This is a genomic window from Paraburkholderia sp. DHOC27 (genome assembly GCF_003429005.1).
Lineage (GTDB): Bacteria > Pseudomonadota > Gammaproteobacteria > Burkholderiales > Burkholderiaceae > Paraburkholderia.
In genome coordinates this window covers 1794288-1851958 of the sequence record NZ_QVQV01000001.1, presented here as the reverse complement: position 1 = coordinate 1851958, position 57671 = coordinate 1794288, and the positions used below count along the sequence as shown (strand labels likewise).

The 57671-nt window shown below is 62.7% G+C and carries 51 protein-coding genes and 1 pseudogene (2 of these 52 cut by a window edge); 28 read left to right on the top strand and 24 right to left on the bottom strand.

Annotation, left to right across the window (positions count from 1 at the left end; all coding sequences use genetic code 11):
• From D0B32_RS08105 to D0B32_RS08085, 5 genes are all read left to right on the top strand, one after another.
• On the top strand, window positions 1-125 hold the end of the coding sequence (locus D0B32_RS08105; protein ID WP_117333330.1) for a hypothetical protein. Its footprint begins 853 nt before the window's first position; only the last 125 of its 978 coding nucleotides appear in the window; its start codon lies beyond the left edge, outside the window; its stop codon occupies window positions 123-125.
• Window positions 126-132: 7 nt separating this feature from the next.
• The gene (locus D0B32_RS08100) at window positions 133-1002 is read left to right on the top strand and encodes a DUF2063 domain-containing protein (protein WP_259294913.1); all 870 of its coding nucleotides are present in this window, start codon (window positions 133-135) and stop codon (window positions 1000-1002) included.
• Window positions 999-1499: a DoxX family protein gene (locus D0B32_RS08095; protein WP_117333328.1), complete on the top strand. Its 501-nt coding sequence runs from the start codon at window positions 999-1001 to the stop codon at window positions 1497-1499. The genes D0B32_RS08100 and D0B32_RS08095 overlap by 4 nt, the downstream gene beginning before the upstream one ends.
• Window positions 1500-1544: 45 nt before the next feature.
• Window positions 1545-1964: a DUF3331 domain-containing protein gene (locus D0B32_RS08090; protein WP_117333327.1), complete on the top strand. Its 420-nt coding sequence runs from the start codon at window positions 1545-1547 to the stop codon at window positions 1962-1964.
• A gap of 125 nt (window positions 1965-2089) precedes the next feature.
• Window positions 2090-3490 (top strand): NAD(P)/FAD-dependent oxidoreductase, encoded by a 1401-nt coding sequence (locus D0B32_RS08085; RefSeq protein WP_117333326.1) that lies wholly within the window; start codon window positions 2090-2092, stop codon window positions 3488-3490.
• A 90-nt stretch (window positions 3491-3580) separates the two neighbouring features.
• On the opposite strand, the gene D0B32_RS08080 is transcribed toward D0B32_RS08085, so the two are convergent.
• Window positions 3581-4552, bottom strand: a complete 972-nt coding sequence (locus D0B32_RS08080; protein ID WP_117333325.1) for an AraC family transcriptional regulator — start codon at window positions 4550-4552, stop codon at window positions 3581-3583.
• 143 nt (window positions 4553-4695) lie between these two features.
• Window positions 4696-5586 (bottom strand): LysR family transcriptional regulator, encoded by an 891-nt coding sequence (locus D0B32_RS08075; RefSeq protein WP_117333324.1) that lies wholly within the window; start codon window positions 5584-5586, stop codon window positions 4696-4698.
• A 112-nt stretch (window positions 5587-5698) separates the two neighbouring features.
• Here D0B32_RS08075 and D0B32_RS08070 point away from each other — a divergent pair, with 112 nt between their 5' ends.
• Window positions 5699-6694: an alcohol dehydrogenase catalytic domain-containing protein gene (locus tag D0B32_RS08070; RefSeq protein WP_117333323.1), complete on the top strand. Its 996-nt coding sequence runs from the start codon at window positions 5699-5701 to the stop codon at window positions 6692-6694.
• A gap of 71 nt (window positions 6695-6765) precedes the next feature.
• On the opposite strand, the gene D0B32_RS08065 is transcribed toward D0B32_RS08070, so the two are convergent.
• On the bottom strand, window positions 6766-7698 hold the full coding sequence (locus D0B32_RS08065) for a LysR family transcriptional regulator (protein WP_117333322.1): 933 nt from the start codon (window positions 7696-7698) through the stop codon (window positions 6766-6768).
• A gap of 115 nt (window positions 7699-7813) precedes the next feature.
• Here D0B32_RS08065 and D0B32_RS08060 point away from each other — a divergent pair, with 115 nt between their 5' ends.
• Window positions 7814-8539 (top strand): SDR family oxidoreductase, encoded by a 726-nt coding sequence (locus tag D0B32_RS08060; protein ID WP_117333321.1) that lies wholly within the window; start codon window positions 7814-7816, stop codon window positions 8537-8539.
• A gap of 79 nt (window positions 8540-8618) precedes the next feature.
• Here the strand turns inward: D0B32_RS08060 and D0B32_RS08055 are convergent, their stop codons facing one another.
• Window positions 8619-9203, bottom strand: coding sequence for a DUF308 domain-containing protein (locus D0B32_RS08055; RefSeq protein ID WP_117333320.1), 585 nt, complete (start codon window positions 9201-9203; stop codon window positions 8619-8621).
• Between the two features lie 215 nt (window positions 9204-9418).
• On the bottom strand, window positions 9419-9832 hold the full coding sequence (locus tag D0B32_RS08050) for a GFA family protein (RefSeq protein WP_117333319.1): 414 nt from the start codon (window positions 9830-9832) through the stop codon (window positions 9419-9421).
• A 49-nt stretch (window positions 9833-9881) separates the two neighbouring features.
• Here D0B32_RS08050 and D0B32_RS08045 point away from each other — a divergent pair, with 49 nt between their 5' ends.
• Window positions 9882-10463 carry a zinc-binding dehydrogenase gene (locus D0B32_RS08045; protein WP_181969742.1) on the top strand — a complete coding sequence of 194 codons (582 nt, stop codon included), beginning with the start codon at window positions 9882-9884 and terminating at the stop codon, window positions 10461-10463.
• Window positions 10464-11188: 725 nt separating this feature from the next.
• Window positions 11189-11950 carry a response regulator transcription factor gene (locus tag D0B32_RS08035; RefSeq protein ID WP_117333316.1) on the top strand — a complete coding sequence of 254 codons (762 nt, stop codon included), beginning with the start codon at window positions 11189-11191 and terminating at the stop codon, window positions 11948-11950.
• Here the strand turns inward: D0B32_RS08035 and D0B32_RS08030 are convergent.
• The 7 genes from D0B32_RS08030 to D0B32_RS08000 all read right to left on the bottom strand — a co-directional run bounded on the left by D0B32_RS08030 (window position 11892) and on the right by D0B32_RS08000 (window position 21699).
• Window positions 11892-13748 (bottom strand): hybrid sensor histidine kinase/response regulator, encoded by a 1857-nt coding sequence (locus D0B32_RS08030; RefSeq protein WP_117333315.1) that lies wholly within the window; start codon window positions 13746-13748, stop codon window positions 11892-11894. The genes D0B32_RS08035 and D0B32_RS08030 overlap by 59 nt on opposite strands.
• A gap of 167 nt (window positions 13749-13915) precedes the next feature.
• The gene (locus D0B32_RS08025; RefSeq protein WP_117333314.1) at window positions 13916-14347 is read right to left on the bottom strand and encodes a response regulator; all 432 of its coding nucleotides are present in this window, start codon (window positions 14345-14347) and stop codon (window positions 13916-13918) included.
• Between the two features lie 195 nt (window positions 14348-14542).
• Window positions 14543-16105, bottom strand: coding sequence for an ATP-binding protein (locus D0B32_RS08020; RefSeq protein ID WP_117333313.1), 1563 nt, complete (start codon window positions 16103-16105; stop codon window positions 14543-14545).
• Window positions 16105-16908: an alpha/beta fold hydrolase gene (locus D0B32_RS08015; RefSeq protein WP_117333312.1), complete on the bottom strand. Its 804-nt coding sequence runs from the start codon at window positions 16906-16908 to the stop codon at window positions 16105-16107. The genes D0B32_RS08020 and D0B32_RS08015 overlap by 1 nt, the downstream gene beginning before the upstream one ends.
• Before the next feature lie 209 nt (window positions 16909-17117).
• On the bottom strand, window positions 17118-18167 hold the full coding sequence (locus D0B32_RS08010) for an alpha/beta hydrolase (RefSeq protein WP_259294912.1): 1050 nt from the start codon (window positions 18165-18167) through the stop codon (window positions 17118-17120).
• A 42-nt stretch (window positions 18168-18209) separates the two neighbouring features.
• On the bottom strand, window positions 18210-20513 hold the full coding sequence (locus D0B32_RS08005; protein WP_117333310.1) for an FdhF/YdeP family oxidoreductase: 2304 nt from the start codon (window positions 20511-20513) through the stop codon (window positions 18210-18212).
• Window positions 20514-20619: 106 nt separating this feature from the next.
• On the bottom strand, window positions 20620-21699 hold the full coding sequence (locus D0B32_RS08000; RefSeq protein WP_117333309.1) for a catalase family protein: 1080 nt from the start codon (window positions 21697-21699) through the stop codon (window positions 20620-20622).
• Window positions 21700-21928: 229 nt separating this feature from the next.
• On the opposite strand from D0B32_RS08000, the gene D0B32_RS07995 reads away from it, so the two are divergent.
• A complete protein-coding gene (locus tag D0B32_RS07995) occupies window positions 21929-23398 on the top strand; it encodes a DUF1254 domain-containing protein (protein ID WP_117333308.1) in 1470 nt (489 codons plus the stop codon).
• A gap of 61 nt (window positions 23399-23459) precedes the next feature.
• On the opposite strand, the gene D0B32_RS07990 is transcribed toward D0B32_RS07995, so the two are convergent.
• Window positions 23460-24350: a LysR family transcriptional regulator gene (locus D0B32_RS07990; RefSeq protein WP_117333307.1), complete on the bottom strand. Its 891-nt coding sequence runs from the start codon at window positions 24348-24350 to the stop codon at window positions 23460-23462.
• Between the two features lie 120 nt (window positions 24351-24470).
• On the opposite strand from D0B32_RS07990, the gene D0B32_RS07985 reads away from it, so the two are divergent.
• A complete protein-coding gene (locus D0B32_RS07985) occupies window positions 24471-25211 on the top strand; it encodes an SDR family NAD(P)-dependent oxidoreductase (protein ID WP_117333306.1) in 741 nt (246 codons plus the stop codon).
• Between the two features lie 51 nt (window positions 25212-25262).
• Here D0B32_RS07985 and D0B32_RS07980 read toward each other — a convergent pair whose 3' ends face one another.
• On the bottom strand, window positions 25263-25982 hold the full coding sequence (locus tag D0B32_RS07980; RefSeq protein WP_181969741.1) for a carboxymuconolactone decarboxylase family protein: 720 nt from the start codon (window positions 25980-25982) through the stop codon (window positions 25263-25265).
• A 149-nt stretch (window positions 25983-26131) separates the two neighbouring features.
• Between D0B32_RS07980 and D0B32_RS07975 the strand changes: the two genes are divergently transcribed.
• Window positions 26132-27028, top strand: coding sequence for a LysR family transcriptional regulator (locus D0B32_RS07975; protein ID WP_117333304.1), 897 nt, complete (start codon window positions 26132-26134; stop codon window positions 27026-27028).
• A gap of 131 nt (window positions 27029-27159) precedes the next feature.
• On the top strand, window positions 27160-28173 hold the full coding sequence (locus D0B32_RS07970; protein WP_117333303.1) for an aldo/keto reductase: 1014 nt from the start codon (window positions 27160-27162) through the stop codon (window positions 28171-28173).
• 38 nt (window positions 28174-28211) lie between these two features.
• Here D0B32_RS07970 and D0B32_RS07965 read toward each other — a convergent pair whose 3' ends face one another.
• Window positions 28212-29264 (bottom strand): LysR family transcriptional regulator, encoded by a 1053-nt coding sequence (locus tag D0B32_RS07965; protein ID WP_117333302.1) that lies wholly within the window; start codon window positions 29262-29264, stop codon window positions 28212-28214.
• 86 nt (window positions 29265-29350) lie between these two features.
• Here D0B32_RS07965 and D0B32_RS07960 point away from each other — a divergent pair, with 86 nt between their 5' ends.
• Together D0B32_RS07960 and D0B32_RS07955 are read left to right on the top strand one after the other, a co-directional pair.
• Window positions 29351-30742: an MFS transporter gene (locus tag D0B32_RS07960; protein ID WP_117333301.1), complete on the top strand. Its 1392-nt coding sequence runs from the start codon at window positions 29351-29353 to the stop codon at window positions 30740-30742.
• A gap of 70 nt (window positions 30743-30812) precedes the next feature.
• Complete coding sequence (locus D0B32_RS07955) at window positions 30813-31514, top strand: enoyl-CoA hydratase/isomerase family protein (RefSeq protein WP_117333300.1); 702 nt, start codon at window positions 30813-30815, stop codon at window positions 31512-31514.
• Window positions 31515-31549: 35 nt separating this feature from the next.
• Here D0B32_RS07955 and D0B32_RS07950 read toward each other — a convergent pair whose 3' ends face one another.
• Window positions 31550-32980 (bottom strand): methyl-accepting chemotaxis protein, encoded by a 1431-nt coding sequence (locus D0B32_RS07950; protein ID WP_259294911.1) that lies wholly within the window; start codon window positions 32978-32980, stop codon window positions 31550-31552.
• Between the two features lie 362 nt (window positions 32981-33342).
• Window positions 33343-34092: an Asp/Glu racemase gene (locus D0B32_RS07945; protein ID WP_117333298.1), complete on the bottom strand. Its 750-nt coding sequence runs from the start codon at window positions 34090-34092 to the stop codon at window positions 33343-33345.
• A gap of 132 nt (window positions 34093-34224) precedes the next feature.
• Here D0B32_RS07945 and D0B32_RS07940 point away from each other — a divergent pair, with 132 nt between their 5' ends.
• On the top strand, window positions 34225-35256 hold the full coding sequence (locus tag D0B32_RS07940; protein WP_259294910.1) for a LysR family transcriptional regulator: 1032 nt from the start codon (window positions 34225-34227) through the stop codon (window positions 35254-35256).
• Window positions 35257-35353: 97 nt separating this feature from the next.
• On the opposite strand, the gene D0B32_RS07935 is transcribed toward D0B32_RS07940, so the two are convergent.
• Entirely contained in the window at window positions 35354-36097 is a 744-nt protein-coding gene (locus tag D0B32_RS07935) for an SDR family NAD(P)-dependent oxidoreductase (protein WP_117333516.1), read from the bottom strand.
• A gap of 103 nt (window positions 36098-36200) precedes the next feature.
• Window positions 36201-36947, bottom strand: a complete 747-nt coding sequence (locus tag D0B32_RS07930) for an SDR family NAD(P)-dependent oxidoreductase (protein ID WP_117333515.1) — start codon at window positions 36945-36947, stop codon at window positions 36201-36203.
• A 241-nt stretch (window positions 36948-37188) separates the two neighbouring features.
• On the opposite strand from D0B32_RS07930, the gene D0B32_RS07925 reads away from it, so the two are divergent.
• Window positions 37189-38115, top strand: a complete 927-nt coding sequence (locus D0B32_RS07925) for a LysR family transcriptional regulator (RefSeq protein ID WP_117333297.1) — start codon at window positions 37189-37191, stop codon at window positions 38113-38115.
• Between the two features lie 128 nt (window positions 38116-38243).
• Window positions 38244-39857, top strand: coding sequence for an MFS transporter (locus tag D0B32_RS07920; RefSeq protein ID WP_117333296.1), 1614 nt, complete (start codon window positions 38244-38246; stop codon window positions 39855-39857).
• Window positions 39858-39906: 49 nt separating this feature from the next.
• Here the strand turns inward: D0B32_RS07920 and D0B32_RS07915 are convergent, their stop codons facing one another.
• The gene (locus D0B32_RS07915) at window positions 39907-40686 is read right to left on the bottom strand and encodes a class I SAM-dependent methyltransferase (protein ID WP_181969740.1); all 780 of its coding nucleotides are present in this window, start codon (window positions 40684-40686) and stop codon (window positions 39907-39909) included.
• Window positions 40687-41066: 380 nt separating this feature from the next.
• Here D0B32_RS07915 and D0B32_RS07910 point away from each other — a divergent pair, with 380 nt between their 5' ends.
• The 5 genes from D0B32_RS07910 to D0B32_RS07890 all read left to right on the top strand — a co-directional run bounded on the left by D0B32_RS07910 (window position 41067) and on the right by D0B32_RS07890 (window position 47667).
• Window positions 41067-42329: a GNAT family N-acetyltransferase gene (locus D0B32_RS07910; RefSeq protein WP_117333294.1), complete on the top strand. Its 1263-nt coding sequence runs from the start codon at window positions 41067-41069 to the stop codon at window positions 42327-42329.
• A gap of 218 nt (window positions 42330-42547) precedes the next feature.
• Entirely contained in the window at window positions 42548-42823 is a 276-nt protein-coding gene (locus D0B32_RS07905; RefSeq protein ID WP_117333293.1) for a hypothetical protein, read from the top strand.
• Window positions 42824-42878: 55 nt separating this feature from the next.
• Window positions 42879-45002, top strand: coding sequence for a tetratricopeptide repeat protein (locus D0B32_RS07900; RefSeq protein ID WP_181969739.1), 2124 nt, complete (start codon window positions 42879-42881; stop codon window positions 45000-45002).
• 271 nt (window positions 45003-45273) lie between these two features.
• Window positions 45274-45903, top strand: coding sequence for an MEDS domain-containing protein (locus D0B32_RS07895; protein WP_117333291.1), 630 nt, complete (start codon window positions 45274-45276; stop codon window positions 45901-45903).
• A 66-nt stretch (window positions 45904-45969) separates the two neighbouring features.
• A complete protein-coding gene (locus D0B32_RS07890; RefSeq protein ID WP_117333290.1) occupies window positions 45970-47667 on the top strand; it encodes an ATP-binding protein in 1698 nt (565 codons plus the stop codon).
• Between the two features lie 14 nt (window positions 47668-47681).
• Here the strand turns inward: D0B32_RS07890 and D0B32_RS07885 are convergent, their stop codons facing one another.
• Window positions 47682-48989, bottom strand: coding sequence for an MEDS domain-containing protein (locus tag D0B32_RS07885; protein ID WP_117333289.1), 1308 nt, complete (start codon window positions 48987-48989; stop codon window positions 47682-47684).
• A 432-nt stretch (window positions 48990-49421) separates the two neighbouring features.
• Here D0B32_RS07885 and D0B32_RS07880 point away from each other — a divergent pair, with 432 nt between their 5' ends.
• From D0B32_RS07880 to egtD, 3 genes and pseudogenes are all read left to right on the top strand, one after another.
• Entirely contained in the window at window positions 49422-50168 is a 747-nt protein-coding gene (locus D0B32_RS07880; protein ID WP_117333288.1) for an SDR family NAD(P)-dependent oxidoreductase, read from the top strand.
• A 182-nt stretch (window positions 50169-50350) separates the two neighbouring features.
• A pseudogene (locus tag D0B32_RS33100) lies at window positions 50351-51679 on the top strand (ergothioneine biosynthesis protein EgtB); the annotation flags it as partial.
• Window positions 51659-52627, top strand: a complete 969-nt coding sequence (gene egtD / locus D0B32_RS33095; RefSeq protein WP_310591185.1) for an L-histidine N(alpha)-methyltransferase — start codon at window positions 51659-51661, stop codon at window positions 52625-52627. The pseudogene D0B32_RS33100 and the gene egtD, both read left to right, overlap by 21 nt.
• 68 nt (window positions 52628-52695) lie before the next feature.
• Here egtD and D0B32_RS07870 read toward each other — a convergent pair whose 3' ends face one another.
• Window positions 52696-53601, bottom strand: a complete 906-nt coding sequence (locus tag D0B32_RS07870; protein WP_117333286.1) for a DMT family transporter — start codon at window positions 53599-53601, stop codon at window positions 52696-52698.
• Between the two features lie 321 nt (window positions 53602-53922).
• Here D0B32_RS07870 and D0B32_RS07865 point away from each other — a divergent pair, with 321 nt between their 5' ends.
• Entirely contained in the window at window positions 53923-54549 is a 627-nt protein-coding gene (locus tag D0B32_RS07865) for a cupin domain-containing protein (RefSeq protein ID WP_117333285.1), read from the top strand.
• Between the two features lie 26 nt (window positions 54550-54575).
• Here the strand turns inward: D0B32_RS07865 and D0B32_RS07860 are convergent, their stop codons facing one another.
• The gene (locus D0B32_RS07860; RefSeq protein ID WP_117333514.1) at window positions 54576-55487 is read right to left on the bottom strand and encodes a LysR family transcriptional regulator; all 912 of its coding nucleotides are present in this window, start codon (window positions 55485-55487) and stop codon (window positions 54576-54578) included.
• A 371-nt stretch (window positions 55488-55858) separates the two neighbouring features.
• Between D0B32_RS07860 and D0B32_RS07855 the strand changes: the two genes are divergently transcribed.
• Complete coding sequence (locus D0B32_RS07855) at window positions 55859-56737, top strand: alpha/beta hydrolase (RefSeq protein ID WP_310591184.1); 879 nt, start codon at window positions 55859-55861, stop codon at window positions 56735-56737.
• A gap of 122 nt (window positions 56738-56859) precedes the next feature.
• Here D0B32_RS07855 and D0B32_RS07850 read toward each other — a convergent pair whose 3' ends face one another.
• On the bottom strand, window positions 56860-57671 hold the 3' portion of the coding sequence (locus D0B32_RS07850; protein ID WP_181969738.1) for a lyase family protein. It continues 718 nt past the right edge of the window; 812 of the gene's 1530 nt are visible here — the last part of the coding sequence; its start codon lies beyond the right edge, outside the window; its stop codon occupies window positions 56860-56862.

The following is a 57671-nucleotide window of genomic DNA, read 5'->3' as shown; positions in this document are numbered from 1 at the left end:
GGCCGGAGACGTTCGCGGGCAGTCTGCTGATTAGCGACACCACGCTCTGGAGTTCGACCGCGGGCGGTGTCGACAGTCTTCGCGAGTTGTGGGCGAATGTCGTGCAACGTCCGCACCGTACGTGAGAGCACGATGGAACATCGAATCTCCATGCAGACGTTGTCCATGCAGCCGGACAACGGTGCGCATCCCGACACGAAGTCCTGGTGCGAAAGCCAAAGATGCTTCGCCGCGGCGCTGCTCGATCCCATGATGCCCGTGCCCAGCGGCCTCGTTGGCCCGGACCGGAAGCCGAGCGAACGACGCTTCAACGTGTACCGAAACAACGTCGTCGTGGGCCTTGTCGAGGCGCTGAAGGCTGCCTTTCCCGTCGTGGCGCGCATTGTGGGCGACGCATTCTTCGCGGCAATGGCCCGCATCTACGTTGCCACCGAACCGCCTCGCTCCCCCGTCATGCTCGAATATGGCGCCACGTTCCCCGCGTTCATCGACGCGTTCGCGCCAGCGAGCAGCGTGCCCTACCTGCGCGATGTGGCCCGGCTCGAGCGCGCGTGGGTCGAGGCGTATCACGCAGCGGAAGCTTCGACCATCGACCCGGCTTCGCTTGCCGCGCTCGATTCCAACGCCCTCATTCAGGTCGGCTTCGCGCTGCATCCTTCGGTGCGTGTGGTGCGCTCTGCCTTCCCCACGGTCCGCATCTGGAGGATGAACCTGGACGGAGGCGAGGTCACGGCAACCGACCTCTCCAGCGGAGGTGAAAATGCGCTCGTCGTCCGCCCGAAAGCTGAAGTGGAGGTTCGCACCGTGCCGGATGGCGCCGCAACGTTCATCCGGGCGCTTGCGGCTGGTGCGTCGATTGGCGACGCGACCACGCTGGCACTCGCGGACGAGGCGGGATTCGACCTCGCCGCAGTACTTCGCGATCTGTTTGCGATCAAGGCAATCGTCGGGTGGCGCCTCGTGGACACCCCTGCGGCCATTCCGACCGGGAGATTCGCATGAATCAGTACACCGTACAGCCAACCAGCCGCTTCGGACTGCTGATTGTATCCGCCACGGAGAAGATCGCGGAAGTCGGCCGGGTTCTTGCGCCGCCACTGATGCGCATTGCGCTCGCGCTGCCGTTCTTTCGTTCCGGTCTGACCCGCTGGGACGGCTTCCTGTCGCTTTCGCCCGCCACGCTGTTTCTGTTCGAGAACCAGTTCAAGGTGCACCTGTTCGGCAGCGCCTATGCATTCCCCGCGCCCGATCTGATCGCGCTGCTGGTAGCCGTCGCGGAAATCGTGCTCCCGGTTCTGCTCGTGCTGGGGCTGGCTTGCCGGTTTGCTGCGCTCGCCCTGCTCGTGATGACTGGCGTGATCCAGTTAGTGTTCCCGGACGGCTGGGCGAATTTCCATCTCTATTGGGCCTCGCTCGCAGTGGGGATCATGGCAATGGGCCCCGGCGCGTTGTCGCTCGATCGACTGATCAATAGACAGTTCTATTCGCGGGTGGTTTGAACACAGCACCCGTGCCATCCACACCAGGCCCTTCCAGGCGGAAGTATGGACATCCATGAAACCGGCGGCGCGTGGAAACATACGCTCACGCTCCTGATGCAGCTATCGTCGCCGTGCGTCACCGACGGCACAACGCGCACTCGCTGCAAGCGCGCCAAACACGTCACGACGAGCAATCGAACGACGCGCCTCGATCGTAAGCGGGCGGTCCATCTGCACATTGTCGAGCGGGATTCGGCTTCGACCATAACGGTCTGCTGGCGGGACGCGACCCTGGGTTGCTATGGCGAGCAACTGTGGAAGGCCGTCACGGCACGCACCGGTGCAACCTGCGCGCTGAGCGGCTTGCGGATCCGGCGCGGCGACGCCGTGTTTCGCCCGCTGGCGCGCGGCTACATACCCGTCAACGTCGAGGCGATGATTCTTGCTTCCGCCGTGGAAGAAAAATCCCTTCAATCAGGATGACGAATCATTTAACTCAAATGTCCAAACTCACCTTCTCGCATCGAGGATCAACCATTTGAGGGCCCCAGGGGCCCATCCCGGCTCTGTTCAATCTTCTCCCCTATGGCGTTCAAGGCGTAAAGCTGATGGATCATTACGACGTGATCGTCATTGGGTGCGGCGCGAGCGGCTACAACACGGCCATTCGGGCGAGCCAGCTTGGCTTCAGCGTTGCCTGTGTCGAACGCGGCGCGAATGTTGGCGGAACAGGTATTCGCACCGGCTGCATGCCGTCCCGACTGCTGCTGCACACCTCAGAAATATACGAGCTGACCAGCAAGGGCACGAACGCTGCATTCGGCATTCACGACGCGGCCACGCTCGACCTCGCGCAGATGATGGCTTATAAAACCGCGACCGTCGAAAGGATGTCAAAGACCGTTCACCAACTGCTGCGCAAGCACGGCGTCACGCTCATCTACGGCAACGCGCAGCTCGCCGGAGCGGGAACGGTGATTGTCGGCAAGACGGGCGGCGTTACGCAAATGCTGTGCGGAACCGACATCGTGATCGCGACAGGCTCGGAACCCACCCCGCTCACTCTGGCTCCGTTCGATCACAGACTCATCCTCGACTCCGCCGATGCGTTAGCGCTTGAGCGCGTGCCACGGCATCTGGCGATTGTCGGTGCCGGCGCAGTCGGCGTAGAGGTCGGCACGATCTGGCGACGGCTCGGCGCGCGCGTCACGCTCATCGAGTCACGCGATCGTATCTGCCACTGGCTCGATCGCGACGTCAGCGCTGCCCTCGCGCGGTCGCTGATGCATCAGGGTCTGGATATCAGGCTGTCCACGGATGTCGTTGGCGTCGACCGGCACATAGCAGGGGTTGGCCTGCAACTACGAGCGAACGATTCACCCGCGCTCACGACGCTCGAGGTGGAAAGAGTCGTCGTCGCGATTGGCCGCCGGCCATCCACCGCCGGGCTGAATCTGGCGAGCGTCGGCGCGCAGCTCGAGAGCGCGGGCGCCTTGCCTCATCCGGGATCGCTCTTCGTGTGCCACGGTGTCTGGGTGGTGGGTGACGCGGCAGCGGGTCCGATGCTGATGTCCAAGGCCGAAGAAGAAGCCATTGCCTGCGCCGAGCGGATCGCCGGTCTGCCCGGATTCGTCAACGACTCGACGATTCCCTATGTCCTCTATACGAGCCCCGAAGTCGCCGTGATCGGAAAAACCGAAGCGCAGCTTCAGGCGACCGGTGCGACGTACAAGGTGGGCTACTGTCCGCTGGCCGTGAATGCGCGGGCTACCATCACCGGCACGTCGGAAGGATTCGTGAAGCTGCTCGTCGACGCGCAAACCAGCCTGATTGCGGGCGCGCATCTGGTCGGGCCGGGCGCGGCGGATCTGGTTTCCCAGGTGTCCGTCGCGATGGAAGCCTCGATGATCTGCGAAGACTTCGCCCGTGTCTGCCATCCGTATCCCGCCTGGTCAGAAGCGCTCCGTCAGGCGGCAATGGCGGCCGGCGGCTGGATGATGCACGCCTAGCGCATGAGATCGAAACGCCAGCCGTGCAAGGCGCCACCCATTCGAACCTGATGAACGCAACGGACTAGCGCGGCACGAGGCGCGGGCGGATCACTCCCCGAGTGGCCCCTTGCCGCTCGACTGCCGCGACCGCGAACCCGAGCGCCGCCGTCCCTGCTCGCGTGCGAAAACCGCCGGGGTGCATCCGACGCGGCGGTGAAAGCGCCGGGTGAAATGGCTTTGATCGACGAAGCCGACGCTCAAGGCGATTTCCGCGAGCGGCAGGTCCGTCTCGACGATCAGCGCCTGAGCACGCCGGATTCGACACTGCTCCACGAAGCTGATGGCCGTGCTGCCGGTGCTGCGTTTGAAGAGGCGCGTGAAGTGGAAACGGCTGACGTTCACCACGGACGCCAGGTCTTCGAGACTGATGGTGCGCTCGAGATTGTCTTCGATGAACTCCGTCAGGCGCGCGATTTCGAGCTTGCCGAGTGAACGCTCGTTTGGGCAGGCTACCCGTTCGAAGGCGTCGTAGCTGCGCAGCAAATGCGCGGCCAGCGCCGTGGATAGCGCATCGACGATCAACACCTGAACGGGATGCGCGTCCCTCTCCAATTCTACCAGCATGGATTGCGCGAGCCGCTCGATCACCGGATCGTGAACCTGGAACACGTTGCGGATTTCCACCTGGCCCGTGCCGCGATTCAATTGCTCCGCGGCCGAGGCGACGAGCGACACGGGCACGCGCAGTCGCGCGGACAAACCGGAATCGCCCTCCCATGACGAAGCGTAACCGGCCGGCATGATGTACGACGTGCCCGCGGTGATCACGCTCCTGTGAACGGCTCCGCCTCGCGACTGGACGAGCCGGGCGCTGCCCGAGGGGCAATAACAGATCAGGTGATGGTCGAGACCGGGGTAGCTTTCGGCGCAACCGAAATACGGACGATGCAGGTCGACCGTGATCCCTTGCCAGCCACGCGTGCGGGTGGTGGCAATGGGCTGCTGTGGGCGCGCATTCAATATCTCGTCAATCGAAAGCAGTGGCGAGCGAGCGCGTGAGTGCAGGAGATTCGCAGACATGGTGTTATCGAGGCACTCCAGACTTTCGATTTGCGGCAGCGATACTAGCGTTTGATTGTGTCACATTAATTTGGCGTTGGACAACGGTGCGCTCGTGCTGCGCCACGCCACATCATTCGTACGACCAACCAGGCGCGCGACGTTCAGGCGGTGGGTGCGAAGGCCGCGTGCAGATAATCCATCAGCAGCTTGACGCGCATCGGCACGCGCCGGCCAGCCGGATGGACCAGGAAAGTAGGAATGGATTCGCACGGAATCTGCGGCAGCAGCACCTGCACTTCGCCCGTGGCAATCTCGGGTGCGACCACCCACGCGGGAACCTGGGCGACGCCGAGCCCGCTGAGGATGGCCGCGCGAATCTGTTCGGCGTCGCCGGTCATGAACGGACCACGTGGCAGATAGGCGACCGCGTCGTTGCCGGAACCGAACAGCCACGGACGACGCTCGCGTCCGTGCGCGAAAACCACGCAGTCGTGCGAATCGAGATCGTCGAAACGCTCGGGCGCCGCATGCGCCGCGAGGTAGCCACGGCTCGCGACCAGCACGAATGGCGAATCGCACAGCTTCCTCGCGATCATCGAAGAATCCTGCATACGGCCATGACGCACGGCGAGATCGATGCCGTCGCCGATCATGTCGACATGCCGTTCCGAAACCCCCATCTGGATTTCGACCTTGGGATAGCGCCGGAAGAACTCCGGCAACAGCGGCGTGATGCACAGGCGCCCATGTGCAGGCGACGTGCTCAGACGAATCAGGCCGCGTGGCGATTGCTGACGCTCACCCACCGACGACTCCGCCACATCGAAATCGTCCAGCAGCGCTTTGGCCGACGCGTAGAAGGTCTGCCCGGCTTCCGTCACGCTCACCTGGCGTGACGTGCGCGCGAGCAGTTGCGCGCCCAGATAGCGTTCCAGCGCGCCGATCTGTTTGCTTACGGCGGGTTGCCCCATGCCTTCGGCGCGTGCCACGGCCGTGAAGCTGCCGGTTTCGACCAGCCGTACGAACAGCCGCATTGCGTCGAGCCGATCCATGCCTTCCTCCTGATATCAATTCCGCGATGGAATCAATGGTATGCCGGTTGCCGCCGTTTTCGCAATGGATCGAAGCGCTTAAGGTAGGGCTTTCCACCTGAGGAGCAGAACCATGAAAGCGATTTGCGTAACCGCCACGCGTGATCTGGAAGTGCGCGACGTAACGGCGCCCACAGAAGCGGCAGCGGGCCATGTGGTGATCCAGATGGCGGCGTCTGCCATCAATCACGGCGACAAGACCTTCCTCAAGCGGCCCGCGTCGGTGGGCGCGGCGCTGCCCCCGGTTCAGCACGACGTGTGGGGCGCGTCGGGCGCCGGCACGGTGATCGCAATTGGGGACGGCGTGCCGGCGCGCTATCTCGGCCGGCAGGTCGCCGTCTACCGGTCGCTCGGACGCAGTACGCAGAGCATCGGGCTATGGTCGGAGCAGGCGCAGATGCCGTACACCAACTGCCTGATCCTGCCGGACCACGTCGCGGCGCTCGATTACAGCGGTTCGCTCGTCAATGTGATGACGGCGTATGCGTTCATCGAGGAAATCGTCGCGGCGGGGCATCGCGGCATCATCGTCACGGCAGGCCATTCAGCGACCGGCAACGCGATGGCCGCGCTCGCCCGGCAACGGAACCTGCCGGTCATCTTCCTCGTGCGTACGGATGCCGCGCGCGACGCGCTGCATGCAGCGGGCGTCGAGCACGTGATCGTGACGCATGAAGGCTACACGACGACGCTTGCCGAGCGCGCGGCGCAACTCGGCACGACGGCGGTATTCGACGGCGTCGGCGGCCGTTTGCTCAGCGAGGTGGCAACGGCATTGCCCGTCAATTCGACGATCTGGTGCTACGGCTTTCTGGATGCGGCCTCGCCGATGGCGTTCCCCACAGCGCTGGTGATGGGGAAGAACCTCGTCATCCGGCGCTTCAGCAATTTCGACAGCGCCACCGTCAGGGACCGCAGCAAACTGGAAGCGGCGCTGGAGGCGCTCGAAAAGGTGATCGACGATCCGCTCTTTCGCACGCGCGTTGGCGCGACGTTCGCCTATGAGCAGATCGAAGCGGCGATGGCCTACGAAGGAGCTGGTGGTGTGAAGGCGGTTCTCACGGCGTGATGGGCGTTGGTGGGCGTTCCAGCCAGCAACCTACGACGGCCGAACCGGACGCACGGCGTCCGGTTCGGCCCTCACCCAGCTTGCCGCTGAAACGCCTGCACGAACACGTCAGCCAGCCACGCAAGACCCGGATCCTGATCGCGCGCAGCCGACCACATCAAGGAGACCTCGTAGCCGGGCACCTCGAACGGCAGCGCACTCAACCTCAGCCCCAAGGTCTCGCACCAGATGCGCCCGATGAAGTCCGGCACCGTTGCAATGGCCGGGGTGCGCCGCACGATGAACGGACTCGTCGCGAAGCTCGCACTGGAAAACACCACGTTACGCGTCAGCCCCTGCAAGGCCAATTGCTCATCGATGAAACCCTGCAGACCGGCACTGAACGATGTCAGCACGTGCCGATAGCGCAAAAACTCCTCCATCGACAAACGCGCGCGGCGCATCTTGACGAGGCGCGGATTGAACACGCTCACAAAGCGCCACTGGAAAATTGGCTTGCGGCGCTGCCACTGCACGCACTCAGGAAAGACGCCCACCGCGAGTTCGATATCCCCTTTGTCGAGCATTGCAGCGGCGCAGGTCGAGTCCGTGGGACGGGCGATGATCTTGACATCGGGCGCAGCGGTGCTCAAGCGATCCATGATCTCCGGTGTCATCAGGACTTCCAGCGAATCGCTCAGGCCAACCCGAAAGACCCGTCGCGCAACAGCGGGATCGAACACGGGCGGCTGGGTCAGCGTCTGGTGCAAGGACTGGAGAAAAGGTTCGATCTGCCGCGCGAGTTCGATAGCCCGCGGCGTCGGCGCGACGCCGCGTGAGGTCCGCACGAACAGTTCGTCTCCGAAGGCTTCCCGCAAGCGCTTTAGCGCGCCGCTCACGGCCGGTTGGCCAAGAAAGAGCCGTTGCGCCGCGCGCGTGACACTGCGCTCCTCGAACAACGCACGGAAGGTCAGGAGAAGATTCAGGTCGAAATTCCTGAAATCATTTTCAATGATGTTCGTCATCGCAAGGAACGATTTGAATGATATGCGGCGCAATCGCATTCTATCGCTATGGGACGGCGGCAACGCGCGATTCATGCGAGCCGGCCGGCCCCCTTTCAACCGGAGGAACGTTGCTATGAACTGGGAAAATCAGCAAGTCGTGGTGCTGGGTGGGTCGTCCGGCATTGGCCTCTCAACCGTGTCGTGGCTGGCTGCCGCCGGTGCGAACGTGACGGCGGTGGGCCGCAATCAGGACAAACTCGACAAGGCGCTCGCCAGCTTTGGCGGGCATGGGCGCGTGGCCGGCGAAGCGCTCGATTGCAACGATCGCGCCGCGCTGGAGCGCTTCTTCGCCCGTGCCGGCAAGGTCGACCATCTGGTTCTGACGCTCTCTGGCGGCGAAGGCGGAGGCCTGTTTAGCGAGCTGGATCTGCGCGCGCTGCGCCGCGGCTTCGAGGCCAAATTCTGGCCGCAACTCGAAGCGGCGCAGGCGGCCCTGCCGGCGCTGCGGCGCGACGGCAGCATGACGTTCGTCACCGCGATTTCCGCTCGCATCGCCAATCCGGGTGTGGCTGGACTGGGTGCGATCAACGGTGCGCTCGAAAGCATGCTGGGCACACTCGCCCGCGAGCTTGCGCCGCTGCGCGTCAACGCGGTTTCGCCGGGTGTGATTGATACGGCCTGGTGGGATAAATTGCCCGAAGCCGCCCGCACGGAACTGTTCGAACAGCAGGCACGAACACTGCCGGTCGGCCGCGTCGGACGGCCGGATGACGTCGCACATGCAATCCGCTTCCTGATGGAAAACACCTTCATGACCGGAAGCGTCATTGAATGCGACGGAGGCTTGCGGTTGACCTGACCACGCCGCGCGATGGCAGCACGAGCAGGGCCCCGCCCTCAGGCACCGGTCATCTGAAGGCGGGTAGCGGCGCGGTTCGTCAATGCGACGATGCGAACTTGCGCCGCAACTGGCTGACCGACAGCCACACCGCCGAGACGAGGAAGTAGAGCGCCCCGACACCGGCGTAGCCCGCCACCCGGACGATTGCAGGAGGCGTCGACGCATGTGCCTGTGCGATGAACAGCACGCCCACCAGCGCCGACTGGCCGCCGCTCAGCATCATCGCCCATTGCGCACCGAAACGCTTCCTGCGGCGCAGCGCAGTGCCGAGCTGGAGCAGACCGGACAAGACGGCCCAGACGCCGAATACATCGAGGACGAGGCTCGCATCGACGTTCAGCACGACCGTCACCGCCAATGCAATCGCCACGCTGGCGAAGACGTTGAAGGTCTGGGTCCGGTTTTCGCGCATGCCGCCGCTACGCGACATGTCCACGTAATTGGCCAGCGCATCCCACGCGGGATAGAGAATCAGCAGTGCGGCGCCGACCGCCATGACATGCTGCCCGACCGTGAACGCCAGCGTGAGCCAGACGACCGAGAACGCGGCACGGGTGAAGTAATAGTATTTGAGCCACTGCTCATCCCGAAGGCGAGCGGTATCCGAAAGCAGAGTAGCCATGAAAACTCCTTTGAGATTTCGCCTCGCGCGGCGCGACGGGACGCATCAGGCAGCTTGCTGCAATGACCGGTTGGCAGGACTGCACGAGGGTCGTCGCGGCAAGGAGTCTGGATTGGGAGAGATCATCGCATCGAGCCTGGCTTCGCAACATCGGTCGAATGACCGATGCGTTCTCCAGGGCCGCGCCGGCGGCCCTGTCAGGCGTCAGGCTGCTGTCACTGCTGGGGGGACTGCGGAAAGTGCGGCAGTGCCTCGTCGAGGCAGACCCAGCCTTGCGCACTGGCGGTATAGATGTCCAGCGTGGGTTTGAAGCCGGAGGTGTCGTCCAGCGAGGGAAACCGGATAGACGTGACTTGCGGATAGGTCGAGCTTTGCGTGAACAAGGGCGTGCCGCACTCCGCACAAAAGCTACGGGTGGTGAGCCCGCCGCTGCTTGCGCGAACCGCATGGCTTCGCGGTGTACCGCTGATCTGGAGATCGGCCGTCCTGACGACGATGCCTGATGCAAACGGAGCGCCGCTGGCGAGCTGACAGTCCTCGCAATGGCAGTTGATCATGGCGAGAGGCTCACGCGCACAGGCATAGCGGACCGATCCGCACGCACACCCGCCTGTTACTGGAATCGTCATAGTGCACTCGTCATTCGATGGCTGGATTGATCGCGAGTTTACAACGTCCGTGACCGGCGAATTTTCGCCAAGTGACTGGCTGATCTCGACCGCGGCAAATTCAGCCGTGGGCCGGGCGATCATCCCCATTGCGAGGACCCGCGGATATCGCACCGTCAATCTCGTGAGGCGCGCGGAACTGATCGACGAACTCAAAGCGGCTGGCGGCGACGTCGTGCTCGTCGATGGGCCCGATCTTCCCGCGCGCATCGCGGCCGCCACTGGTGAAACGAAGTTTCCGCTGGCGCTCGACGGCGTGGGCGGTGCGACGACACAACGCCTGCTCGATTGTCTCGGTGTCTATGGAAAGCTGGTTATCTGGAGCGGCATGGGTGGCGAGCTTTCGCCCATCAACAACGTGCCGATTATCTTCAACGGTCAGTCCATCCACGGCTTCTGGATCATGAACTGGCTGAAGGTGCCGGGAAACACGGAACGACTCGGGGCGCTGTATGAAGAGGTCGCACCGTTGGTCGCCTCGGGTGAGATCACGTTACCCATTGCCGATGAATTCGGTCTTGAACAATACGCCGAAGCACTGGAACTTGCGGCAAAGCTTCGCGGCAAGGTGATCTTCCGTCCGGGTCGCTGAGTAGAAATTGCCGTTTCTGGATGAACACGACAAGGCGGCCAGGTTTGCAAACAATCGAGCCGCCTGTCGGTCCTTCAGCTCAATACCCTCTTCAATGGCCCCTATAGACGTCGCAATACCACGCGTTGTCCACGCAATTCATCTGACGCGGCCGGCCCATCGCGGTTAGCGGCGCGACCCCGCCTCGGTCGTCAGTCCCACGATAGCCGCTGCCATCGTTCGACGCAGGCATCGCGTTGATCTGACTCTGCGTGGTGAGTGGCGCATCGCTGCCCGACGCTTGCTGAGCTTGGGCAACTTCTACCGAAAACACCGCGACGACGGCCGCGGCCATAAGCACTCTGGATGACGCTTTGGATAACATTTCCAACCCTCCTCATATCCCATTGGAACAACGCACTCAATACGGATGAGTCGATGCCAGCGGCGTTGCCGTGACGATCTATCGCTTTTAATTTAATTAGTCATCCGATCGTTATACCCATGTCGCTACAGGTTGCCCTCGCGCTGAAAAGGGCGACCTGTTGCGGCACCGGTGTTACATTGATTCTTGGCCGGACGGGCTGCCACGGCAAGCCACATGCGTATGGTCGGGTACGGTCCCGCGGCCAGTAAGCCCACCGTCCGATCGCCAGAAAATTCGGGCCAATCGGAAAGATCTGCTACATATGTAGCAAGGACCGCCGGTTCGATCGAACCCTGAGGGTTGTTCTCACGAGGGTGTCATGCGCGTGCTGATTGTCGACGATCACGAACTGTTCCGCGCGGGGCTCGAACTTCTCTTGAAGGAGCGCTTCCAGGAACTCGACGTGCTGTTTGCGGGCACGCTTGCCGAGGGTCTGCATCTCGCGCTCGCCGAGCCCCTCAATATCGTGATTCTCGATCTCGCGCTGCCCGATGGGCACGGCTGCATTGCACTCGAGCAATTGAAGGAGTTGCGGCCGTCGTTGCCTGTCATCGTGGTATCCGCCGACGAACGCGTGGACACCATTCGCCGTTGCATAGAACTGCGCGCGGTGGGATACGTGCCGAAGTCATCCCCACCGGAATCGTTGCGCGTTGCAATTGGCGCCACGCTCGCAGGCGGGGTGTTCCTGCCCGCGTGGAGTATTCCTGCATTGCAAGGGCAACCAGGACCGGAGCCTGTCATACCGCCCTCCCCGATTCCCGCACCCTTAAGTGATCAAACACATGATCAAACACACGTCTCGGACGCCGCATCGCTCGGCTTGACCGCCCGCGAATTCGAAACGCTGACGTTGCTCGTCAGGGGCCTACCTTCAAAGGCCATCGCCGTGAAAATGCGGCTCGAAGATATCACGGTGCGCAAGTACATCAGCCATCTGCTGGAACATTTCAGGGTGCGCCGCCGGACCGAACTGATCGTGCTGCTGGCGGACCAGGGCATCAAACTGGGGCCGCCGCCGCTCACGGAGCCGGCGCAAGATCGGACGCTTTCCGGCGCTCCCGCGAAAGAAAGTGACTGACGTCGGCCAATGTGCGCTCCGGTGCGGACGACTTGCGCAACAGCACGAAGGGCGCGGCAAAGTCCTGTATCAAGCGCGGAGAAAATAGCTCGCCGGTGATGAATGCCACGGGTAAGGCGCCCGCCCACGCGTAATGCTGGCGAACCTGGGCCGCGACCTGCACGCCGTTGGGCCCGTCGCCTAGGCGTATGTCCATCACGATCAGGTCGGGCACTCTTCCTTCGGGCGTGAGCACGCCCTCGATATCGCTCAGCGAAGCGGCTGTGTCGACCAGCGCGCCCGCGCTCACGAAGAGTCGCCGCAGCCCTTCCAGGATGATCGGATCGTCGTCGCACAACAGAATGTAGCTGCCCTCGAGCGCGGACTGACGAACGGGTTCATCGTGCTGCTCGCTGACGAGGATCGGTGTCATACCCGACACCGGAACATACAGGCAGAACCGCGAGCCACGCCCTTCCACCGAAGCGAAGCGCATGCGGTGCTTAGGCAGAATGCCGATGATGCGCTGGACGATCGACAAACCGAGTCCCAACCCTTTCGAGCGGTCACGTGCCGGATTGTTGATCTGATAGTACTCCGTAAAGATGGCTTCCCGATGGGAGGACGCGATGCCCACGCCGGTGTCCCACACGTCGATGCGAAGCTCCTGGCCGAGATCGACCCATCCGACTACCACGCCGCCCGCCAGCGTATTTTTAAGCGCGTTCGAGACGAGATTGGACAGCGCTCGTTTGAGCAAGGAACGGTCTGTCTCGATGTGCGGAGGGGGACGTTCACGCGCGCTGACAACCAGACGCAATCCGCGCGCCCTTGCGGCGTCATGGTACTGGTCGACAATCTCGCGGACGATGTCCTGAATGGCCACCGAGGAGAGACTCGGCGCATAGGCGCCCAGCTCGCTGTATTCCTGCACTCCCTTGAACATGGCCAGCGTATCGAGCGCAGTTTGTTCGACCACGGCAAGGTCCTGCACGGCATCGGTTCCGTCTGCAAGCCGGGAGCGCGCGCTTCGAATGAAAAGATTGATCGCCGCGAGGGGCTGCTGGATGTCGTGATACGCCGCTGAGAAGAAGCGTTCCTTTTCCGCCAGCACTTCTTTCATTCGCTCATTCTGTCTGGCAATCAAACGCGAGGCCCGCTCCGCGCGAATCCTGGCCGCTCGCAGCGTGCGGCGGAACATGAACTCGCGCCGGGCCGCAAGTTCGAACTGGACACAGAAGATCACGCCCGCCACGTACATGATGGACAACACCGAGCCCCGTGACGCCCAGCCCGCACCGATGTGCTGCGCGCCATCGCGTGGCCACAGAAAAAGCGTGAGGTGGAAACTCACGGCACACAGGCCGACCAGCCATGCCGCCGTAATGGCGCGCAGCCGAAGCAAGGTGAAGATCGTAAAGAGGACCAGCAGGAATTCGGGGAATATTTCACGAAAGGCGAGCGGCGCAGGATACAGCTCCATCAACGTGAGCAAGGTGGCCCAACTGCTGACGAGCCACACGCCGAGCAGGCCGACCACCCAACGCTCATTGAAGGCACGTACTCCCCACAGCAAAAAGACGGGGACGGCCATGCCGACGATCCCGGCACCACGCAGCAGGACCACGCGCGGCAGAATGTCCGGCGCGACCTGAGTGAGCAGCCACCAGTCGCGGCGTGTAAAGAACACCCACAGCAACAGGCTGACCGCGCCCGCTATCCGGCGCTGTCCTGCGTAACGTTGCGCGTAATCGACTCGAAACGCCCGCTCCAGCGCCGCCGAACGAAACTTCCGCACGATGAAGCCCGACAGACTCATCCCGTGCCTCTTCAGGTGCCTCTTCAGAGAAGCCGATGGCGCCCCATGTCATGGGCGCCGCCGGAGTTCGATCACTGTGCTGCGTGCCTCTCATACTGCCCAGCTATTCAGATTAGCACCGTTGGTGTGTCCGCGGCCCCCCTACAAATGTAGCTTTATTTCTTGCGTCAATGCACGAACGTCTTGATCAGGTCGAGGAGCCGATCCAGCGATTGCCCCTTCTGGTAATAGCCGTCGAACTCCGCATCCGAAAGATGGCGGCGCACCTCCGCCTCGTCGAGCGAGGTGTGCGCGACGATCGCGATGTGTGCGGTACGCGGATTACGCCGCACTGCCAGCGACGCGTCAAAACCGTTGCATTCCGGCATGGAGATATCCATCAGAATGACGTGTGGATCCCACGAAATTGCCGTGTTGATCGCCTCGTGACCGCCATAGGCGACGCGACAGCCTACGTCTTCAATCGAAAGATAGGCGGCCAGTGCATCCGCGGCGGTCGTGGTGTCGTCGACCACGAGCACACGGAGCTGGTGGCCGCGCACGTTCAGGCTGCGCGCCGTCCACTTCTGGACGGTCGAACGGGTATGTAGACGCTGCATAGGGCTCCCTGAGGTCCGTTTATCTGGACATCCCGGATCGTATGGCGTATCGAACCGCGTGATGCCCTGCTGACTCTCAGGTCTGGTACGAGCAATTCTCGGGCCTCAGCTTCGCGCCATGCCCAATCACCGCGCCGTACAACCTGCAAAACTCCGCCAAAACTCCGGCAAAGCCTATCGTTTCAGTCAGTTCCGTCACGGCGCAGGGCGCGCCAGAATGCCCATGAGCTGCTCGTAATCGAGCGGCTTGGTCAGGTGGAAATCGAAGCCGGCGAGCAAGGCGCTTTCCTTGTCCCGCTGCTGCGCCCATCCCGTCAAGGCGATCAGGGTGACGCGGGAACGGCTCGCGCGTGCGCGGATACGCGCCGCCACCTCATAGCCGTCGAGTCCGGGGAGCCCGATATCGAGAATCACCGTGTCCGGCTCGAACTCGTCCAGCAAGGCAAGACCCGTCACACCGTCCGAGGCAGTTTTCGTGCTGTGCCCGTCCAGTTCCAGGAGCATGGCGAGACTCGCCGCCGTGTCCTCGTCATCGTCGATGATGAGAATGCGCAGGTCGCGGTGCGGCGCGTCGACTTGGCGGATCGACGCGTCATCGTCCGCGCTCAGGGGGCCTTCCACAGGAAGACGGACGGTGAATTCGCTGCCTTTGCCGGTGCCCGCACTATGCACCGTGACCGTGCCGCCGTGCCGTTCCACGAGCGCCTTCACGAGGGAAAGACCGATACCGAGGCCGCCTTGGGAGCGCGGCAGACCCGGTGAAAGCTGGGAAAAAATCTCGAATATGGACGGCAGATGCTCGGCCGCAATGCCAATGCCGGTGTCGCGTACCCGGATAACCGCGTCGCCGTCTTCCCTTTTCACATCCAGCCAGATCGAGCCGCCGGCGGGCGTGTATTTCGCGGCGTTGTTCAAGAGGTTCTGCACGACCTGCGAAAGCCGCGTTGGATCGGCGGTCAGCACGAGCGGCGCATCGGGCAGGCTGATCTCGAGCGTGTGCGACGACGCGTCGATCACTGCCCGCGATGTCTCGACCGCCTGGCGAATGACGGAAGCGAGATCCACCGCCCGCGCGCGAATCTCCAGTTTTCCTTCGGCGATCCGCGACACTTCCAGCAGATCGTCGACGAGCCGCGCAATCTGGCCAATCTGTCTTTCGAGCACATCACGCGACCAGACCACCTGAGGATCGGTGAACTGCTTGCGCCGGAACACCTCGATCACGGTGCGCAGGGGCGCGAGCGGGTTGCGGATTTCGTGGGCCAGCGTGGCCAGAAACTCGTCTTTTCGGCGATCCGCGAGACGCAGCGCTTCCTCGGCCAGTTTCTGCGCGGCAAGCGCCTGTTCGGCCCGCTTGCGCGCCAGCACCAGTTCCTCTTCGTACTTGTGACGGTCATTGACGACGATAAAGGCGAAATCATCGTAATCCACGCCCTCGTGCCGGTAGCGGGCCGCGTTGATCAACATGGGGACCTTGCGGCCGTCCCGGTGGCGTACATCGAGTTTGACTTCGGCTACCGAGCGCTGAATGGCGAGCAGCGGCGCCCAGTGCGTCTGGTGGAACACCTTGCCGCCCACCGTCAGCAGGTCCTGGACCCGGCGCTGATGCAGCAGTTCATCGGGCGTGTAGCCGGCCCATCGGCAAAACGTTGCGTTCACCCGGACGATGGTGCCGTCGGTCGTCGTCGTCAGCAGTCCGCAGGCTGCGTGAGCATAGGCATCGCTGACAGCCTTCAGGCTCGACCGTGGGCTATCCATCACCGCACCAGCGTTTCCAGAAACGCTTCGGTGGCATCTTTGCTTGGACCGGGCGCGCTTATATGAGGACAGTGACCCACGTTCTCGACGATGCTCACGGTGCTGCCCGGGATTGCCCGACGCATGTACTCGCCCACGGCGAGCGGCGCAAGCAGATCGTCGCTCGACTGGACGATCAAGGTGGGCGTCGTGACGTGCGCGAGGTCCGCGCGATGGTCGGCGAGAAACGTGACGCGGGCAAAATGCCGGGCAATCTCCGGATCGGTACGGCAGAAGCTGTTGGTCAGTTCGTCCGCCAGCTCCGGCTGCTCGGGCGAGCCCATGATGGCGGGGGCCATGGTGCTGGACCAGCCCAGATAGTTGCTCTCCAGCGCTTCGAGGAGTTCTTCGATGTCGGCACGGCTGAAGCCGCCGACATAGTCGCCGTCGTCGATAAAGGAGGGAGACGGTCCGATCATCACGTTGGCGGTGAACAGGTCCGGACGTTTGATGGCGGCCAGCATGCCGATCATCGCGCTGACCGAGTGGCCGACGTAGACCACCGGGCCATCGGCAAACTCCTCGATGATCTCGACCACATCGTCCGCGTAACCGGCGAGCGTGCTGTATTTGACCGCGTCGTAAGCAGCCAGGTCCGACTGTCCGCCGCCCACCAGATCGAACAGAACGGTTTTATAGCGGTTGGCAAAGCTGGGCGCGAATTGCCGCCACATATGCAGGTCGCAGCCGAACCCGTGGGCGAACAGCATCGTCACCGGGCCCTCGCCCGAGACCTGCACGTTGTTGCGGTACTGGACGCTCATGGTGTTCCTGAAGCGCGAGATTGAGGAGAAGGACTGACCGCCATCCGGCGCACCCGCGCACCCGCGCGTATCGGATCTGTCCATACGGTACACGATTCTGGAGACCGTACCGTTTCTTTGTTGCTGGAAATGCGTTTCAACCGCGCATCACACATTACGTTGCTTTCAGTGCGGTGGATGCGCGGCGCGGCGTAATGTGCCGACCACGCTCATTGCGCCTCGCCAAGGGCCTTGCGTACCGTCGACAACAGAACGGGCCAGACAGGCGAATCCGTCATCACTTCGTCGAAATGACCTGCATCTGGCACGGTCAAAGCGATGGCTGAATCTCCCGCGCGCCCGGCAGCGTCCGCGTAGCGGCGCGCCAGCCGCGGCGGAGCGATCGTATCGTCGTCACCGTTGATTGACACGGTGCGTATCCCCGCGGGTAACAGGTCGATCGGAGACGTATCCGCAAAGACATCCGGACGGCTATCGCCCGGTGCGCCCGTCAGCAGGTCGGCGTCAATGCCGCATGATTTCCTGATGACGTCGGCATCGTTGCGAAGATCGGGCAGCCCGCCCAGACTTACCACCGTGGGGATACGCAGGGAATGACTCACCCACAACGGACTGTTTTCCGGTATTCGACCACGCGACGCGGCCCATAACGCCAGTTGCGCCCCAGCCGAATGTCCGACTGCGACGACCCGCGTCAGATCGATTTTCAGCGTGCCTGCGTTGCGGGACAATTCGTCGATCGCGCTCGCAATGTCGTTGTAGGTGCCGGGAAATCCCCCTCCCTCTTCGTCCACCCGCCGGTACTCGATATTCCATGCCGCGATGCCCTGGCGCGCAAACGCCGCCGCCAGGGAGCGGAACTGCGCCAGCCCACCGTATCGACTTTGCCAGCACCCACCGTGAACGAGGATGACGACCGGTGCCGGGCCCTGCCTCTCACCGGACGGCGCGAAATATTCAGCCCGCTGCGAGGGTGCCGGTCCGTATGGGTAAATGGCGTCGGCTGGCGGCCCTTCAGTCGCAAGATAGGTTTGCAACGAGACCGGTTTCGCCGAAGCCGCACACGCAAAGGCCATCAACAACAGTCCGATCATGCGGGCGCGGTGCCTGACAGGAACGACTTGGGTCATCAACGAGGTCTCGCCTGCGGCTAAAAAAATAGCCCACTCGACAGGGAGCGGGCTATGAAACACACACCAGAAGGGATCAATCTTCCGGGACCGCACACAGTAGCACATCTGCACAAAATTGGATTGCACGGCCCATCGCGATCCGACACGCGCCCTGCGGCGTGAACGCGATCACTGCGTCGCCGCCGATGCCGACTTACGCAGGCGCACCGGGATCGACTTCGAGGCGGGCACGAGACTGTCCTTCGCGTGGTGCCATAGTGGAATCAGCCGGTTGCATTCGGGGTAATAGCCCATGATGCACCCGGTGGGAATATCGAAGGCATGCACGTGCATGCCGTCTACCTCGCGTATCACGTCATCATTGGAAGCCGTCGAAACGCTCACCTCGTCGCCCTCGGCGAGTTCGCGCCTCGCCATGTCGTCGCGATGCATCAGCAGAACGTTACGCGTGCCATGCACGCCACGAAAGCGGTCGTCGAGTGAGTAAACCGTGGTGTTGAACTGACTATCGCCACGCGTGGTCATCAGGCGAAGTACATCGGGCCCGGACGAGGGCATGTCCGCGTCTTCGTCGAGCGTGTCGGGCACGATGAAATTCGCCTTGCCGTTCGGCGTTTTCCACCTGCGTTCGGCAGCCGGTATCGGCCGGTGAAATCCACCGGGTTGGCAGAAGCGTTCGTTGAAATCCGCGAATTGTTCGGGATAGGTCTGTTCGATCGCGTCGCGAATCTTCGCGTAATCGCCAACCCATCCGTCCCAATCCACGCTGGGATTGTGCGGCAGCAGCGCCTTGGCTATACCGGCCACGATGGCCGGCTCCGACAATAGCAGTTCGCTGGCAGGCTCGGCATAACCATGCGAGCCGTGCACGCACGCCGTGCTGTCCTCCACGCTCACCCACTGTGCGCCGCTCGCCTGCTGATCGACTTCGATGCGCCCGAGGCACGGCAGCAGGTACGCGACTTCGCCATGCAACAGATGGCTGCGGTTCAGTTTCGTGGCAATCTGCACTGTCAGCCGTAACGAGCGCCATGCGGCATCCATGACGTGATGGTCCGGGATGGCCACCTGAAAATTGCCGCCTAGTCCGATGAACGCTTTTACCTTGCCATCGAGCACGCCCTGGCAGGCTTCCACGGTGCTCATGCCTTTACTGCGCGGCGGCTCGAACCCGTAGAGGGCTTTTAATTTGTCGAGCGGCGCGAGTTCCGGCTTCTCGGTAATGCCGACCGTGCGCTGGCCCTGGACGTTCGAGTGGCCACGAATCGGACAGATGCCCGCGCCGGGCCTGCCGATATTTCCGCGCAATAGCAGCAGATTCGACAGCATTTGCACGTTCTGCACACCGTTGCGATGCTGCGTGATGCCCATACCATACAACACCATCACCGCTCTGGCTTTGGCGTACTCGGTGGCTGCGGCAGTCAGCGCGTCACGCGTGAGTTGCGAACGGGTCTCGATTTCGCGCCAGCTCATGGCGCGCATCGCGGCCGCAAACGCTTCGAAACCTTCCGTATGTTCAGCGATGAAGGCGGCATCGAGCACGCGCGCGGTGCCGTCGCGTTGCGCCGCGTCGTCCCATTCGATCAACAGCTTGCAAAGGCCCGCCACCGCTGCCTCGTCGCCGCCAATCTTGACCTGATGATATTGCGTGCTGATGCGGGTTTCACTAGGCGTCAGCATTTCGAGCGGCGACTGAGGATTGGCGAAACTGACGAGCCCGCGCTCCCTGACCGGATTGAACGTAATGATCTGGGCGCCACGTTTGCGTGCGTCCTGCAACTGATGGAGCATCCTCGGTGCGTTGGTACCCGTGTTGTGACCGAAGAAGAACATGCAGTCGGTGTGCTCGAAATCTTCGAGCGTCACGGTGCCGACCGGCGAACCGATCGTTTTTGGCAACGCGACCGACGTGCTCTCGTGGCACATGTTCGAGCTATCCGGCAGATTGTTCGTCCCGTACAGCCGGGCGAGCAGTTGATAGAGGTACGAGGTCTCGAGCGACGCCCGACCGGACGCGTAAAAGACTGCCTGATCGGGCTCGAGCGCACGCAATTCCTGCGCAATGCCAGCAAACGCGTCTTCCCAACTGGTCGGCACGTAGCGGTCGGAGACCGGGTCCCAGCGCATCGGCGCAGTCAGGCGTCCCGATGATTCAAGCTCGAGGCCGCTCCAGGATTCGAGTTCAGTCAGCGTGTGTCGAGCAAAAAATTCCGGATCGATATGCTTGCTGGTAATTTCCCACGCCGTGGCCTTCGCACCGTTCTCGCAGAATTCGAACAGATGCGGGTCGGCCGGTTTGGCCCATGAACAACTGACGCAGGCGAAGCCGTCGGGCTTGTTCTGATGTGAAAGGATTGCGCTGCCATGCAACGCCACATGCTCCTGGATCAGAATGCCTGCTACGGCTTTGACCGAGCCCCAGCCGCCCGCCGGGTTGCGGTAGGTTTTGATTGCGGTATCCGTACTCATGCGATCTGCTCCTTGCGGGAATGACGCGCCAGAGACTCACGGTCGAACCACGCGGTTCGACCGAATACCGACCGCAACAAACGGGCCAGTGGCGAGACGGCCGGCGTTATCCGTGCACCGGGCAGCCATTCACGCGACCGCGGAATTCCGACGACATCTCATACGCTGGTTTGCGTGCCCGCATGACACCGCCTATGGGCCGATGCGCTGCCAGTCCGTGCCAGGGGCTGAAGCTCAGGCCATCGTCGATGGCAGCCGAACGCGATTCGGTCCATGCGGGTTGAGGAGCCACATGAAGACGCGCGACGGTCACGTAAGGGCTGTCTTCTTCGGGCCATTTCACCGAAGCATCCTCCACGGGCATCTTTTCGATGTCCGTAGCAAGTTGCACGCGCACTTCCCACGTGCCGCCCTGGGTGGCGAAGAACTCGTTCACGGCATCGCGCAATGCGTTGGGGTGACCATTGACGTCGAGCGGCGCATCGGTCAGCGCCGTCAGTTCTGGCGAGACAGGTACCACGCTCAACTTGGCGAAGTACGGGCCGTAAAGGAACGGCACGACCGTGTAGAACGTCTCGCCGAGGATATGGGTCTCCGCATGGCCCCCCAGACTTTTGAGGGTGCCGCTTTCGCCGCCCACCGCTTCGACCACTTTTTCAGCGCCGCGCAGCACGGCCGACAGGACCTTCTTGCCGGTCGGGGCGCGGTCGGTCGTCCTGGCGAGCAACTTGAGGCTGGTCAGGAACGCTTTGGGCGTGGCCGCCGTAAATGCGGGCGCGTTGATCATGACGAAGTCTTGCGTGCGTTCGCTTTCACTGCCGGGGAGGCGTTCGCCTTCCACGTCTGCGATCTTTATCGCAAGCCCGCGTGGCGTCGAGACACTGTCGTCGAGTATGTCGCCCGGATTGGTCGACAGGCGCATCACGACTTTGTGCGTGCCCGCGCGCGCGAACACGCCTTGTGCGAGTTCCGCAGGGAGGTCGTCCAGCACCATCAGTTCTCCATCGAGAAGCCCGTGGCTCTTCGCATGCACACTGCGCACGCCGTGCTGGTAGTCCTCCGAGGTCGTTTCCAGAATGCCGCGCATGGCGTCGACGAGTTCACGAGTGGTCTCGGCTTCGTCCTCAGGAATCTGCTCGAAGGTCGAATCGAAAGGTAGCGGGCGGATCGCGAGTGGCGTAGGCATGAATGGCTCCAGGGCGTGGGTTGTGAACCGGTTTGCGTGCGTATTTGCGTGTGTATTTGCGTGTCCGCCGCAACGGCCGTGCCCGTCCGCCATTTCCCCCGAGGGCAACTGGATTGCCCGAATCCCCTATCGATTCTTTTTCTGACGCTTGCCACAATCGCCGATGTAAATAGCAGTGATACGTCCTGCCCACGCGCGACGCTCCTTTCATCCGAAGCGGTGTGAACCCATGACGACCATGACAAAACGCAGCTTGATGCTTGCAGCCATTTGCCTGCTTGCACTTGTCTCCAGCACCGCCGGAGCGCAGGACGGCAAGGAACCGCTTGGCGGCCAGCCGCCGGCAGGCAGCCGTCCCTCCGCGGACCTCGACCATCAAATCCTGCGGCAGCGCGCCTTCGAAGCGGTCAATTGGGCACTGCCCGCGGTGGAAATCTACCGCTTTCGTCCCGCCGGCGAGGAATACCTGGGTTTGAAGGACAACGACATTCTCGCGTATTCGAAGCCCGCGACGCCGAACCTCGAAATCGTGACAGCCAACAGTTCGACGCCGTATATTTCCGCGTTCACCGACCTGCGCAAAGGCCCCGTGGTGCTTGAAATTCCGCCCTCCGGGGCGGACGGCAGCCTGTACGGACAGGTGGTCGACGCGTGGCAGTTCACGATTGCCGACGTCGGCCCGACTGGACTCGATCAGGGAAAGGGCGGCAAGTATCTGTTCACGCCGCCAGGCTATACAGGCGCGATTCCCGAGGGATATATCCACATCGCCTCGCCTAGCTATCGCATCACGCTGGGGTTCCGCTCGATCGTCCAGGCGGGGAAAACAACCGAAGATGCGTTCAATTTTTCGCACCGGCTCCGTATGTACTATCTTTCGGACGCGGCCAACCCGCCCCAGCAGCGGTTCATCGATCCTGGCGACCGGCGCTATCCGACGCTGCCGTTTTTCGACGAGCGCTTCTTCAAGGATCTCGCCGACATCATCCAGGTCGAACCCGTGCGGCCGGAAGACAAGGCGATGATGGGGATGCTCGCGTCACTGGGCATCCAGAAAGGCAAGCCCTATAACCCGGACGCGGAAACGATACGCGCCATGCGTCAGGGCGCCGCTGACGCATGGTTCAGTCTGCAGGCCTACTTCGATCACCCACCCAAAGACGTCCTCTACTGGCCCGAGCGGCACTACGTGTCGCTCCTGCTCCCCGACGACAAGAAACAGTTCGACTACGTCTACGAAGACCGGGTCGATTACGTAGGACGGGCCCGCGCTTTCTTCTGGTGCATCTACATGCCCAAAACGCTGAGCGATTCGCCAGGGACCATGTATATGGTCGCCGTGGCCGACAAAAACGGCAAACTGCTCGACGCGAAGACCAGCTACAAGGTCACGATTCCGGCCAATATGCCTGCCAGGCAGTTCTGGGCCGTCACCGTCTATGACCATGCGACGTGGACTTACATCTATAGCAATAGCGAACGCACCACATTGTCTTCGTATGACATGGACAAGATGAAGGCGAATCCAGATGGCAGCGTCACGATCTACGTCGGCCCGCACGCACCGAAGGGGCTCGAATCGAACTGGATTCCCACGGCTGGCCGGCGTCCTGCTCCCACGGTACGGTTCTACGGACCGACCGATGCGCTGATGAACAAGTCGTTCAAACTCCCCGATTTCGAAGTGGTCGGGAAATAGCGGGAGGAGACCCTGGCTGTGTGACTTCGCTCAAGCATTCGGCCGGGCTAATTCAACCGGGCTAGATACGCGGTGGCAAAGCCCGGGCAAAAAACTCCGTCGCGCGGCGCACGCGCGCCGGGACGAAGCGCCGTTTCGGCCACACGAGGCTGACGTCTCTGGCCTCGTTGATGAACGCGTCGAGAATCGTCATCACATCCGGATGCCGCAGTTCGTCGGCCAGAGAGACCTTGGCGAACAGTCCAATTCCCACGCCGGCCATCACCCCGGCCCGAATCGTTTCAACGCTGTTGGACGACAGATTGCCGCGCACGGCCACGCTGAACCGGCCCTCCGGGCCAACGAAAGGCCAGTTCTCCGATTCCAGCAGGCCGCCATACAGCAGGCAATTATGATCGATCAGTTCATGAGGATTGCCTGGTATACCGTGCTGCGCGAAGTATGAGCGCGAGCCGACGCACACTAGCGGCGTACGGGCCACCACTTTGACGACCGCATCGGGATCCGTGACCGGGCCTACCCGGATAGCCAGATCAATGCGGTCCTCCACCATATCCCGCACGAAGTCGGACAACACCAGATCGACCTGCAGGCCGGGATTGAGTGACAACAGTTCGGGAATGAGCGGCAGCACGTGCAGGCGGCCAAACGTAGCCGAGGTGGCGATCCTGATCGGTCCAGCCGCGATATGCGTGCTGCTGGCCAGTTCACTGTCTGCCTCGTCCATCTCCTCGACCAGCGGCTTGGTCCGGTCGTAGTAGCGCTGCCCTTGATCCGTCAACGTCACGCTGCGGGTGCTGCGATTGAACAGCATGACGCCGAGGCGTTTTTCCAGCGCGCCGATGGCCTTGCTGATGCCGGACTGCGAATCGCCGATTCTGCGGGCCGCGGCGGAGAAGCCGCCCGCTTCGACCACGGCGATAAAGGCATTCAATTCGTGAAACCGATCCATGAAGCGCCTCTCGGTTGATCCATTCTTTTGAAGAATAGATCTTATGAGAAATCCACGGATTATCAATCCCTGCGACGGCAATTAGGATGGTCCTGTCATCCATCCTGACAGGAAATTTCAATGACTACGCTTGCAGGCAAGACCGCCGTGATTAGCGGCGCGACCACCGGCATCGGCCTCGCGATCGCGCAACGCTTCGTCAACGAAGGCGCCCATGTGTTTATCTTCGGACGCCGCCAGGCCCAACTCGACGCGGCCGCCGCCACCCTCGGGCGCAATGTCACCGCGATTCGCGCCGACGCCGCGGATCTCGCTGATCTCGACCGCGTCGCTGCGGCGGTGCGCGAACAGACGGGGCGCGTCGACATCGTCGTATCGAACGCGGGCTATACGGAACAGGCCCCGATCGACACCCTCACGCCCGAGCATTTCGACAAGGCGTTCAATCTCATGGCGCGTGGCCCCGTGTTCCTCGTGCAAAAGCTGCTGCCGATGATGCAGGGGCGTGGCTCCATCGTGCTGGTCTCCTCGGCCATGCACTTGATGGGCATTCCTGGCCACACGGCCTATGCGGCGACCAAGGCGGCCTTACGCTCGTATGCCCGCACGTGGGCCGCGGAATTCAAGGATCGCGGCATTCGCGTCAACATGTTGAGCCCCGGCGTTACGGATACGCCGATCCTCGACGCGCAGTCGGCGACGCGTGAAGAACTCATCGAGATGTATGAGGGCATGGTGCCGCTCGGTCGCATGGCGCGCGCGGAGGAGATTGCCAATGCCGCGCTCTTCCTCGCTTCCGATGAAAGTTCGTACGTGACCGGTGCGGATCTGATGGCCGATGGTGGCATTGGCCAGGTTTGAAAGTACGCTGGTCAGGAAGGCATTTGCCTTCCGCCAGCGGACCCGTGAACCTCAGCCGGGTCGCTTTTCAAATACATCCTTGACGACCGGCAGCGCCGTGAACACGGTGGGCCAGCCGGCGTAGAACGCCAGTTGCGTCATCACCTCCGACGCCTGCGCCATCGTCAGCCCGTTATCCATCGCCCGGTTCAGGTGGTAGGTCAGTTGCGCGACCTGACCGCCTGCGACCAGCGCGCTGACCGTGACGAGACTGCGGTCGCGCGGCGCCAGACCCGGTCTGAGCCACACATCGTTAAACAGCGTATCCCGAGTAAATTCAACGACCCCTGGCGAGACCGCACCGAAGTTCTGCTGCACGGTGCGTTCGCGCTGGGCCTCGGCAGCCTCGTCGAGCGGCAGAAACTCGACCGTCGCTGACGGGAGTTGCGCGGCCGTAATGCCGCGTTTTGCAAACACGGCGTTGGTGGCTTGCACCGCTGCCATCGCATTCGCCCAACCGGAATAGAACGCCAGATGCGTGATGATTTCCGATATCTCGCCAGGCGCGAGGCCGCTGTCGAGCGCGAGATCGAGGTAGAACGGCAACGCCACGCTCTGATTGCGGGCAATCAGAACCGACATGGTGACAACGCTGCGATCCCGTGCGGAAAGCTGGGGGCGCTTCCACAGCGTGCCCAGCACGACCTCCTGGGTGTAGCGCTCGAGGGCGGGCGCGACGGTGTGCATGGCGGCGAGCAGATCGACGCTATCTGGATGATCCAGACTTTCCATATGAGCTTTCCTTTTGAACGGCGGACCGAACGAGGTCGCCATAACGGGAGTTGAATGCGCGGAAGATGCGCCAGACCGTTAATCTAAGGTGTGCACTCGCGCGTGACTAGACGCTAGAATCGGCAAACACCTATGAAACGAGTTCATCAATGCGCCGAGAAAGCTACAACGACCTGCTGGCACTGATCGCCGTCGCGCGCGAGCGCAGCTTTACGCGTGCCGCCGCGCAACTTGGCGTATCGCAGTCCGCGCTCAGTCATACCATCCGGGCGCTCGAAACCCGGCTCGGTTTGCGGCTCCTCACTCGCACGACGCGCAGCGTCGCGCCGACAGAGGCCGGCGAGCGACTGATTCGCACCATTACGCCGCGCTTCGAAGAGATCGACTCGGAACTGACGGCCATCACCGAGTTCAGGGACAAACCTGCGGGCACGATCCGCATTACCGCGACCGACTACGCCACCGAGACGGTGCTGTGGCCCCGCCTCGCGCCGGTCTTGCGGCTGTACCCGGATCTGAAGGTGGAGATCACCACCGACTACGGCCTCTCGGATATCGTGGCAGACCGTTACGACATCGGCGTTCGTCACGGCGACCAGGTGGCAAAGGACATGATCGCGGTCCGGCTCGCCCCCGAAATGCGCATGGCAATCGTCGGGACGCCGGGGTATCTGAAGACGCGCGCGTTGCCGAAAAAGCCGCAGGACCTGACCGCCCATAACTGTATCAATCTGCGCTTGCCGACGCTGGGCGGCCTTTACGCATGGGAGTTGAAGAAAGGCAGTCGCGAGGTGCAGGTGCGGGTGGACGGACAACTCGCGTTCAACGGAACCTACCCGATGCTGGCCGCCGCGCTGTCGGGCTATGGTCTCGCTTACATTCCGGCTGATCTCGCCGAGCCTCACGTCAAGGCGCGCCGCCTCGTGAAGGTACTGGAGGACTGGTGCCCCGCGTTTCCGGGCCTGCATGCCTGCTACGCCACCCGCCGCGAGTTCTCGCGGGCGATGACCGTGGTCATCGACGCGTTGCGCTATCGTGCGAAATAGTCGGGCATGGCCCGCGCACCAGCCAATGTATTCATGATCTCAGTTCATGATGGTTTGCCGTTTTACGGTCTTTATCGCTGGATTCGTTGACCCTATCATTCTCCATTTGAGCCTGCATGGAGATGATGACAATGGACTACCGCTACCTGGGCCGCAACGCCCTCAAGGTTTCGCCCCTGTGTCTGGGCACGATGATGTTCGGCGGCGAGACAGACGAAGCCACCGCGCGCCGGATCATCGACACAGCCTTCGATCAAGGCGTCAATTTTCTCGATACCGCGGACGTCTACCACGCCGGCCGGTCAGAAGAAATTGTCGGCCGCGCGATTGCGCAACGGCGCGACGACTGGGTCGTAGCCACCAAGTTTGGCTATCCGGCCTCGCCCTCTGCGCGGCCGAACCAGCAGGGGCAGTCGCGCAAATGGATCTGCCAGAGCGTCGAAGCCAGCCTGAAACGCCTCGGCACCGACTACATCGACGTGCTGTATTTCCACCGCTCGCTGGTCGATGCCCCGCTGGAGGAAGGCGTGCGTGCCATCGGCGATCTGATTCGCCAGGGCAAGGTGCGTTATTTCGGCCTGTCCAATTTCCGCGCCTGGCGGGTGGCAGAAATCGTGCGTCTCGCGGATCAACTCGGCATGGATCGCCCGGTTGCCATCGAGCCGGTCTACAACATGGTCGACCGCACGGCCGAGGCCGAACTGATGCCCGCTGCCGGGCACTACGGTATGGGCGTCGTGCCCTACAGTCCGCTCGCGCGCGGTGTGCTGACCGGCAAATATGCACTCGACACTGCCTCGCCCGCCGACTCACGCGTGGCGCGGGGCGACAAGCGCATCCAGCAGACCGAATGGCGGCCGGAATCGCTCGCCATTGCACAGAAGGTCGCAGCGCACGCCGCCGAGCGCAATACCACTTCCATTGCTTTTGCCATTGCGTGGGTGCTCAAGAATCAGCTGGTGAGTTCCGCCATCGCGGGGCCGCGTACGCAGGCGCACTGGGACAGCTACATGGATGCACTCGCGCTCCAGCTCGGACCAGACGACGAGCGCTTCGTGGATAGTCTGGTGCCTCCCGGCCATGCATCGACGCCCGGCTATACGGACCCGAACTATCCCATCGAAGGCCGACGCGTGCCGGGTTGATGGGCGGATCGCGGCACACCTGACAAGACGATCGAATGTCATCCCAGTTCATGCAGCAACTGCCGCTTCACGGCCGCGACGTTCTTCGGCTGTTTCAGGCTTTCATAGATGCCGATGACACGCCCGGAAGTCGAGCCGAGCAGCGGCAGCACCGTCAGCGATTTTTCACGGTCCCATGCCACGTGTTTGAGTTGCGGAATGATCGAGATGCCGACGTTTTGCCGGACCAGGTCCATGATCGTGCCGATCGAGTTGACTTCCAGCATCTCCGTTGGCTTCACACGCATTTTCTGCAGGATCCGTTCAATCTCGCGACCAATCCCGGTTGAGCGGTCGTAGCGGATAAACGGCTGGGAATCGAGTAGCTCTTCGGCCCGTGCATTCCTCGAAGCCGATTTGCTGTTCACCAGCATCACCAGCGGCTCGACATACAGCGGCGTCCACACGCCGGGGCGATCCTTGCTGTTTTCTCTCTGCTCCACCACCGCCGCGTCAACCTCGCCTGCCCTGACCCGCTCGCACAGGTCCAGATCGTGTCCGAGAAGCAGTTTGAGTTCGAGGCCGGGATGCCGCTCTTTCAAGGCCAGCGCGGCCTTGCACAGAAAGCCCGTGGCGGAGACGATTGCCCCGACCGTCACGGTGCCGCTCAGATCGGAAGACTCGGGCTGAGTCTGCAGCATTTCTTCGTACACCGAAACCATTTTTCTCGCGTACGGCACGAGCGCCCGGCCTGCGGCAGTCATCCGGCTGCCCCGGCCGGACCGGTCGAACAGCGGGCGGCGAAGCTCGGCTTCTAGCGCGCGCATCTGCTGCCCCACGGCGGCCTGGGTGAGCCGTACGTGATCGGCCGCCGCAGCCATCGAGCCATATTTCTCGACGGCGAGAAAAGTACGAAGAAAGCGAATCGTGCTCATCGAAATCTTTCTCGCTATGAAGTCAGCAGACACGAGGCGTGACACGGGAATACTAAACGTTTCGTTTACTGCGAGCAAAACAAAAAAAGGCTTGTTTTTTACTTGTGATATGCGAAATTCGTATCTGAAGTGAAAGACGCGAGTAAGGAACGCGCGCACGGCATTTCCGGCCACCATGATGATTCGGCGTGGTCCCGGAATGGGAGCGCCGTGGCCACCCGGCGCCGCCTGACCGTCGCATCCCGACCCAGTGAGAACTATCCATGTCGACCCGCCGAGAGGCCGTGCCACGTCTGCCCGCCTCACCCGACGAACGGCGGGTGAGCAAGGTGCACGCGCGCCCGATCGTCCTGTCCGTTGCCGGCAGCAGCCTCGAATGGTTCGATTTTCTTTCTTATCTGTTTCTTTCGAAAACGATTGCCAGTGTCTTTTTCCCGCTCAGCCACGCCACGGCCGGGTTATCGCTCACCTTCGCCACGTTCGCAATCGGCGTGATTGCGCGGCCACTGGGCGGCGTCATCTTTGCGTTGTACGCCGACCGGCTCGGACGCTTTCGCATTCTCTCGTTGCTGATGATCCTGATGGGAATCGGCACGGGCCTGCTGGGCGTTTGTCCCTCATATAGCGAGGTGGGGATTGCCGCGCCCATCGTGATGGTCTTCGCGCGCATCCTGCAAGGCGTTGCGGTGGGCGCGCAGTTTGGCGTTGCGTCGCAGATCATCGTCGAGAATACGCCTGCCGAACGGCGAATGTTCTTTGGCAGCTTCAACATGTCCGCCCAGGCGCTCTCGGCCGTACTGGCTGCGACGTGCAGCTATTTTCTCATCACCCGTCTTTCCGACGACGCGCTGAGAAGCTGGGGATGGCGCTTACCGTTTCTGGCGGGCTCAATCATCGGCCCGCTGGGTGTGATCCTGAAACACCATTCTTCGCAAGTGAACGCGCTCGAACACGCACACCCCGAACGTGCCGCCGACGACGAGCCGCTGTGGACGCAGTGGTCGAGCTTCGTGCGCTCGAATACCGACAACGTCGTGTGCGCGATCGGTGTCATCACGGTGGCCACCGCCTCGAATTACCTCTGGGCGATTTATATCCCCGCGTATGTCGAGGTGCACCTTCGCCTTCCCATCACGGCAGCCATGCTGGGGGTCATTCTTTCGCAGGCCCTGAACGCGCTGTGTTTTCCCGTCGCGGGCTGGTTCGCCGATCGCTATGGCGCGTACCGGATGTTCTTTCCCGTCGTCATTGCATGGGCGCTTTGTGCGTATCCGATGTTCCTGTTCATCGTCGATGCGCCTTCGGTTGCCCGCTTGCTCTGCATGCAACTGCTTGCCGGGCTCTTTCAGACGGCACTCGCGGGGCCGCATGCCGGCATGCTGGCCACCCTGTTCCCCTCCCGATCGGGCGCGACGGGCATGTCCCTGTCGTATAACGTGGCGGTCACGTTGTTTGGCGGCATGGCCCCGTTCACGATCAATCTGCTCACGGAATGGACCGGCAATAGCCTCGTGCCGCCCACCTATCTGGTGACGACAGCGGTGTTTTCCATTGCGCTCGTCTACGCGACACGCGCCGGGCGGCAACAGTTAGCAGCGGATCGCGAGCGCTTTGGAGGCCGGCCGACGTTCGCATGCAAGGGGGCCGTGAAGTGAAGTCGTTCCGCTCGTCGCAGGCCGGGCGACGTCCCTCCACCTTTAGGTTTAGCGCCGGACAGGCCGAATCATGAACCACTTTGCAATCCAGCATCATTCGTTGTACGAAAGGAGAGACGGGTTCCATGTCCGCATCGACGATCAGCAGACACGCGCCGACATCACCCTCGCCCAGCCGCCCACCAATTGCCTCAGCCCGCGGCAATTCGAGCAACTGCGCATGGCGTTCGAGCGTCTGGATGACAATCCCAACGTACGTGTGATCGTTCTGCGGGCCGCGGGAGATCACTTCTCCAACACCGCAAGCGCGCAGTTGGAGGCGGAAATCCGCCGCGCCTCGCACGCCCGTCTGGCATGGGACATCAATGCGCCGCTTCGCTGCAGCAAGCCCGTGGTGGCGGCCAATCGTGGACATTGCTTCGGCACGGGTTTCGCCCTGTCGCTGGCGTGCGATCTGCGCATCGTCACCGAAACCACGCAATACGGCTTTCCGTTGAAGAAAGACGATTCCCTGAACGGCACCTTTGGATGGTCGCACGCGCTCGAGATGATCGGCAGTGCACGCATGCGGGAAATTCTTTTGCGGGCGCGTCCCATCGCCGGTCCGCAGGCCTTCGAATGGGGCCTCGCGACCGATTTCGTTGCCGACAGCGATCTGGAAGAAATGACGGATGCGACCGTCCGAGAACTGCTGGGCGCGTCCGCAACGATGCACAGCACCGTCAAAAGTGCACTAATGGATCTGGATGACCCGTCGTCCTCGGCGCGTTAAGACCTCACGCTGCGTAGACGCTTACACCGGCCCGTCTATAACTGAAACGTGCTGACCACGGCATTGAGCCGCGCCGCCTGACCCCGCAGACTTTCCGTGGCGGCAGCGCTTTGCTCGACGAGCGCGGCATTCTGCTGCGTCACCGCCTCCAGTTGCATCACCGCCGCACTGACCTGTGTAATGCCGGTGGTCTGCTCGCCGCTGCTCTGCGAGATGGTGTCGATCAGTTCACTGACGAGGCGCGCCTGATGCACGACATTGTCGATCCGGCCGCCCGCTTCGTTGACGATTTCCACGCCGGAGCCGACCCGGCCCGTGCTATCGCCGATCAAGCCCTTGATCTCTCGCGCGGCGCTCGCTGAACGCTGCGCGAGCGAGCGCACTTCGGTCGCGACAACCGCGAAACCCCTGCCCTGTTCGCCGGCACGCGCCGCCTCCACCGCCGCGTTCAAGGCGAGGATGTTGGTCTGGAACGCGATACTGTCGACCACGCCGCTGATGTCCGAGATCCGCGCCGAGGCTTGCGAAATCTCGTGCATGGTGGCGACGACGCGGCCCACCGCCTCGCCGCCGGCAAACGCCGCAGCCGAAGCGGCACTGGAAAGCTGCGCGACTTCTCCGGCGGTGCGCGCCGTATCCGTGACAGAGCCCGTCAGGCGTTCCATCGAAACGGTGGTGGTTTGCAGACTGGAGGCCTGTTCCTCCGTGCGCTGGCTGAGATACAGATTGCCGAGCGCAATTTCAGAGGCCGCCGTTTCGATCGAGGCAGCCGCCGCGCTGACCTCGCGCATGCCTGTCTGCATCTTCTGGACGGCCGCTTTCAACATACGGGCCGTCGGCGCGCTCACGTCCACTTCGCTGACGTCCAGACAGAGCTGGCCGTCGCGGTCGATGGCCCGCACGACCTTCGACAATTCCGCTGCTTCTACAGCGCCGCGGCGCAGACACACGGCGAGATAAATTTCGATGCCGGTCTGTCCGGCCACGTAGCCCGCATGCAGCACCATCTTCCACAGGTCCGGGGTCGCCGTGCAGTAAAACCCAAAGCTAAGCGCCTGCAAGCGGTCGAACAGAAAGTGATGCACCACGAACAGCGCGGCGGCAAGCACGAGCACGCGCCAGTCCTGATAGACCAGCAACAAGCCCAGCAGCACGAATACACCGAAGTGAAACTCCACGGTGCCGCGCGCCAACTGGATATGCAACGCCACCAGCGCGACATTACAGACCGTCAACACGACCCGCGTTGCCACACTGCCGCGCGCCGTGGCGAATGCAGCCGCGCCGACCAGTAGCAGCGGCACGCTCACGCTGATCGCGAGCAGCGCATCGCCGTAGTAGCTGCCAACTGCCAGCGCCAGCACCGAGGACACGCCCAGTGCGATCAGGAGGACAAGATCACCAGAACGGGCAATAGCGGATACTTCCGTCGTCCTCGGAATCCGCGCTGCCATTAATTCGGACATCTGACTGACTCTCCCCGGGCCGACACCCATCCGTTCTTCCCGCGCCGATCCCCTCGGCGCAGCGACAATCCATTGCAGCAAAGGGCACTGGAGCGGCGCCGACACGCACGACGAGACGCTCTGGTACGCCCAAAGTTGAACACGGGAAGAACCGCAGTCGCGGTCCGTGTCCGTAATCTTTACTCTGCAAGGAATGTATCGGCCATTTTTACGCTTTCTTTAGCACTTTTATTGCGTCAAAACCGCGTCACTCCGCTTTAATTTCGCAAAATGCGAATTTATTCTTGCGGATGGGGGCGGCGCGACGCCATTTCGGCCCCGGGCGCCGTGGAAAACCCACCCCGCCGTGGAAAACCCATCTATTACGCCCCGGCGAGCAATGCCCCCGCTTGCGGAACGATGGGTTCGAGCTTCAGACGGTCCAGCATGCCGCGCGCGGTGCACACCGCCGTCGACACCGTGCGGATGCCGAGCATGTCTTCGATGCGCTGGATGGCCGGCAACGACGGCATTTGCACGCATGCCGACGCGACGACCACATCCGCGCCATTGGTATTGAGGCGGCGCACATCGTCGACCAGCTTCAGCGGGTCGCGCAGGCCCACTTCGAGGTTGTCGGGAATCTCAAAGCAGATCGAGTCGATCACTTCGATCCCTTCGTTTTCGATGTACGAGACGACGAGGTCGGTCAACGGCCGCATATACGGCGCCATCAATGAAATTCGTTTGGCGCCGAGCGTCTTCAGCCCTTCGATCAGCGCGCCAGCCGAAGTCATGACGGGCGCGAGGCATTGATTCGCGCGCGCCACTTCCGTGAGTTCACGTTCGGTCTGTCGATGGTATCCGTGTCCCATCGACATGATGGCGACGAGGCACGCCGTGCTCATCACGTCGACGCGCGCGTCCGCCAGTTCAGCGGCACAGCGCAAGCCCTGCTTGTTCATTTCCTGCAGTTCTTCTTTGGTTACCTTATGCATTCGCATCCGGCTCGAATGGAAGGTAAAGCGCTCGGGCCTGATGGCCTCGCGCGCCCGGAGCATGGCCGGTATTTCGGTCTCCATCGTCGTGTTTGAGCTCGGCACGATCTGCCCGATACGGAAATGGGATGTCATGGCGGTCCTCGAGAAAAAGCATGATGTCGCGATCACGCGGTCGTCTATGGTGGCGTGCGGGTGGCCGCGGTGATGGATGGAATCTGCTATGCAGCCGTTCCTCACCGGCACCCTGTTTGGCACGCGGGCATCATGGCATTTGCCAAAGTCCGCGAAAAGTTCTTATTCTTCAAGCTAGACATCGTCAACCGCGATGGTGTGAACGTTACTAGCGCAAGCCGAAATGCGCCGCGCTGCGCTCTTTCAGGAAAAACGCCGGTGAGATTGGATATCGAGTCTCTCAGGATCTTCGTTGCGGTCATCGAAGAAGGCAGTATTGCGGCGGCCGCCGCGCGCACCCATCTCGTCGCGTCGGCAGTCAGCAAGCGTGTCTCGGATCTGGAAGATGGCACCGGCACCGCGCTGCTTTATCGACACAGTCGCGGCGTGCAGCCCACTGCTGCCGGCGAGGCGCTCTATCACCACGCGAGGCGTCTGGGCGAGTATCTGCAACAGATTTCGGATGAGATGTCCGACTATTCCGCAGGGCTGATCGGGCACGCACGTGTCTACGTGAACTTCACGGCGATGGTGCAATATCTGCCCGATGTATTGCAGTCGTTTCTGCGCGAGAATCCCCGGGTACAGATCGAGTTGTTCGAGAAATCGAGTGACGAGGTGGTGCGTGCCATCGCAAGCGGTGTGGCCGATCTGGGCATCTGTTCGGCAGATGACGCAGCGCTCGGGGATTTGCAACGCCAGCCTTACGGCATGGACAGACTCGTTGTGATCGTGCCGGCACAGCATCGTCTCGCACAACAGCAAGCGGCCAGTTTCGCCGATTTCCTCGACGATGACATCGTCACCATGCCCTACGGCAGCTCGATTTCGAAGCTATGTCGCGCTGCGGCTGAGCACGCCGGCAAGCGGCTCAAGGTGCGCATCGAAGTGACCAGCTTCGAAGGAGTCCGTAACATGGTAAAAGCGGGCCTCGGTGTCGGCCTGCTGCCCTATGACAGCGTGAAGTCCTATATCGGATCCGAGCCTTTTCACGTGATCGCACTCCACGATGCGTGGGCCTTGCGCCCGCTGGTGATCGTCTCGCGCAACTTCGCGTTACTGCCGGTGCCGGCGCGCATGCTGGTCGATCATATCAACCGGTTCAGGGCTGAGGGTCCGGCATGAAGACGCTGGATTGGCCCGTTCTTTTCAGCGTGCTGGCCGATGACGAAGACCGGCGGTCTCCGTCATCAGCCCGGCCGTACGCACCCCCTATACAACCTTAAGCAGCCGTGCGCCCGCCATTCACTCTAAGCACTTCGCCGGTCATATAGCTCGCCCTCGTTGCGACGAACACAATCGCCTCCGCGATTTCCTCCGGCGTGCCTGCGCGCTGCAGCGGCACCGTGGCAAGCATGCTGGCCTTGCCCGTTTCGGAGCCGGTTATCCGGTCGAGCATGTCCGTTTGTATCGGCCCAGGCGCCACCGCATTCACACGGACATTGAAGGTGGCCGCATCGAGCGCCGCGGACTTCGTGAGGCCCTCCACGGCGTGCTTGCTGGCGACATAGAGTGCATTCCTCGCGGCACCCCGAATGCCCATTGTCGAGGACACGTTGACGATACTGCCGCTGCGCTGCGCCGACATCGCACGAATCTCGTGCTTGAGCGCCAGCAACGTGCCGAGCACGTTGGCATCGAAGACCGCGGCGTAGCGCTCCACGGTTTGCTCGGCGATCGGCGCAGGTTCGCCCTCGTAGCCCGCGCTATTGACCGCGATGTCCAGACGGCCGAAGCGCGCCATGACGCTCGCCACCAATGCCTCGACCTGGTCCTCGAAGCGCACGTCCGCCTGCATGAATTCCGCTTCCGCGCCAAGCGAGCGCAACGTGTCAGCCAGCTTCCTGCCCTCTTCCGGGCGGCGCCCCGAGACGACGACGCGCGCCTTCGCGCCGGCGAATGCCAGCGCGGTGGCTCGTCCGATGCCCGAAAGCGCGCCGGTAACGAGTACCACAGGTGCATCAATCATGTTTGGACTCCTTCATAACCTCTTCCTGTTGTTCCAGCCGCTTCGGATCACGCAGCGGCAAGGCATGCGCCGCATGCCCGCACCGCTGCGCCATACCGCGTCAAGCGCTATAGCCGCCGTCAACCGGAATGATCGCGCCCGTGATGAAGCTCGCGGCAGGACTGACGACGAAGGCGACCACCGCCGCGATTTCTTCCGGCCGACCGAATCGTCCAAGCGCGGTGGCAGCCGCCTGGGCTTCCGCAAACGGGCTATTGTCGGGATTCATTTCGGTGTTGGTCGATCCTGCGCCGATCACATTCACCGTAATCCCCTTCGCGCCGAGATCGCGCGCGGCCCCTTTGCTATAGCCTTCGATCGCGCGCTTGGTGGCGCTGTAGTCGGCCAGACCCGGCCAGGTGGAGCGCAGCGCCAGCGCCGACGAGATCGACACGATCCGGCCACCGCTTTCCATCACGCGCGAGGCTTCGCGAATCGCGGTCACCACGGCTTCATAGTTGATGCGCAGTTGCCGCTCGAAACCAGCGGTGTCGACGGTCTCGGCAATCGTGCCGGTTTCGAAGACGGCTGCGTTGTTGACCAGGATATCGAGCTTGCACAGCCGCTCGACGACCTCCGCGATCAATTGCTTGACGGCGCCTGCGTCGGCCTGATCGGCCTTCAGCGCGATGGCTTTGCCGCCAGCGGCTTCGATTTTTGCCACCACGTCCGTCGCGCTGGCCGCGCTGTTCGAATACGTGAGCGCGACGGTCGCGCCTTCCGCTGCGAGTTGAATAGCGGTAGCGGCACCAATGCCGCGTGAGCCGCCCGTCACCAGCGCGATTTTTCCTTGAAGCGTCTTTGCCATGATTCTGTCCAGAAGGTTGAGGTCCGTCGTGTCCGCTAGCGCCGCTAGAGCGCCAGGAAAGGTGTGCGTGACAGTCGGGACCGTGATTAAACGGCTGCGGCAGACCAGCAGTTCGTTGCCGGTCACTGCCGCGATGAGCAAAGAGTACGGGCAGCGCATCGCCGCGTCCAATCAATGATTTGCGGGTGTACCATCACCACGAGTGATGAAACACGACGAAAAATAGCCACTGGATCGCACCATGAAAGACCTCGATCTCCATTTGCTTTCCATCTTCGACGCCGTCATGACCGAAGGGTCGGTGACCAAGGCGGCGGATCGTCTGGCCATGACGCAGTCCGCTGTCAGCAACGCGATCGCCCGGATGCGTGTGGTCTGGGACGATCCGCTTTTCACCCGGCACGGCCGGGGTATCAAGGCGTCCGCGAGAGCGCAGGAGCTTTGGCGCGAAATTCAGGAACCGCTCGCGGCGATCCGCATGGCCGCATCACCCGTGCGCTTCGAGGCGGCGACCTCGACCCGCGCCTTCCGCATCGCTGTTACCGATTACCTGTCCGGCGCGCTCTGGCCTGTGCTGCGCCAGCATATCGAGCAGCACGCGCCACACATCCGGATCCTCGCGGTGCCCTACACCAGTCAGGCAACCAGCGCCCGGCTGCGGGACAACGAGATCGACCTGTGCCTGGGCGGCCTTCAGCATCTGGGCGACGAATTCAAGCTGCAACGCCTGTTCACGGAGAACTGGGTCTGTGCGATGCGGCGCGATCATCCTCTCGCGAAGTCGCGCATCACCGAGGCCAGATTTCTCACCGCCGAGCATCTGCTCGTCTCGCTTTCGGGTGATCCGGTCGGGGTTGCCGATGCAGCCCTTGAACGCGCTGGCAAGCGTCGTCGCGTGGCGATGACGCTCAACAATTTCGCCGGCGCGCCCGCGCTGCTGCTTTCGTCTAACCTGATCGCGGTGCTGCCCGAAGGCGTGCTGCTCACCCATCCCCTCAAAAACCAGGTGCATACCTGCGAAGTCCCGCTGGAAATCGCACCGTTCGACTGTCAGATGGCCTGGCATACGCGCAACACGCGGGACGCCGCGCACCGCTGGATCCGGGCGCTGATCGCCGGAACCTGTGACCGCATCTGGAACGCAGCGGGTGCGTCCCGATCAGGCTGAAGCTTGGAGCTCGCAACACTGATTACTTTCCCGGCGCGCGAGGGGCGTACCATCGAGGGCGTACCATCACGGAACGGAACGGCATGGCGAATGCCCATGCAGGCCGATGCTGCGGCGAGGAGCGGACCATGGCGAGTCAGCTTGAGCTTGACGATCAGAAAGGGCAACTGCTGCCGTTTCGCGAGTCGGTGCTGGCGATGCTCGGCGTCGCGTCGGTGGCCATGCTGATCGCGCTCGACCAGACCATCGTGAGTACCGCGATGCCGCGCATCGTCGCGGAGCTGAAGGGTTTCGAACTCTATGCGTGGGTCGCGACGGCCTACATGCTGGCGTCGGTCATCACGATTCCCATTTTCGGCCGCCTCGGCGATCTGTTCGGCCGCAAGCCCTTCATGCTGGCGGCGATTCTGCTCTTCACGCTGGCCTCGGTGCTGTGCGGGATGGCCACCAACATGCTGTTTCTGGTGCTCGCACGCGGCCTGCAAGGTATCGGCGGCGGCATCATGATCGGCACCGTGTTCGCCACCGTGGCCGATCTGTTTCCCGATCCGCGGCGCCGTCTGCGCTGGCTGGTGTTCGTCACGTCGGCGTTTGGCCTCGCGAACATGGTCGGGCCGACGCTCGGCGGCATGCTGACCCAGCATGGTGGCTGGCGGCTGGTGTTCTTCGTCAACGTGCCGGTGGGCATCATCGCGCTGTTCTTCGTACGCAGCTTCCTGCCCCATCTGCGCCATGCGCGCGACGGCGCGCGGCTACGGCTCGACTGGCTCGGCGCCTTCGTCCTCGCCGTCACGTTCGGCGCGTTGCAGCTCACCATCGAACTGTTCCCAAGGCAAGGCTGGAGCACCGCAACGACTGCGCTGGGCGCGCTCACGCTGGGCTGCGCGCTCACGCTGTTCTTCTGGGAAAAGCGCATGGGCTATCCCATCATCCCCGTGGACATGCTGTTCGACCGCAAGCTGCGGGCGCTCTTCGCGATGTCGGTGCTCGGCGGCTTTGCGCTGTTTTCGCTGGTTTTCTACGTACCGCTGCTGTTTCAGGGCGGCTATGCGATGTCGCCGCGTGCTTCGGGCATGCTGATCACGCCGCTGCTGCTCGGCACGACGGTGGGCAGCTTCATCAACAACCGCGTCGTGACACGCGTGCGACGCGCCAACGCGCTGCTCTACGTGGGCTTCGCGTTGTCCGCTTTCGCGAGCCTCGCGGTGGTCGTTCTGCGCGGCAAGGAGCCCCATCTGGTGTGGATGGCGTGCATGGGCGCGAGCGGCCTCGGGCTGGGTCTGGTGGGCACGAGCCTCACGGTCTGTTCGCAGCAGATCGTTTCGCGCGATCATCTGGGCGCCGCGACGGCGCTGCTGCAATCGCTGCGAACGTTTGGCGGCATGCTGGGGACAGCGTTGACGGGCGCCCTGCTCGGCCACCTTTACACGATGGGCGTGAATCGCTCGCTGGATTCGTATCAGGCCGCCCAGTGGTTCAAATCGTTTGCGAGTCCTGAGGTTCTCGTGGACCGTGCCGACCAGGCGGCGCTGATCAGCCGCCTCGTGAGCGCGGGCCACGCCGGCGACGCGATGATGAGCGCGGCGCGCAGCGCGCTCGTCGATTCGATTCACGTGGGCCTCACCGTATCGGCGGTGGCGGCACTCGCCGGACTGTGTCTCGCATGGCTCGTGCCGCCGGTGCGCGTGGGCTATATCAAAGCGCCATCGCCGGGCGCCCCCTCCCAGAACGCGCCGTCGTAACGTGGAAGCGTGAATGACGACGGCGGCGCGCCACAGCTCGATTCAAACGCTATTCAATCACGGCAGTAAAGCGATCCTTGGTCGTAATGCGCCCATTGCGGGCCGCAAACGCATCGGGCCGCGCGCCGCGCACGCTTTGCCAGATGACGACACTGTCGGCCACCTCGGGTCCAAAACCCAGTTCATCCGGATCGTACGGAAACGTCGTGGCAAACCAGCGTCGTAGCGCGGTCGAAGCGTCGAACAGAGCGCCGCACACCGGAATGTCGTAGACGATGAAAAGATGCTCGATTTCACCGCTTGCGAGGCCCGCTTCCAGATTGCGCAGCAGCGTCGCCATCAGCTCGTCGCCGAACGGATTGAACATGAACAGGACGATTTTGCCGGCCGGTAACGCGAGGTTTTCCGCATCGGCGATGACGGCGCGAATGGGTGGACGCGCGGGAAAACGCCGTGCAATCGCCGCAGCGTTCGCGTTCGCGGTCGCCACGAGATCCGGGCTGATGTCATAGCCGCGCACCTCCGCGAACGGATACTCGGACGCGACGATCAGCGGCCGGCCCTTGCCGCAGCCAATGTCGACGAAGGTATAGCCGCGGATATCGCCCAGGGTATCGAGCGCGCGCCGGATGATGGTCGGCTGCGAACCCATATACGGATTGAGCTGATCGACCCTGCACCCGTCGGGTTGAATGCCCAGTTCGTCCACCAGTCCGCTGGTATCCGTGCCGTATTGCAGGTCGATCGGATGACGGCGCAGACAGCCCGAATACACCGCGCGCAACAGCGGCAAGCGGATACAGATGCGACGCACTTGAGGCGCGAACATGGCGCGCTGCACGCCATCGGGCAATCGCGCCAGGGCGTTCAGGAGTGTTTGCTTAAAGCTGTTTCGCAGTGACATCGTCGGGCGTTGAGCAGAACGTTCTGGATACCTTATAACCTCCCGGCATGCTCGCGCCGCACGGCGTTAAGCAGCCGCCATAGGCCGGTCGTTTTACGACAGGCAATACTTTCCGGCCACCTCAATCGCCTGGAAAACTCGCGGAAAGAAGCGCCATTCGCGCTGCGGCCGTTCATTGCCATTCGCCCTTATCCGACCAGCATCAGTGCTCTCGCGCCGCTCGACTTGGAATCCAGTTAGCAAAATGGCAAGCTGATTCGCAAAACAGCAAGTGCCAGCAAGGGCCAAAGAGCAAGGGAGAGATCATGGCGCCGGACCCGCTGACTTCTGCATTGGACTCACAAGCCGTGATGTTGAGCGGCTCGCTTGCGGCCACCGGACACGCTCCGGATTCGGTGGCGCTTCACCACGAAGTCAGGGTCATCGAAGACCTGGCCGCGTTCCGGGCACTACGTCACGAATGGGACAATTTCGCGGCCGCCGTGCGTGACGCCTCGTTCAGTCTGGCCTATCCGTACTGCGAGCTGGCGGTCGAACTCGCGCTCGCCAGAGGGGCGCAGGTCGCGGTGGCGATGGTGCACGAGCGCCGTGAGTTGCGCGCCTTGTGGCCGGTCGCGATCGCGCGCCGCGGTCTGCTGCGGATCGCCCGGCCGCTGGGTTGCGGCAGCGACGAAGAATACGGCGCACCGCTCGTGCATGCGCTGGCAGGCAGTGCGGTGATGGGCGCGATACTTCAGGCCGTGACGGGTTTGCGCGCGGACGTTCTCGAGATTCGTTTCGTGAGAACCGATAGCGCGTTGCAGGAAGCGCTCGCGTCATGCAGACACTCGTGGATGCTGCCCTTCGTTCCGCAGCGCTTGCATCATCTGCCGGGTTACGCCATACGTCTGCGCGAATTCGAGCGTTGGGACGATTTTGCCGCGACCTTGTCGAAGTCGCTGCGCGCGGAACTGCGCGGCCATCTCAGGCGGCTCAACGCGAAGGGTCAGGCGGAATTCGGCTGGTGCAAGAGTGCTGATGACGCCGAAGCGGTACTGAACTGGCTGTTCGCGACGAAGCGGCAATGGGCGATCTCGCGCGGCGTGACAACGAAGTATTTACTGAACGACAAGGTGCGGGATTTTTTCATCGCGCTGGCGCGGCGCATCGATCTCGCGACCACACCGCTCGTCACGTATGTGAAGCTCGACGGCAAGCCCGTTGCCGCATCGGTGAATCTGGTGAGTCCGCGCGTCTTCGAGGGATTCGTCCTGACCTACGATGAGGCATTCAGCGAATGTTCGCCGGGCACGCTGCTACAGGAATTCTGCGTGAAGTGGTCGCACGAAAACGGCCGCGAGTTTGATTTCCGCCCGCTGTTCTCCGCCTACAAGGCACGCTGGGCGACTCATCAAACGGTGCATGACACGCACACACTTTTCCTCAGCGCGCGTGGGCGGTTTATGGAGTGCGCGTTGCTGACGGCTTACGCGGCGCACGCTGTGCACGGCGTGAAAAAAGTCATCGCGAAGCGGATCAAGGCCATCTGGCGCAAAAAGAATCGCAGCGCACCAGGTCACGCCAGATGAGCTGGGCGACGCTGAAAAAACATCAGAAACAGCGCTTTTTGTCACGCCAGGCCATTTTGTTTTTCTATCGCCGTTCCTCTTGAACGTCTTACCTGTATGGGATTGTCTTCAGCATTCGTCGTATGGAGGCAGCAATGGCGAATCGAGGTCGGCGCGGGCCGCCACGGACCGGGCAGCAAACAGGGCACACAGAGCAAACCGGGCAGACGGAAGCCGGCATGTGGGCCTGGCTGAAGCGGGCAGACAACCAGAAAACCCTTCGCTTCGTCGGCGCGGCAATCGTCGCGGCAATCGGCGTGCTCGTGACGATCGGCGTGATCCACAAGCCAGAGGAAGCGGCACCCAAAGCGCCGCCTGTCGCTGAGGCCAAAGCGCCAGAGACGGCGCCCGTCGTCCTGCAGAACGCTTCCGCAGGCAACAACGGCACCGCTTTCACGATCAATGCGCCGGGTAACAACGTGCAGATTGAAAATGGACACCAGGTTACGCATTGAATTGTGGCTGTGCCTCGCCCTCTTCTGTCCGGTGCACAGCGGCTTTGCAGAGTCGTTGAAAGCGCCTGCTGGGTCCGCAATCGTTAACCAGTCGGCCACCGCTCCGCAAGGGGGGATTGCGATCGCCTTCAACGCGCCGAACAACGTCGTCAACATCAACAACAAGGACCCAGCGGTCGACAAGGAACTGGCGGCCATCGAGCGCGAAATACAGCACCTGGGCAAGGAGCTGCGTGCGACGCGCGAACAGAGTCCCTATCGCAAGGCAGCGTTTGAAAATGTGAGTCGCCTCGCCCATCAGGCGAATGCGGGACTCAAGGCCAAAGAGGCCGAGCGCGCCCTGGCGTCGGGCAATACGGCACCGTCCGAAGCATTGCTGCGCGAGCAGGAACAAGCCGCCGCGCAATCCGCCGACGACGGTAACAGGCGCGCCGCAGAACTCGCCCGTCAACAGGGTGCGTTGGCTTTCCTCCACGACACCCGTGCCGCGCTGGCCGCGTATCAACGCGCGGCACGCTATGAGCCCGACGACGTGCCGACCCAGATCCTGATCGGCGATCTGCAGTCCCTTCTAGGGGACCCCGATGACGCACGGCAGGCCTATCTTCGCGTCGCGCAACTCGCTCGCGATAACCTCGACCACGGCAAGGACAGCGTCGAGTGGCAGCGCGATCTTGCGCTCAGCCACAACAGAATCGGCGAACTGCTGATGACGCAAAGCAATCTGGCGGGCGCACTGGGCGAATTTCAGCAGGCGCTGCACATTCTTGAGCCGCTCGCGTCCTCCTCGCCGGATGACCTGCAGGTGCAGCGGGACCTCGCGGCCACCTATAGCAACATCGGCAACGTCCAGAAGAAACAGGGCAATCTCGCGGTGGCACTCGTGGAATACCAGAAGGGCATCCAGATTGCGGACACGCTGTTGCAGCGCAACCCCAACAATCCGGATCTTGAACTCGACATCGCCGCCAACCATCTACAGCTGGGCGACATCATGTCCGACCGTAACGACCTGTCGAACGCCCTGGCTGAATTCCGCCTGGCGATGACTGGCGCTGAAAAGGTCGCGAGTCGCCAGCAGGCCGAAAATGAAGAAACGCCAGGCCTTTCCGTGGGACACCACAATGCCGATGTGATCCGGATTGCGGCCCGCAATGGCATTGGCGAGGTGCTGATCATGCAGGGCGATCTGGACGGCGCGCTTGCCATCGATCAACAGGCCGTGAATGTCGCCGAATCGCTGATGAAACAGGATCCGAATAACACCGACTGGCCCCAAAGCATCGCCGCCGCGCAAAGCGACGTCGCCGCCGTATTTATGATGAAAGGCGACAGCGCCAATGCACTCGCCGAATACAGAAAAGCCCAGAGCGGTCTGGAAAAGCTCAGCGCCAACGATCCCGCCAACACCAGTTACCAGGGCAGGCTGGGCACCATCCACCTTGGAATGGCCGATGCGCTCGCCATGAGCGGCGATCGCGAAGGTGCGGTGGCGGAGGCGAAGCGGGCCACCAGTATCTTCGAGGACCTGGTCAAGCGCGATCCGACGGATAGCGACTGGCAAGCTTCGCTAGTGCTTTGTCACTACTTCGCGGGCAATCAGTCATTTGTCGAGCACGATCTACCCGTGGCCGCCAGTGAGACCCGGCAAGCACTGGCTATTCTCACGCAGGAGGCTGATCGCGATCCCAGTGATCTTCTGGTGCAAAAGGCCATTGCCGAGTCGAGTTTGCAACTGGGAGAGATTCTGGAATCTCAGGGCGATCGCGCGGGAGCAATCACGCAATTGCAAAAGGCGCGAACCATTCTCGAGCGACTGAACCAGCAAGACGCAACCAATGCGTTCGTGCAGATGGAACTGGCGAACGCCCTCGTTACGCTGGCCGTCGCGCAAGATTCACAGGGTGATCACGCGGAGGCGGCGCAGCATGCCAATGAGGCTTTGAGCCTCATCGACGATGCGGCAAAGCGCGATCCCAACAACACCATGGCGCAGATCACGCTTGCAGAAACCTGCCTCGTGGTAGGTCGCCTCTCCCGTGAACCCGAGAGTCAAAAAGCGATTCTCGGGCGTGGCAAATCGATCTTGCAGACCCTCAAAAGCGAGGACCGCTTGCCGTCGAACTACCCCGACCTGTTGCCTGCCTTCGACAAGGCTCTCGCGAGCGTGGGCAATTGAAGCGTCAGGGCTGAACGAACGGCTCTAGCCACGCCAGCGGCGCAAGCACCGCCAGTCACGCCGCCCCCCGTCATTTAGCGCCAGGAAACAGCCATTTCAGCCCCCCTGTCGTCGAAAACAAACGCCCGTCGACGGAATTGCGGGCGCGGCGAGCACTAAGCGAATAAAATGCGGGGACCTGTGCCGCATTCATGGCACTCGTCGCGCTCACTGTCACGCACTCATGGCAATGAGGCGCGCACCCCCACTTGCTGTCACCCAGGGAAGCCTTATGGACAATCGCATTGCAATCGCCGGCACCCTGATGGACGCCTACCATGTCTGCGCGTTCTTCGACAGCCGCGATCAGGAGTACGAGGCGTTGACGCCCTACTACCGCCAGGCGGTGGAAAGCGGGGAAAAGAATTTCCACATCGTCGATCCCGCGCTCGCCGACGACCACCGCGCAAGACTGCAGGCCGCGGGTATCGACACGCCCCACTGCGAAGCGTGCGGTCAACTGGAAGTCACCACCTGGCCGGAAGCTTATCTGGACGATGAGGGCCGCTTCAACAAGGAGCAGATGCTGCGCATGGTCGACCGCCTGACCGGCTCCGGCCGCGATGCGGGGTTTACCCGGCTGCGCATCATGGGCAACATGGACTGGGCGTTCAGCGACGTCTCCACCGCGCCCGAGCTGATCGAGTACGAAGCGGAGGTCAACGAGATCATCGAGCGCAACCGGCAACCGGCCGTGTGTGTCTACGACATGGCCAAGCTCTCCGGCGCCCTGCTCATGGACGTCCTGCGCACCCATCCGCTCACGCTCATCAACGGGGTCGTGCAGGAAAACCCTTTCTTTATCCCACCGTCGGAAATGCTGCAGGAGCTGAAGTCACGCAAGGCACGGGCAGCCAGCTAACGGGGGAGTGCCCCCGGTGATGCCCCTATGACGCAGCGATGCTGAAGACATGAACAAACGGATCAGATGAGCATCGATCAGTACCAGGACGAGAGCCCAGAGAGCGCTCTGCGAGACCTGATGGGGCTGCTTGCATTACCGGCGCTCTGGCCGGGTCGCGACGGCAGCGCGATCGTGGCGCTGACCACCCAGGCTATCGAGCGGATCGTGCCGCTGGACGTCTGCTACGTGGCCGTGCCCTTGCTGCCGGAAACGCCTCCGCACGTGCAGTTGCGCGTGCGCGGCGAGCTGGCCGGCGCGGAGGCGTTGCGCGGCTGGCAGGACGCCATCGGCGAATGGAACCGGCTGCCTATCGGCACCCGCGTCAACCTGTGCGACACCCCGCTCGGGCAGATCAGGATGATCCGGCTCAGCGTGGGATTCAGCTCCGGCCAGGGCAGCATCTGGTTCGGCTCGCTCTCCCCAACCTTTCCGAAGGTCAACCAGATTGCCTTTCTGCGCGCGGCCACTTCGCAGGCCGCCACCGGCATTCTGGCCGCCCGCGCGGCGCACGAACGCGAAGAGGCGAACCGTTCGAAAGACGAGTTTCTCGCCATGCTCGGCCACGAGCTGCGCAACCCGCTCGCGCCCATCGTCACCGCGCTCGGCCTGATCCGCCGCGAAAACGGCAACCTGGCCGACAAGTACCACGAGATCCTGGAGCGGCAGGTTGCGCACCTGTCGCGGCTCGTCGAAGACCTGCTGGATGTCAGCCGCATCACGCGCGGCAAGATCGAACTGCAACGGGAAAGCCTGCGTATCGGCTCCGTGATTACCCGCGCGGTGGAAGCCGCGAGTCCGCTCGTGGAACAGCGTCATCAGCGGCTGCTGGTGGTGCTCTCCGACGACGGCGCCCAGATTCACGGCGACCTGACGCGCCTGACCCAGGCGTTCAGCAACCTCCTGAACAACGCCGCCAAATATACCGACGTGGGCGGAGAAATCCGCGTCAACGCCCGCACCACCGGCAGCCATGTCACCGTGTCGATCAGCGACGATGGGGCCGGCATCAGCCCCGAGCTGATGCCCAAGCTGTTCAGGATTTTCGAGCAGGGGCGCACCACCATCGACCGTTCGAAGGGCGGCCTGGGTATCGGTCTCGCGCTCGTCAAGAATCTGGTCGAACTGCACGGCGGTTCCGTGCATGCCGCGAGCGAAGGCCCCGGCAAGGGCGCGACCTTCACCGTCACCTTGCCGCTCGCAACCGGCAACGAGATCGCCAATGCGTTCGCGCCGCGCATCCAGCTTCCGGAAATCTCCGCGGATCGCTCGGGCACCCGCGTGCTGCTGGTCGACGACAACATGGATGGGCTGCTTTCCATGGAAGCCTTTCTGACCGACGTGGGCTTCGACGTGGCGACGGCCTTCGATCCGCTCCAGGCGCTGGATCTCGCCGCGCAGTTCCGCCCCGATCTCGCCGTGCTGGACATCGGCTTGCCGGGCATGGATGGCTACGAGCTGGCGCTCGCCCTGCGCGCCCAACCGCAACACGCTGCAATGCGTCTCTTTGCGCTAAGCGGCTACGGCCAGGTGGAGGATCTCAAGCGCTCGCTCGCGGCAGGCTTCGAGCGGCACTTCGTGAAGCCGGTCGCGCTGATGGAGCTGGTCGACGCGCTCAAGGGTGACGCGCCAGAGGACGGCATACCCCAGGACGCCACACGAAAGGACGGCACACCACGGGGCGACACACTAAACGGTGACGAGCAGGCGCCGTCCGGCGGCTGAGCCCGTGCCGCCGTCTACAGGATCGGCATGCGAAAGCTGAAGCGCGTTTCGTCTTGCGTGGACGATACTTTGATCGTGCCGCCGTGGGCGCGCGCAATTTCCGCGACGATGTACAGTCCGAGTCCCAGCCCCTGCTGATCCGCCGCAACCGCGCCGCGCGTGAACGGCGCGAAGAGCCGCTGCCGGCTCTCAGGTGAAATCTGCCGCCCCCGGTTGCTGACGGACAGCACAAACTCACCGCCCTCGGTGGACACCATGACCTTGACCGGATCGATTTGCGAACCGTAGACCAGGGCGTTCTTGAGCAGATTCGACAGCAGCCGCGCCATATAGACCGGATCGGCTTCGACCGGCCGCTCAATCGACAGGCTGTCCTCGATCACGCGGCCAGGGTGCACGAGACGCAGCTCGTCGACTGCGTGCCGCAAGGCGGGCACGAGCCCGTGGCGGCTCAGCCGCAGGACGATGCCGTTGCCGAACCGGCCACGCGTCATGTCCGAGAGGTCATCGATGAGCGCGGTCAGATGATCCGCACTCTTGCCGATGGCCGCCGACACCGCGCGCGCCCGGTCGTCCAGACTGACGCGCTGCAGGAAAGCGGCGCCCGCACTGATGGCGGCAACCGGATTGCGCAGATCGTGACCGAGCACCGCCATCGCCTGCACCGCGTCGACGTGTGCCTGCCCATCAGGCGTGATGGGTTCGATCACCGTGGTGGCGGCCTGTTCTAGCGCTTGCGCCGGGCTCCTCTCATGAGGACTGCGCAGCACAAACTGATGGCGGTCCAGCACTTCCTTTACCTGTCCGGCTTCGATGATGTCGTGCTGGTAACTGCACATGCAGATCAGACGCCGGCCGCGCACCGCTTCCTGCACGCTCGCTTCATACGTCAGGAAGCTGTCCCAGTTGGCTCGCTCCACCCACGCGCAATTGCCGTTGGTGCGCAAACCCCGGTAGCCGGACGCCAGTGCGTCGCGCTCGAGCTGCACGAGTCCTGCGACGAGTGCCTCGGGGTCGAGCGGGCGATCCCGGTCGTAAAACGCACGCGTATCGCGAATCTCGATCTGACCTTGCCGCTCGCGGGCATCCAGATCCGGCACCACCGTCCGCAGAGCCGAACGCGCATCGTCCATGCCGAACGGCGCGTCGGTGACCCATAGACAGCGCTCGTTGTTTTCGAGGCCGGCCTTGAAGTAAGGCACCAGCAGGTCGCGCAAATCCCCGGCCGAGCCGTAAAGCTGACCGACGTGACTACCCCACGCCAGGGACGGCAGCGCCGCGACGCCCGATGGCGCGTGAGATTGCTCGGAATGGTTGTGCATACCTGTAACTTAGCAGAGCCGCACGTCAGTTAGAAGAGGCAATAAAAGTCATTCGATTCGGTCTGCTGCTGGCGCTGTGTCGAACGAATGCTCCGCCTGCACCGCAGCTAAAAGCAGGCTTTCTCAGGACGCATCAGACCCTCTCCCCGCGAAGAGCCCTTACCCTTCATAACAGCTTTCGTGCCTTCGTCACGCCAGCCGCGCCGTGCCAATCTTTTATCGCTCATGTGCCGCTCATGTGCTGCTCATTTGCCCCTCATGGGCCCCGCAGGCATGCCTGCGAGGCATGACACCAGGCCTACAAAGTCTTATCCGGCGCGGCAACCCGCGTTTAGATTACAGCTCATCGGTGCAGCAAGCGGAACAGGCGGAAGCTGCGTCAGCCGCATCAGCCGTCCCCAGCCTGGCCTTCAAAACGTGGAGCTAAACATCATGAGTTCGCTGCAAGGAAAGTACGCACTCGTCACAGGTGCATCCCGCGGTATCGGTCGTGCCAGTGCGCTGGCGCTCGCCAAAGCCGGCGCCAAAGTCATCGTTCATTACAGCTCGTCGGCAGCGGAAGCGGACGACGTCGTTGCGACGATCCGTGCGGCAGGCGGCGTGGCAGAAAAGGTCTCGGCCAATCTGCAGGCCGCTGACGGTCCGCACGAACTGGCGAAGAAAGTGCGCGCCATCGTCGGTGATCGTCTCGACGTGCTGGTGGCCAATGCCGGCATCTCGCGGGCGGTCAGCATCGAGGAAACGACCATCGAGGACTTCGACAACCAGTTCGCCGTGAACGTGCGTGCGCCCTTCTTCCTCGTGCAGCAACTGCTGCCGGTACTGGGACAGGACAGCAGCGTGATCCTGCTTTCCTCGCTGGCCGCGCGGGCATCGGTGGGCGCGCTGTCGGCGTATGCGGCAACCAAGGGCGCGATCGACACCCTGGTCAAGCACTTCGCGACCGCACTCGGCGAGCGCGGCATTCGCGTGAACGCGGTGGCGCCCGGCGTCGTTCAGACCGATATGTCGAACTTCACGAAAACCGACGCGGGTCGCGACATCACCCTCGGCATGCAGGCACTCAAACGTCTCGCCGTGCCCGACGATATCGGCGACACGATTGCGTTTCTTGCCTCGCATGACGCGCGCTGGATTACCGGAACGACGTTGAGCGTGGACGGCGGATCGAAGCTTTAAGCGCTGTTCCGCCCGCGTCTGCACGACGCGGCGATCCGCTCAGTAATCCGAAGTTTAGCGACCCGGGCCATCCTCCGCATGCAGGCGGAGGTGCCCGGGTCTGCCATTGCTTCGGTCGTGCTCTTCAGCCCCGCTCTTCAGCCCCGCTCTTCAGCCTTACAAATTTACGCAGAACGCCCATCATGTCACTTGCCGCCAGAACGCCATTACCCGAACACCGCTGTGAAACCCAGGCGGACCGGCTGATTGCCGGGACGGGCATCGAGCTTTACAAGCAGTTCAAAGCCGTACGGTCACGCTCGATGCGGCTCGCCGCGCCGTTGTCGAGCGAGGACCGGGTAGTGCAGTCGATGCCCGACGCCAGCCCGACCAAATGGCACCTCGCGCATACCACGTGGTTCTTCGAAACGTTCCTGCTGGTTCCTCATGCGCCGCGCTACACGGTGTTCGACGCGTCGTACGGGTATCTCTTCAACTCGTACTATGAAGCGCTGGGCGAGCGTCACCCGCGCCCGCAACGGGGCTTGCTGACCCGGCCTTCGAGCGACGCCGTCGAAGCCTATCGGGACTACGTCGATCATCACATGCAGGTGCTGCTCGAACAGCATTTCTCCGTCGAACTTGAGGCATTGCTGCGCCTTGGCATCGCCCATGAAGAGCAGCACCAGGAGTTGCTCCTGATGGACGCCTTGCACCTGTTTTCGCAGTCGCCGGTCAAGCCTGCCTATGATCCCGCCTGGGCACTGCCCGCCGCCGGCAGACGCGCCGCCTACGTGCGGCACGTGGGCGGCCTGTTCAGGATCGGCACCGACGCCGCGCCGTTCGCGTTCGACAACGAGCGCCCCGTCCATCCCGAATGGGTGGGCGAATTCCAGATCGCCGACCGGCTCGTGACGAACGGCGAATGGCTTGCGTTCATGGAGGACGGCGGATATCGTCGCGCGGAACTGTGGCTGTCCGACGGCTGGGCGTTGGTGAAGGCACAGCGCTGGGATGCGCCTTTGTACTGGCAGCGCGCCGACTTGCAAGCGGCTTTGCAAGCGGCTTTGCAAGCGGCTTTGCAAGCGGATTCACGGCCAGGTTCGCAGCCAGGTTCGCCGCATGCTCCACGGCCCGGCTGGCAGGAGATGACCCTGCGCGGTCTGCAACCGCTCGACCCCGAGCGTCCGGTCACGCACGTGAGCTACTACGAGGCGGCGGCCTACGCGCACTGGGCAGGCGCACGCCTGCCAACCGAAGCCGAGTGGGAAGTCGCCGCGCGCGCCGGCAACCTCGAACAGGTGGACGACGTGGCATGGCAGTGGACGCAGAGCGCGTATCTGGGTTACCCGGGCTTTCGCGCCACCGCCGACGCGATTGGCGAATACAACGGCAAGTTCATGATTGGCCAGATGGTGCTGCGTGGCGGCGCCAATATCACTTCGCCGGGACACAGCCGGGCCGGCTATCGCAACTTCTTCAAGCCCGAGCAACGCTGGATGGAGTCGGGCGTGAGGCTCGCGCGTGACGTCACGCCGCAAGGCGCGACCGACGACGATTCCGCGGAATTCGCACGGCACGTGCAGGCCGGACTTGCGTCGACGCCCAAGGCACTGTCGCCGAAGTACTTCTACGATGCCAATGGCTCGGCCATTTTCGAGGAAATCTGCGCAACGCCCGAGTACTATCCGACGCGCGCCGAAACCGCCTTGCTCGGGGAAATCGTCGGCGAACTCGATGCATACATCGGCGCGAACGCGACGCTCGTCGAGTTTGGCAGCGGCGCCAGCGAAAAGACGCGCATCATCCTCGACCGGTGCACGCAGATTGACGCGTACGTCCCCGTGGATATCAGTACGACAGCGCTGGAACAGGCGGTCGCGAGACTGAAAAGTGCCTATCCGGCGCTGCGGGTGTTGCCGCTTGCCGGGGACTTCACGCAACCGCTGGCGAGCCCGTTGCCGTTGTCGGGTGCGCCGCGAACCGGCTTCTTCCCCGGTTCGACGATCGGCAATTTCACCTACGGCGAAGGCGTTGCGCTGTTGCGTGCGGCGCGGAACTGGCTGGGGAGCGGTTCGCACATGATCGTGGGCGTGGATATCGTCAAGGATACCGACACGTTGCTCGCGGCCTATGACGATGCGCTGGGTGTCACGGCCCGCTTCAATAAAAATCTCCTCGTGCGGATCAACCGCGAAGCCGGCGGTGAATTCGATCTCGACACGTTCGAACACGCCGCGCGCTGGAACGCCGCCTTGAATCGCATCGAAATGCATCTGGTGAGCAAGGTGAACCAGATCGTGCGTGTGGGTGGCCGCAGCTTCGGCTTTGAACAGGGCGAGTCCATCCACACGGAGAACTCCCACAAGTTCACCGTGGCTTCGTTCGGTGAGATGGCCAACGCTGCGGGCTGGACGGTCGCCAGGCATTGGGTGAGTGACGCGCCGGCGTTTGCCGTGTTCGTGCTGAGGGACGCGTAGCAGGTCACTGCGAGGCAACCGCGCGGCAACGGCGAGATGGCGTCTCGCCACGCGCCGCTCGGTTTCCGTTAGCCACGTCCGCGCCAGGTGACGAAAGCAACCCCGCCAATGGCCATGAGTCCGCCGGCAAGGGTCGTCACGGCGGCGTGCTCTCCGGTCAGATACATTGATAAAGCCGTCGCGACCGCAGGCACGAGATACAGGAAGTTGACTGCACGGGCCGCGCCAAAGTGGCCCAGTGCCACCGTCCATGTGGCGTAACCGAGCGCAGCGGGAAATACGCCGAGCGCGATCACGGCCCACATGGTGCTCGCCGAGGCAGCGGGCGCCGCCAGCGCACCCACCGCTCCGGGCAGCCACGGTGACAGCAGCACGGCCCCTGCGAGCAGCGTATACGCCGTACTGGCGAGCGGCCCGTAGACGGGAATCAGGCGACGTTGCAGGACGAAATACGCCGCCGACGCGAGCGCCGCCAGCAGGATCAGCGTGGCGCCGCTGCCGGGCACGAGACCGCCGGGTTGCCCGCACGCAATCAGGCCGATGCCCGCGAAGCTGAACAGCGAGCCGCCCCAGCCCCATAGATTGAGCCGTTCGCGCAGAAAGACGGTGGCGAGAATCGCCGTAAAGATGGGGGACGTACTCATGATAAATGCGGCGGCACCCGGTGCCACGCTCAGCTCCGCCGTGTTCAACAGCGCGTTGTAGCTCGCAATGCCGAGAAAGCCCGACAGTACGAAGAGCATCGCGTCACGCAGCGAGGGACGCTTCGGCCGCCGGTAAAGCAACCAGCCCACCACGAGCAGCGCCGCTGTTGCGAAGCGCGCAGCCGCCAGTTGCATCGGTGAAAGGCCTTGCAGGCCGATACGGATGAAGGGAAACGCCGCTGCCCATACCAGGATCGTGAACGTGACCGCCACGCTGGCTCGAAACGAGTTCGTCGTACCACGCATGCTCAGTGAAGCAGAGGTATCCATCAAAGGCTCCCGGTCGTGGATTTCGAATGAAATCCGTTAGCCGGAGTGTGGGTGAATGCGGCACGGCGATAAACGAGCATGGGATCGACACAGAAACCGGGATTTCCGGACAATCCGGGCCGGGCCTGACGGGCAACACTTTCCGCGCCTTTCCCCCTTCGTGCCGGACCTGAAGCCGGACCTGAAGCCGGATTGTCCGCCGGTGACGGATTCTGTTTCGCCACCCTGCCGGCTTCCCGCGCGTCAGGCCATTGCGCACAATCAGTCCTAATGCAAAGCGGGTCGCACGACCAGCGCAGCAGCCTGGCAACGGAGCAAATCATGCGAAGCAATCTGATTGAACGCACGTGGACCAACCTCGACGCGGCGCCGCTGGCAAGCAGCGCCGTCATGCATCTGACCGACCCCACGGAAGCGCAGTGGGTCGGCATCGTCGACCTCGCGGCGTCAGCAAGCTACACGTTAGAGGCGGGGCATCGGCACGATCTCTATGTCTTGCAGGGTCACGTCGAGATCAATGGCCAGACGCTCGAGGCCGACGATTTTCTGATCCGCAGCGATGCGAGCGTGATCAACGCGGGCGAAAACGGCGCCCGGCTCCTGCTGTATCGCGAAGCCACCAATTCGCGTGGCGACTCGCTGGTACGACGTGCGAGTGAGCGCGTGTGGCGTGCGGGTGTCAATCCGCGCATGCATGTGGTGCCGCTGGCGGGTGGAGCGCAGCACGTCAGTCTGGTCGCGTGGCAACCCGGTGCGCACACGGGCGATCACACGCATCCACGCGGTGAGGAGATTTTCGTGCTGAGCGGAGAGCTACGCGACGCGGAGAACCGTTATCCAGCCGGCACGTGGTTGCGTTTGCATCCCGGTGCAAGGCATGCGCCGTTCGCGGACACCCCGACCACGATCTTGCTGCGCCACGGTCATCTGTCTGACCAACACGCCTAGCGTTTCGCGCGAGCGGCGCACCATCCTCACACGACATCTTCGTCGCGGCGCGCCTTCAGCATATCGATCAACGCCCGGACTTTGGGCGCGGTATGTCTGCCAGGCGGCAGCAACGCGTGGATGATGACCGGCGCGGTCGACCAGTCCGCGTAGACGCGTACCAGGCGGCCCGCGGCCACGTCCGCGCGCACCGAAAAGTCCGGCAATACACCGATACCGACACCTTCCGCGATGGCCGCGCGGCATCCGTAGACGGTATCGGCAAGCAGGCCGGCGACGAATTCGATGTCCTGCGACGCGCCGTCCGCGTGATGCAGCGTGAAGCGCGATGGTTGCGCCAGCACCGAAAGTCCGACGAAGCCGAGTTTCGCCGCTTCGCTGATGTCGTCCGGCAACGGCTGGCGCGCAACGAACCCGGGGCTCGCCACCAGCCACTTCGAATACTCGCCTATCCGCACCGCGCGATGACTCGAGTCGGTCAGTTCGCCCAGCCGGATCGCCACGTCCACCCCTTCCGCGATGAGATCGATCAGACGGTCGGCGGACACCATGTCGATGCGCAGACCCGGATGCGCGCTGCGCATGCGGGCCAGCACCGGCGCCAGCACGATGGCGCTGTATTCGACCGATGACGCCACCCGCAAGGTGCCACGCAGGTCATCCTGTGAAGGACTGACCACCGACATCGCCTCCTCGGCCAGACGCACGATCTCGCGGCATGTTTCGAAGAACGATGCCCCCGCTTCCGTCACGTTGATCCGCCGCGTCGTTCTGACGAGAAGGGTCGCGCCCAGTTCGAGTTCGAGCCGCTGGATGCTGTCGCTCACCGTGGTCTTGCCAATGCCGCGCCGTTCAGCGGCCCGTGTGAATGAGCCCGTTTCAACCACAGCGATGTAGTTCAGAAGATGATCGAACGTCAGGTTGCGCAGATCGGACATGGCAGCGGCACGGTATGCGAAGAGATTGACGAGTATTACCACAAATACCGCTCGACGCGAGGCAATATCCACCAGATTTCGTGCGTTGGCGAAAGAATCAAATAGTCGTCCGCGCTAGGATGAAACCCGCTTGAGACGTTCCCATCACCATGCCGAAGTACGGGATGCGAATCGACAACGTGCTCTCCGGGTTGTTCTGGCAGGCGGCCAGGCATCATCCACAGCATCGTCACGCGTCCCGTGCCTCAGCGCCTGAAGACCAGAGGAAAAACGTGGCTAATCTGAATGGAAGTCTTTCACCGAATCGTCGACATGTACTGGCTGCGGGTGCCGGCGCAGCAGTCGCGGCATTCACGGCGCCCGCCGTTGCAATGGCCGCATCGAGTGGCACCGCGCATGCCGCGTCGCATTCCGCGCATGGCGAGCGCAGCGCAGACTACGCGACTGCCAAAGATGGCACACGTATCTACTTCAAGGACTGGGGTAGCGGCAAGGTCGTGGTGCTCTCACACGGCTGGCCGCTCGATGCCGACGCGTGGGATGCGCAGATGCTCTTCCTCGTGCAGAAGGGCTACCGCGTGGTCGCTCACGACCGGCGCGGCAGCGGACGCTCTGGGCAGTCCTCCTCGGGTAACGACGTGGACACGTTCGCCGACGATCTCGCCACCGTGATGAACGCGCTCGATCTGAAGGACGCGATGCTGGTGGGTCATTCAATGGGCGGTGGCGAAGTGGCACGCTACATTGGCCGGCACGGCACGTCGCGCGTCTCCAAAGCGGTTCTTATTAGCGCGGTCGTGCCGCTCATGATGAAAACGGATAGTAATCCTGAAGGCTTACCCGAGTCTGCGTTCGACGGCATTCGCAACAACCTGACGGGCAACCGTTCGGTGTTCTACAGGAACCTCGCGATGGCCTTTTACGGTTTCAACCGGCCCAATGCCAAGGTCGAGCAAGGCACCATTGACGAATTCTGGCGCGAGGGCATGGCGGGATCGATCCTCGGCCAATATCAAACCGTCAAGCAATTCGAAGTGGACTACACCGAGGATCTGAAGAAGATCGACGTCCCCACGCTGATCCTGCATGGTGACGACGATCAACTCGTGCCGGTGGACGTTGCCGGGAAAATGTCGGCGAAGATCATCAAGAATGCGACCTTGAAAATCTACCCCGGTGCACCGCACGGCATGTGCACGACGGAATCGGACAAGGTCAACACCGATCTGCTCGCCTTCCTGCAAACCTGATACCTCGAATGACACGGGGGCTTCGCTGCAAGTGCGAAGCCCCCGCCGAAGCACTGGAATTCTGCGGCAGGAGTTTCAGCGGCAAGCGGTTGGGCCACTGTCGTGTTTGCGCTGCGGTTGGCTCACTGATGCGCCACGTAAGGTCTCACCATCTTCTTCGGATCGACGATCTTGTCGAACTCCGCCTCATCCACGTAACCGAGTTTCAACGCGGCCTGTTTCAGCGTGAGATCGTTGTCGTAGGCGTAATGCGCGATCTTCGACGACTTGTCGTAGCCGATCACCGGGGACAGCGCGGTCACCAGCATCAGCGAGTTGTCGACGTCCTGCTTGATCTTCTTGAGATTCGGCTTGGTGCCTTCCACGAGGAAAATACGGAAATTCGTGCAGGAATCGCTCATGATCGCAATGGCGTGCGTGACATCGAAGATGATCAACGGCTTGTACACATTCATTTCCAGGTAGCCGCTCGCCCCGCCTATGCCGGTAGCGACGTCGTCGCCGATCACCTGCGCCGCGACCATTGCGAGCGCTTCCGCCTGGGTCGGATTGACCTTGCCGGGCATGATCGAAGAACCGGGTTCGTTGGCCGGGATGATCAGTTCTGCAAAGCCCGCGCGTGGTCCGCACGACATCAGGCGGATGTCGTTGGCAATCTTGTAGAGCGAGACCGCCAGCGTGCGCATGGTTCCCGACAGATGGATGAGGGCATCATGCGCGCCCTGCACCGTGAACTTGTTCGGCGCCGTGACGAACGGCAGGTTAGTCAGCCGGGCAATCTCGGCAGCCGACGCCCGCGCGAAATCCGGTGTCGTATTCAGGCCCGTGCCCACTGCGGTGCCGCCCAGCGCGAGCCGATAGACGCCTTTGAGCGCGTCGTCGAGCCGCTCCAGATTGTCGGTCAGCATGCCTTCGTAGCCGGACCACTCCTGGC

Coding starts and splice junctions, on each gene's coding strand:
- D0B32_RS08100 (WP_259294913.1), top strand. CDS start 133: ATGGAACATCGAATCTCCATGCAGACGTTGTCCATGCAGCCGGACAAC.
- D0B32_RS08095 (WP_117333328.1), top strand. CDS start 999: ATGAATCAGTACACCGTACAGCCAACCAGCCGCTTCGGACTGCTGATT.
- D0B32_RS08090 (WP_117333327.1), top strand. CDS start 1,545: ATGGACATCCATGAAACCGGCGGCGCGTGGAAACATACGCTCACGCTC.
- D0B32_RS08085 (WP_117333326.1), top strand. CDS start 2,090: ATGGATCATTACGACGTGATCGTCATTGGGTGCGGCGCGAGCGGCTAC.
- D0B32_RS08080 (WP_117333325.1), bottom strand. CDS start 4,552: ATGTCTGCGAATCTCCTGCACTCACGCGCTCGCTCGCCACTGCTTTCG.
- D0B32_RS08075 (WP_117333324.1), bottom strand. CDS start 5,586: ATGGATCGGCTCGACGCAATGCGGCTGTTCGTACGGCTGGTCGAAACC.
- D0B32_RS08070 (WP_117333323.1), top strand. CDS start 5,699: ATGAAAGCGATTTGCGTAACCGCCACGCGTGATCTGGAAGTGCGCGAC.
- D0B32_RS08065 (WP_117333322.1), bottom strand. CDS start 7,698: ATGACGAACATCATTGAAAATGATTTCAGGAATTTCGACCTGAATCTT.
- D0B32_RS08060 (WP_117333321.1), top strand. CDS start 7,814: ATGAACTGGGAAAATCAGCAAGTCGTGGTGCTGGGTGGGTCGTCCGGC.
- D0B32_RS08055 (WP_117333320.1), bottom strand. CDS start 9,203: ATGGCTACTCTGCTTTCGGATACCGCTCGCCTTCGGGATGAGCAGTGG.
- D0B32_RS08050 (WP_117333319.1), bottom strand. CDS start 9,832: ATGACGATTCCAGTAACAGGCGGGTGTGCGTGCGGATCGGTCCGCTAT.
- D0B32_RS08035 (WP_117333316.1), top strand. CDS start 11,189: ATGCGCGTGCTGATTGTCGACGATCACGAACTGTTCCGCGCGGGGCTC.
- D0B32_RS08030 (WP_117333315.1), bottom strand. CDS start 13,748: ATGAGTCTGTCGGGCTTCATCGTGCGGAAGTTTCGTTCGGCGGCGCTG.
- D0B32_RS08025 (WP_117333314.1), bottom strand. CDS start 14,347: ATGCAGCGTCTACATACCCGTTCGACCGTCCAGAAGTGGACGGCGCGC.
- D0B32_RS08020 (WP_117333313.1), bottom strand. CDS start 16,105: ATGGATAGCCCACGGTCGAGCCTGAAGGCTGTCAGCGATGCCTATGCT.
- D0B32_RS08015 (WP_117333312.1), bottom strand. CDS start 16,908: ATGAGCGTCCAGTACCGCAACAACGTGCAGGTCTCGGGCGAGGGCCCG.
- D0B32_RS08005 (WP_117333310.1), bottom strand. CDS start 20,513: ATGAGTACGGATACCGCAATCAAAACCTACCGCAACCCGGCGGGCGGC.
- D0B32_RS08000 (WP_117333309.1), bottom strand. CDS start 21,699: ATGCCTACGCCACTCGCGATCCGCCCGCTACCTTTCGATTCGACCTTC.
- D0B32_RS07995 (WP_117333308.1), top strand. CDS start 21,929: ATGACGACCATGACAAAACGCAGCTTGATGCTTGCAGCCATTTGCCTG.
- D0B32_RS07990 (WP_117333307.1), bottom strand. CDS start 24,350: ATGGATCGGTTTCACGAATTGAATGCCTTTATCGCCGTGGTCGAAGCG.
- D0B32_RS07985 (WP_117333306.1), top strand. CDS start 24,471: ATGACTACGCTTGCAGGCAAGACCGCCGTGATTAGCGGCGCGACCACC.
- D0B32_RS07980 (WP_181969741.1), bottom strand. CDS start 25,982: ATGGAAAGTCTGGATCATCCAGATAGCGTCGATCTGCTCGCCGCCATG.
- D0B32_RS07975 (WP_117333304.1), top strand. CDS start 26,132: ATGCGCCGAGAAAGCTACAACGACCTGCTGGCACTGATCGCCGTCGCG.
- D0B32_RS07970 (WP_117333303.1), top strand. CDS start 27,160: ATGGACTACCGCTACCTGGGCCGCAACGCCCTCAAGGTTTCGCCCCTG.
- D0B32_RS07965 (WP_117333302.1), bottom strand. CDS start 29,264: ATGGTGGCCGGAAATGCCGTGCGCGCGTTCCTTACTCGCGTCTTTCAC.
- D0B32_RS07960 (WP_117333301.1), top strand. CDS start 29,351: ATGTCGACCCGCCGAGAGGCCGTGCCACGTCTGCCCGCCTCACCCGAC.
- D0B32_RS07955 (WP_117333300.1), top strand. CDS start 30,813: ATGAACCACTTTGCAATCCAGCATCATTCGTTGTACGAAAGGAGAGAC.
- D0B32_RS07950 (WP_259294911.1), bottom strand. CDS start 32,980: ATGTCCGAATTAATGGCAGCGCGGATTCCGAGGACGACGGAAGTATCC.
- D0B32_RS07945 (WP_117333298.1), bottom strand. CDS start 34,092: ATGACATCCCATTTCCGTATCGGGCAGATCGTGCCGAGCTCAAACACG.
- D0B32_RS07940 (WP_259294910.1), top strand. CDS start 34,225: ATGGCATTTGCCAAAGTCCGCGAAAAGTTCTTATTCTTCAAGCTAGAC.
- D0B32_RS07930 (WP_117333515.1), bottom strand. CDS start 36,947: ATGGCAAAGACGCTTCAAGGAAAAATCGCGCTGGTGACGGGCGGCTCA.
- D0B32_RS07925 (WP_117333297.1), top strand. CDS start 37,189: ATGAAAGACCTCGATCTCCATTTGCTTTCCATCTTCGACGCCGTCATG.
- D0B32_RS07920 (WP_117333296.1), top strand. CDS start 38,244: ATGGCGAGTCAGCTTGAGCTTGACGATCAGAAAGGGCAACTGCTGCCG.
- D0B32_RS07915 (WP_181969740.1), bottom strand. CDS start 40,686: ATGTTCGCGCCTCAAGTGCGTCGCATCTGTATCCGCTTGCCGCTGTTG.
- D0B32_RS07910 (WP_117333294.1), top strand. CDS start 41,067: ATGGCGCCGGACCCGCTGACTTCTGCATTGGACTCACAAGCCGTGATG.
- D0B32_RS07905 (WP_117333293.1), top strand. CDS start 42,548: ATGTGGGCCTGGCTGAAGCGGGCAGACAACCAGAAAACCCTTCGCTTC.
- D0B32_RS07895 (WP_117333291.1), top strand. CDS start 45,274: ATGGACAATCGCATTGCAATCGCCGGCACCCTGATGGACGCCTACCAT.
- D0B32_RS07890 (WP_117333290.1), top strand. CDS start 45,970: ATGAGCATCGATCAGTACCAGGACGAGAGCCCAGAGAGCGCTCTGCGA.
- D0B32_RS07885 (WP_117333289.1), bottom strand. CDS start 48,989: ATGCACAACCATTCCGAGCAATCTCACGCGCCATCGGGCGTCGCGGCG.
- D0B32_RS07880 (WP_117333288.1), top strand. CDS start 49,422: ATGAGTTCGCTGCAAGGAAAGTACGCACTCGTCACAGGTGCATCCCGC.
- D0B32_RS07870 (WP_117333286.1), bottom strand. CDS start 53,601: ATGGATACCTCTGCTTCACTGAGCATGCGTGGTACGACGAACTCGTTT.
- D0B32_RS07865 (WP_117333285.1), top strand. CDS start 53,923: ATGCGAAGCAATCTGATTGAACGCACGTGGACCAACCTCGACGCGGCG.
- D0B32_RS07860 (WP_117333514.1), bottom strand. CDS start 55,487: ATGTCCGATCTGCGCAACCTGACGTTCGATCATCTTCTGAACTACATC.
- D0B32_RS07855 (WP_310591184.1), top strand. CDS start 55,859: ATGGCCGCATCGAGTGGCACCGCGCATGCCGCGTCGCATTCCGCGCAT.